Source organism: Mycobacterium sp. 1245852.3, from assembly GCF_001669335.1.
Lineage (GTDB): Bacteria > Actinomycetota > Actinomycetes > Mycobacteriales > Mycobacteriaceae > Mycobacterium > Mycobacterium europaeum_A.
On the sequence record NZ_LZLL01000026.1, the window covers coordinates 1 to 41,250 of the forward strand.

The window sequence follows — 41,250 nt, forward strand, 5'->3', positions numbered from 1 at the left end:
CGGCCAGCGCGGCGGCCCGCAGCCACACGGTGCGCCAGCGGCGCGACCGCCAGCCGACCGCCAGGAGCAGCCCGATCGCGGCGAGCACCTGGATCGTCGCCGGCACCGGGGTTGGGGTCGGGTATGTGGGTCGGGCCTCGTTGACCGCCTCGCGGTTTGTGGCCTGCCCGTTCACCGCTGCGTGGGGGCAGCGGATGTATCGGACCGGCGATCTGGTGCGCTGGCGTGCCGATGGGCAGCTGGAGTATCTGGGGCGTGCTGATGAGCAGGTCAAGATCCGCGGCTACCGCATCGAACTGGGCGAGATCCAGAGCGCACTGACCGCCCTTGACGGCGTCGAGCAAGCGGTCGTGATCGCCCGCGAAGACCGCCCCGGCGACAAACGCCTCATCGGCTATGTCACCGAATCGAGCAGCGGGGCAGTAGATCCGGGCGCGCTGCGTACCGCGCTGGCCGAGCGATTGCCCGAGTACATGGTGCCCGCCGCGGTGGTCGTGCTGGACGCGCTGCCGCTCACTGTCAACGGCAAACTCGATACCCGCGCTTTGCCCGCACCCGAATACCAGAACGCCGGATATCGCGCACCGGCCAGTGCGGTCGAGGAGATCCTGGCCGGTATTTACGCGGACGTGCTCGGCGTCGAGCGTGTCGGGGTGGACCAGTCGTTTTTCGACCTGGGCGGGGATTCACTGCTGGCGACGCGCCTGATCGCGGTGATCGAGACCAGTCTGCACGCCGAGCTTTCGGTGCGCACGATGTTCGAGTCGCCCACGGTGGCCCAGTTGGCGCTCCGCGTCTGCGCGGGCGCAAGTCGGCTTGAGCCGTTGGTGGCGGCGGAGCGGCCTGCGGCAGTTCCGCTGTCGTTCGCCCAGCAGCGGTTGTGGTTTATCGACCAATTGCAGGGACCGTCACCGATCTACAACATACCGGCCGCATTGCGGCTGTGTGGACGGCTGGATGCCGAGGCGTTGGGTGCGGCGCTGGCCGATGTGGTGGCCCGCCATGAGACCCTCCGCACGCTGTTTACGGCGCCCACCGGAACACCGCAGCAAGTGGTTATCCCGTCAGAAGAAGTCGATTTCGGTTGGCAGATCATTGATGCCACCGGCTGGTCGTCAGGCCGCCTCAGTGAGGCCGTAAACGCCGCGGCGTGCCACACGTTCGATCTGGCCACCGAGATCCCCTTGCGGGCAAAGCTTTTCCGCGTCGCCGACGACGAACACGTGCTGGTGGCCGTGGTGCACCACATCGCCGCCGACGGCTGGTCGATCACCGCACTGGTGCGTGATATGGGACTGGCTTACGCCAGCCGGTGTGCGGGTCAAGCCCCGGGGTGGGCGCCGTTGCCGGTGCAGTACGTCGATTACACGCTGTGGCAGCGTGCGCAGTTGGGCGATGTCGCCGATCGCGAGAGTCCGATCGCTGCGCAGTTGGCCTACTGGGAACAGGAGCTGGCTGGGCTGCCCGAGCGCCTGGCGTTGCCCACCGATAGGCCCTACCCGCCGGTGGCCGATTACCGCGGCGCCAGCGTGATCGTGGACTGGCCGGCCGAGCTCCAAGAGCGGGTGCGCGCGGTGGCACGCGAGCACAACGCGACCAGCTTCATGGTGATCCAGGCCGCCCTGGCCGTACTGCTGGGCAAGCTCAGCGCCAGCAGCGACGTGGCAGTCGGATTCGCGACCGCCGGGCGGAGCGACCCAGCGCTCGATGAGCTGGTGGGGTTCTTCATCAACACCCTGGTGCTGCGGGCCGATTTGGCCGGGGACCCCACCGTGGCCGAGTTGCTGGCCCAGGTGCGGTCGCGCAGCGTCGCCGCCTACGAACACCAAGACGTGCCCTTCGAGGTGCTCGTTGATCGACTGAACCCGACCCGAAGCCTGGCCCACCACCCGCTGATACAGGTCGTGTTGGCCTGGCAGAACTTCCCGGGGCACACCAGCGACCCCGCCGCCGGGCTGGACCTGGGCGACCTGAAGGTCACGCGTTTGCCAGTGGACACCCAATCGGCGCGCATGGATCTGACGTTCACCCTCGCGGAACGTTTCACCCAGACCGGTGAGCCCGCCGGAATCGCCGGGGATGTGGAGTTTCGCACTGATGTCTTCGACGCGGCCAGCATCGAGGCGCTGATCGAGCGGTTGCGGCGAGCATTGACGGCCATGACCGCCGACCCCAGCCGACGGTTGTCGTCGGTGGACCTGATGGATGCCGACGAGCACACCCAACTGGACAAGATCGGTAACCGGGAGGCGCTGGCCCGGACGGTGCCAAGCGTGGCGTCGATCCCGGCGGTGTTCGCCGCTCAGGTGGCGCGCACGCCAGAGGCGGCGGCGATCACCTCTGCTGGCCAGTCGATGACCTACCGCGAGCTCGACGAGGCGTCCAACCGGTTGGCGCACCTGCTGGCCGCCCTGGGCGCCGGCCCGGGACAGTGTGTGGCGCTGCTGTTGCCACGATCGGCCGAGGCGGTCCTGGCGGTAATGGCGGTGCTCAAGACCGGGGCGGCCTATCTGGCGATCGACCCGGCGCATCCCACCGCGCGCATGGAGTTCATGGTTGCTGATGCCGCACCGATCGCCGCGATCACCACCGCAGGACTGGCCGAGCGGTTCGACGGTTGTGGCCTGCCGGTCATCGACGTCGCGGACCCGCGCATCCTCGGCTGCCCGTGCACGGGCTTGCCGGCGCCGGGCCCCGAAGCGATCGCTTACCTGATCTACACCTCGGGCACCACCGGGGTTCCCAAGGGGGTGGCCGTCGCTCACCAGAATGTGATCCGGCTACTGGACTCTTTGAATGCGGACCAAGAGCTGGTGGGGCAGGTGTGGACGCAGTGCCACTCGCTGGCCTTCGACTACTCGGTGTGGGAAATCTTCGGTGCGCTGTTGCACGGCGGACGGCTCGTGGTGGTGCCGGAGTCGGTGACCCGCTCGCCTGAAGAGCTGCACGCCTTGCTGATTGCCGAACAGGTCAGCGTATTGAGTCAGACGCCGTCTGCGTTTTATGCGCTGCAAACCGCCGACGCGCGGGCAGCCGAGTCCGAGGAACGGCTGAGCCTGCAGATGGTGGTGTTCGGTGGCGAGGCGTTAGAACCCCAGCGCCTCGGGACGTGGTTGGACCGCCACCCGCGATCACCGCGGCTCATCAACATGTACGGCATCACCGAGACAACGGTGCACGCCTCGTTCCGGGAGATCACGGTCGCCGACCTCGACCGCAGTGTCAGCCCGATCGGGTTGCCCCTGAACCATCTCGGCTTTTTCGTGCTGGACACCGACTTGCACCCGGTGCCCGTCGGGGTGACAGGGGAGTTGTACGTGGCCGGCGGCGGACTGGCGTACGGATACCTGGGCCGCGCGGGGCTGACGGCGTCGCGGTTTGTGGCGTGCCCGTTCGCCGCGTCCGGGGCGCGGATGTATCGGACCGGGGATCTGGTGAGTTGGGGTCCCGATGGGCAGCTGCGGTATCTGGGGCGCGCCGACGAGCAGGTCAAGATCCGGGGATACCGCATCGAGCTCGGCGAAATCCAAGCGACGCTGGCCGCATTCGACGGGGTGGAGCAGGCGGCGGTCATCGCCCGCGAAGACCGCCCCGGCGACAAGCGGCTGGTGGGTTATGTCACCGGAACCGCTGACCCGGCCGAGGTTCGGGCATGGCTGGGTCAGCGGCTTCCGGCCTACATGGTGCCGGCGGCGGTGGTGGTGATCGATGCGCTGCCGCTCACGGTCAACGGCAAGCTGGATACCCGGGCTTTGCCGGCGCCCGAATACGGCGAGGGTGATCGGTACCGCGCCCCGGCTACGCCCACCGAGGAGATCCTGGCCGGCATCTACGCTCAAGTGCTCGGGCTCGACCGGGTCGGGGTCGATGACTCCTTCTTCGACCTGGGCGGGGATTCGCTGTCTGCCATGCGGGTCATCGCCGCCATCAACAAATCCCTGGACGCCGGCCTTGCGGTACGCACCGTATTCGAGTCACCCACGATCGCCCAGTTGGCGCCCCGTATCGGCGGGGCCGGGAATGGGCGTAAGCCGCTGGTGGCCGGCGAGCGGCCCACGGTGGTGCCGTTGTCGTATGCGCAGAGCCGGCTGTGGTTCCTCGACCGATTCGAGGGCGGGGTGGCGACCTACAACATGCCGACCGCGTTTCGGATCAGCGGGGCGCTGGACGTCGAGGCGCTGACGGCGGCAATCGATGACGTGATCGCCCGCCACGAGACGCTGCGCACCATATTTCCGGATATCGACGGTGTGCCGTTCCAGAAGGTACTGCCGGCCGAGGCGGGGATGTGGCGTCGCGGGGGCCCCGCAGTCGTGTCGTTGGCGGAGCAGGATCTGGTCGGCGAACTGGTGGGGCTGGCGGGCCATCGGTTTGACTTGGCAACCGAAATCCCGCTTCGGGCGCAGATCTATGAGGTCAGCCCCGAGCAGCATGTCGTGGGAATTGTGGTGCACCACATCGCTTGTGACGGGTGGTCCCTGGCGCCGATGGCCAGAGATATCGGCGAGGCATATCGGGCGCGGCGGCAGGGCCAGACCCTGCAGTTGGCGCCGTTGCCGGTGCAGTACGCCGATTTCACCCTCTGGCAACGGGAATGGTTGGGCGTCGAGTCCGATCCCGACAGTGTGATCGCCGGGCAGTTGGCGTACTGGCGAACCGAGTTGGCCGATCTGCCCGAGGTGGTGTCGCTGCCGGCGGACCGGGCGCGCCCGCCGGTGCCGAGCTACCGCGGCGATGCGGTGGACGTGCACCTCGATCCACGGCTGTGGGCCGGAATCAAGGCGCTGGCGGCTGCGCATAATGCGACCGCCTCGATGGTGTTGCAGGCGGCCATGGCGGTGGTGTTGCACCGGGCCGGGGCCGGCGAGGACATCGCGATCGGCACCCCGATCGCCGGCCGGATGGATGCGGCGCTCGATGAGCTGGTCGGGTTCTTCGTCAACACGTGGGTGTTGCGGGTGGGGGTGACGCCCGCGAACCGGTTCAGCGAGGTGCTTGAGGGCGTGCGTCAGAAAGCGCTGGACGCCTACAGCAACCAGGATCTGCCCTTCGAGCGGCTGGTCGAGCAGCTCAACCCGGTGCGCTCCACGGCGCATCATCCGGTGTTCCAAGTGGCCTTGGCCTTCCAGAACAATGTGCGCCCCGAGGTGGCTCTCGACGGGCTCAGCGTCGAGCCACTCGCGGTGGACAGCCGCACCGCCAAGTTCGACCTGGACGTCGATCTGCGAGAGGTGCCCTCCGAGGACCCGACCGCACCGATGGCCGCCGGCGTCGTGACCTATGCCACCGATCTGTACGACCGGGTCACCATCGAGCGCTTCGTCACCTGGTTTGAGCGGGTGATCGAAGCGATCGTAGGGGACGCGTCCGTGGTGGTGGGCGACCTGGCGTTGCTGGATCCCGACGAGCGGGATTTGGTGCTCTTGCGGTGGTCTGGCGCCGGCGTCGAGGCGCCGACGGGAGTGGCGCCGGAGTTGTTGGCAGCAGCGGTGGCCGCCGACCCGGACGCGGTGGCGGTCGTCGATCATGCCCGGACCTTGTCCTATCGCGAACTCGACCAGTGGTCGACGCGGCTGGCGCGGGTGCTGATCGAGGCAGGGGTGGGTCCGGAACGCGCCGTCGGCGTGGCGATCGGCCGGTCCACGGAGCTGGTGGTGGCGTGGTGGGCGGTGCAGAAAGCCGGCGGCGTGTATGTGCCGGTCGATCCCACTCACCCCGTCGAGCGGATCGCCACGGTGCTGGACTCGGTGGACGCGGTGTGCGTCCTGACCCGCGATGCCGACGTGGTGGCCGGGGCCGGGACGCGCGCGGTGCTGCGCATGGACGGCCTGGACCTTTCTGGGCGGTGCGCAGAGGCGATCACCGACGCCGACCGGCTGGCGTCGCTGGGGCCGGATAACACCGCCTATGTGATCTTCACGTCGGGGTCCACCGGCACCCCCAAGGGTGTGGCGGTCAGCCACGGCGGTCTGCCCGGGGTAGCCGCGGCGCACCGCGAGGTATTCGGCATGGGCGACGACACCCGCATGCTGGCGGTGCTCTCCCCGACGTTTGACGCCGCGCTCGGCGAGCTATTGGTCGCGGTGGGAGCGCGGGGCGCGTTGGTGGTTGCGCCGCCGGAGGTCTTTGCCGGCGAGGCGTTGACCGCCTTGCTGGAGGAGCATCGGGTCAACGCGGCGGTGATGACCCCGACGTTGCTCTCGACGCTGGATCGAACCCGGCTGGATGGGTTGTCCACGCTGATCGTCGGCGGTGAGGCCTGCCCGGACGAGTTGGTGACCGCGTGGGCGCCGGGGCGGTGCATGTTCAACGGCTACGGTCCCACCGAGGCCACGATCTGGGCCACCACTGCGCCGCTGCTGGCGGGGCAGCCGGTCCGCATCGGCAACCCGCTCCCGGGGATGCGCGCACTGGTGCTCGACGCGCGGCTGAACCCCGCCCCGATCGGGGTGGTCGGTGACCTGTATCTGGGCGGACCGGCGGTGGCGTGCGGCTACCTGGGCCGGGCGGAATTGACCGCGGAACGATTCGTGGCGGATCCCTACGGGCCTGCGGGCGCGCGGCTGTATCGCACCGGCGACCTGGTGCGCTGGGCACCCGACGGAACCCTGGAATATCTCGGCCGTGCCGACGCACAGATCAAGCTGCGTGGACACCGCATCGAACTGGGCGAAATCGAAAACACCTTGCTGGGCTGCCCCCAGGTCACCCGCGCGGCCGCGACCGTGCATGAGAGCAAAACCGGCTCGCATCTGGTCGCCTATGTGACCCTCGAGCAGACCACCACCGCCGAGCACGACGCCGAAACCGTCGACGCGTGGCAACAGCTATATGACGACGCGTATGGCGCTGACGTGGAGGCACCGGAGTTCGGCATGGACTTCCGCGGCTGGAACAGCAGCTACACCGACGATCCGATTCCGCTCGAAGAGATGGAGGAGTGGCGTTTGGCCACCGTGGATCGGATCCTTCAACTGCATCCCGCGCGGGTACTGGAGATCGGCGTGGGCTCGGGGCTATTGCTTTCCCAGGTGGCCCCGGTGTGTTCCGAGTATTGGGCGACGGACTTCTCCGCGCCGACGATCCAGCGGCTGCAGGCCGCCGTGGCCGGACGGTCGTGGGGCGATCGGGTGCGGTTGCAGGTGCAGCCCGCCGATGTCGCCGCCGGGTTGCCGGAAGGCCACTTCGATCTCGTGGTGCTCAATTCGGTGGTCCAGTACTTCCCGAGCGCGCGGTATCTGACCGACGTGCTGGCGGTCGCGATGCGATTGCTGGCACCGGGCGGGGCACTGTTTATCGGCGATGTGCGCAACCACAGTCTGCAGGGCGCGTTCCAAACCGGGATCGCGCTCGCCCGCAGCGCCACCGACATCGCCGACGCCGACGCCGACGAGATTCGCCAACGAGTTCAGCGCGCCGTGCTCAGCGAAGCCGAATTGTTGTTGGCCCCAGAGTTTTTCACCACCTGGGCTGCCAGCCATCCGCCGGCGGCCGGGCTGGATATCGAAGTCAAGCGCGGGATGGCCGACAACGAACTCAACCGCTATCGTTACGACCTCGTCGTCCGTAAATCCCCCGCGCCGGTGCGCTCCCTGGCCGGCGCGGACAGCTGGGCGTGGACCCAGTGCGCGGGGTTGAGCGGACTGCACGATCGGTTGGTGGCTCAGCGTCCCAGCACCGTTCGCATCACTGAGATCCCCCGCGCCGGACTGATCAGCGACGTTCGCATCGAGCAAGCCCTGCTGGGCGGGCTGTCCCTGGCGGACGCAGTGGCCCTCGCCGACGGCGCCGATGCAGTTGTCCCCGAACAACTGCACCGCCTCGGGGAGAGCGCCGGATATCACGTCGCCGTCACCTGGGGTGCCCAACCGGGCACCGTGGATGCGGTGTTCATCGCTGCAGCGGACGCTGAGCGGACGTCGGCGCTGACCGATCTGTATCTGCCGGCTGACGGGCCCCACCGGGTCACCGGTTACGCCAATGACCCGCAGACCAACACCAAGATCACCGCGGTGCGTCAGCAATTGAGCGCGTGGTTGCCCGAATATATGGTGCCGACCCATATCGTGGTGCTCGACGAGTTCCCGATGACGACCTCGGGCAAGATCGACCGTAAAGCCTTGCCGGCGCCGGTGTTTGCCACCACAGCCTTCCGGGCGCCGCAGACCCAGACGGAAAGAATCCTCGCCGGCATCTATGCCGAGGTGCTCGGGATCGACAAGATCGGGATCGACGACTCGTTCTTCGACCTGGGCGGGGATTCCCTGTCGGCGATGCGTTTGATCGCCGCGGTCAACACCCGTCTGGATGCCGATATTTCGGTGCGTGCGGTGTTCGAGGCGCCCACGGTCGCCCAGTTGGCGTCCCGTGTCGGTAAGGGCGGGGGCCTGGAGCCGCTGAAGCCGGTTGAGCGGCCGGCGGTGGTTCCGTTGTCGTTTGCCCAGAGCCGGTTATGGTTCATCGACCAGTTGCAGGGGCCCTCACCGCTTTACAACGTGGTGCTGCCGTTGCGGCTGGCCGGGCCGCTTGATGTGGACGCGCTGGGTGCGGCACTGGTGGATGTGGTGGGCCGCCACGAGAGCCTGCGCACGCTGTTCCCGGCGGTCGAGGGGGTACCGCGGCAGCTGGTAGTGCCCGCCGAGCAGGCCGACTTCGGTTGGGACGTCATCGATGCCACCGGCTGGCCGGCAGGCCGGCTGCAGGAGGCTATCCGCGCTACCGTGAGTTACGGATTTGACCTGGCTGCCGAGATCCCGTTGCGGGCAAGGCTTTTCCGCGTCGCCGAGGACGAACACGTGATAGTGGCGGTGGTGCACGAAATCGCCGCTGATGGTTGGTCGACGACCCGGCTGGTGCGTGACCTGGGGGTGGCCTATGCCAGCCGGTGCGAGGGGCAACCCCCCGGCTGGACGCCATTGCCGGTGCAGTATGTCGATTACACGCTGTGGCAGCGCGCGCAGTTCGGCGATCTCGATGACACTGAAAGCCGCATCGCCGCGCAGGTGGCCTACTGGGAGCAGGCATTGGCCGGGATGCCCGAGCGGCTGCAGCTGCCCACCGATCGGCCCTACCCGCCGGTGGCCGATCAGCGCGGCGCCAGGGTGGCGGTGCAGTGGCCGGCGCTATTGCAGCAGCAGGTTGCCCGTGTTGGCCGCGAGCACAACGCGACCGGTTTCATGGTGACGCAGGCCGCCCTGGCGGTGGTGCTGTCCAAGCTCAGCGCCAGCAGCGATGTGGCAGTTGGCTTCCCGATTGCCGGGCGCCGCGACCCGGCACTGGATGAGCTGGTGGGCTTTTTCGTCAACACCTTGGTGCTGCGCGTCGATCTAGCCGGCGATCCCACCGTGGCCGAGCTGCTGGCTCAGGTGCGAGCACGCAGCCTGGCCGCCTACGAGCACCAAGACGTGCCCTTCGAGGTGCTCGTCGAGCGGCTCAACCCCGCGCGGTCGCTGGCCCATCACCCGCTGGTTCAGGTGGTGTTCGCCTGGAACAACTTCCCCGGGCAAATCGAAGTCCCCGCGACGGGGCTGAGTTTGGGCGATCTTCAGGTCACGCCGCTGGTCGGCGACACCCAAACCGCGAAGATGGATGTGGTCTTCTTCCTCAAGGAATCCTGGACCGAGGCCGGTGAGCCCGCCGGGATTTCCGGGACGGTGGAATATCGCACCGACGTGTTCGACCCGGCCAGCATCGAGGCGTTGATCGAGCGGTTGGAGAGGGTGTTGGCGGCGATGACCGCCGATCCCACCCGGCGGCTGTCGTCGGTGGATTTGCTCGGCGAGGGTGAGCATGCCCGCTTGGATCGGATCGGTAACCGGGCGGCGTTGACCCGACCCGCACCGCCGCCGGTGTCGATTCCGGTGTTGTTCGCCGCGCAGGAGGCTCGCGCCCCGGAGGCGGTCGCGCTGACGTGCGGAGGCCGCTCGATGACCTACCGCGAGCTTGATGAGTCGTCGAACCGGTTGGCGCACTTGCTCGTCGACCAGGGAGTGGGCTCGGGGGCGCCGGTGGCACTGCTGTTTTCCCGGTCGATGGAGGCGGTCGTGGCGATTCTGGCGGTGCTCAAGGCCGGGGCGGCGTATCTGCCGATTGACCCGGGCGCGCCGGCGGAACGGATCGGATTCCTGCTCGACGACGCTCAGCCGACCGCGGCGATCACCACGGCGGACCTGCGCGTGCGTCTCGACGGGCGTCAGCTGCTGGTCATCGATGTCAACGATCCCCGCGTGGACACCTACCCGTGCACGGGTGTGCCGGGGCCGGCCCCGGATGACGTCGCCTATTTGATCTACACCTCGGGCACCACCGGCGTGCCCAAGGGAGTGGCGATCACCCATCACAACCTCACCCAGCACCTGGAGTCGTTGAACGCCGGCCTGCCGCCCGGACGAGTGTGGACGCAATGCCATCCCTACGTCTTTGACTTCTCGGTGTGGGAGATCTGGGGCGCGTTACTGCATGGCGGGCGTCTAGTGGTGGTGCCCGAGTCGGTGACGAGTTCCCCGGAAGAGTTTCATGCCTTGATGGTGGCGGAGCAGGTCAGCGTGTTGACCCAGACACCGTCGGCGGTGGCGGCGTTGCCGGTTGAGGGATTGGAGTCGGTGGCGCTGCTGGTGGGTGGCGAGGCCTGCTCGGCCGAGGTGGTGGATCGCTGGGCGCCGGGGCGGGTGATGGTCAATGCCTATGGCCCGACCGAGGTCACGATATACGCGGCGATGAGCGCGCCGCTGGCGGCGGGTTCGGGTGTGGTGCCGATCGGCGCGCCGGTGTCAGGGGCGGCATTGTTCGTGCTGGATAGCTGGCTGCGGCCCGTTCCCGCGGGAGTCGTCGGGGAGTTGTACGTGGCCGGTGGGGGGCTGGCGAACGGATATGTGGGCCGGGCTTCGTTGACCGGGTCGCGGTTTGTGGCGTGCCCGTTCGGGGCGCCGGGGACGCGGATGTATCGCACCGGAGACTTGGTGTGGTGGGGTGCTGACGGGCAGCTGCGGTATCTGGGACGTGCCGATGAACAGGTCAAGATCCGCGGGTATCGCATCGAGCTGGGGGAGATTCAGGCCGCTCTGGCAGCGCTGGACGGGGTGCAGCAGGCGGTAGTGGTAGCCCGCGAGGACCGCCCGGGCGACAAACGCCTGGTCGGCTACGTAACCGGGACAGCTAGCCCGGCCGAGCTACGCAGCGCGCTCGGCGAGCGGTTGCCGGAGTACATGGTGCCGGCCGCGGTGGTGGTGTTGGCGGCGCTGCCGCTCACGCCCAATGGCAAACTCGATGCCCGCGCCCTGCCGGCGCCCGCGTATCAGAACGCCGGTTATCGCGCTCCGGCCAGCCCGGTTGAGGAGATCTTGGCCGGCGTGTTCGCCGAGGTGTTGGGGACCGACGAGGTCGGTGTCGATGACTCGTTCTTCGATGCGGGCGGGGATTCGTTGTTGGCGATGCGTCTCGTCGCCGCGATAGAGATGGGTTTGGGCGCCGAGTTGTCGGTGCGCACGGTGTTCGAGGCGCCCACGGTGGCCCAGTTGGCGTTGCGTGTGGGTGGCGACGGGGGTCGGCGCGAGCCGTTGGTGGCCCTCGAGCGGCCCGCGGTGGTGCCGTTGTCGTTTGCCCAGCAGCGGTTGTGGTTCGTCGACCAGTTGCTGGGGCCGTCACCGGTCTACAACATGGCGGCGGCGTTGCGGCTCAGTGGGCACCTGGACGCCGAGGCGTTGGGGGCGGCGCTGGCCGATGTGGTGGCTCGCCAGGAAAGCCTGCGCACCTTGTTCCCCGCGGTCGAGGGGATACCACGGCAGGTGGTGATCCCGGCCGACCGGGCCGACTTCGGCTGGCAGGTCGTCGATGCCACTGGCTGGCCGGTGGACCGGCTGCAGGATGCCATCGATCCCACGGTGCGGCACTCGTTTGATTTGGCGACCGAGATCCCGTTGCGGGCAAGGCTTTTCCGTGTCGCTGAGGATGAGCACGTGTTGGTGGCCGTGATGCACCATATCGCCGGCGACGGCTTGTCGATGGCCCCGCTGGTGGCTGATCTGGGGGTGGCCTATGCCGCTCGGTGTGCCGGGCGGGCGCCGGGGTGGGCGCCGTTGGCGGTGCAGTACGTCGATTACACGTTGTGGCAGCGCGCCCAGCTCGGGGATGTGGCCGATGCCGACAGTCCGATCGCCGCGCAGCTGGCTTATTGGGAGCAGGAGCTGGCCGGGCTGCCCGAGCGGCTGGCGTTGCCCACCGATCGGCCCTACCCGCCGGTGGCCGATTACCGCGGCGCCAGTGTGATCGTGGACTGGCCCGCCGAGCTACAGCAACGGGTGCGCGCGCTGGCTCGCGAGCACAACGCGACCAACTTCATGGTGATCCAGGCCGCCCTGGCGGTGCTGCTGGGCAAGCTCAGCGCCAGCAGTGATGTGGCAGTTGGGTTCTCGATCGCCGGGCGTGACGATCCCGCACTCGATGAGCTGGTGGGATTCTTCGTCAACACCTTGGTGCTGCGGGTCGATTTGTCGGGTGACCCCAGCTTCACCGAAGCCCTCGACCAGGTGCGCGCCCGCAGCCTGGCCGCCTACGAGCACCAGGATGTGCCCTTCGAGTTACTCGTCGAGCGGCTCAACCCCACCCGCAGCCTGGCCCACCATCCGCTGGTGCAGGTCGCGCTGGCTTGGCAAAACTTCGCCGGGCCCGACAACGACCTGGCCGCCGGAGGGCTGGCTTTGGGTGATTTGCAGGTCACACCGCTATCGGCGGACACGCGGGTCGCCCGCATGGATCTAACCTTCACGCTGGCCGAACGTTTCGGCGAGGCCGGCCAACCCGCCGGGATCGGCGGGTCGGTGGAGTATCGCACCGACGTGTTCGACGCGGCCAGCATCGAGGCGTTGATCGAGCGGTTGGGCCGAATCTTGGCGGCCGTGAGTGCCGACCCCAGCCGGCACTTGTCAGCGGTCGATCTACTCGACGAGCGTGAGCACGCCCACCTCGACGGGATCGGCAACCGGGCCGCGTTGACCGCGCCGCAGTCCACCGCGGTGTCGATTCCGACGCTGTTCGCTGCGCAGGTGGCGCGCACGCCCGAGGCGGTGGCGATCACCTGCGACGGCCACTCGATGACCTACCGGGGCCTCGACGAGGCATCTGACCGGTTGGCGCATCTGCTGGCCGGCCATGGGGCGGGCCCGGGACAGACTGTGGCACTGCTGCTTTCCCGTTCCGCCGAGGCGATCGTGGCGATCTTGGCGGTGCTCAAAACCGGTGCAGCCTACCTGCCGCTCGACCCCGCGCATCCCGACGCGCGAATCGAATTCATCCTGGCCGACGTCGCGCCGATCGCCGCGCTCACCACCGCCGAGCTCGCCGACCGGTTCGACAAGTACTCGTGTGACCTGGTGGTCATCGACGTCAGCGACGCCCAAATCAAGGACCCCCAAATCAAGGACGCCCAAATCAACGGCTACCCGTGCACCGACCTGTCGGCGCCGGCCCCCGACGACATCGCCTACCTCATCTACACGTCTGGCACCACCGGTGTGCCCAAAGGCGTTGCCATCACCCACCACAACGTCACCCAGATGTTCGGGCCGCCGGATATCCACCTGCCGGCGGGGCCGTCGACGCTGGGGCATTCCTTGGCCTTCGACGCCTCGGTGGAAGAGATCTGGCGTGCGTTGTTCCACGGCGGGCGGCTGGTAGTGGTGCCCGAGTCGGTGACACGCTCGGCCGAAGACTTGCATGCCTTGCTCGTCGCTGAGCAGGTCAAGACATCGAGTCAGTCGCCGTCTCCGCTGGCGATGCTGTCCCCTGAGGGATTGGAGTCGATGGCGCTGCTGGTGGCCGGTGAGGCGTGCCCGGCCGAGCTGGTGGATCGGTGGGCGCCCGGGCGGGTGATGGTCAATGAATACGGCCCGACCGAAACCACGGTGTGTGCATCCAGGAGTGCGCCGTTGGTCGCCGGTTCGGGCGCGCCGCCGATCGGCTCGCCGCTCCCAGGCGCCGCGTTGTTCGTGCTGGATCAGTGGGCGCGTCCAGTGCCGGTCGGGGTCGTCGGGGAGTTGTATGTGGCCGGTGTCGGAGTCGGGGTCGGCTATATGTTCCGCGCGGGATTGACCGCATCGCGGTTTGTTGCCTGCCCGTTCGGGGCGCCGGGGACACGGATGTATCGCACCGGAGACCTGGTGAAGTGGGGCCCCGATGGGCAACTGCAGTACCTGGGCCGCGCCGACGAGCAAGTCAAAATCCGTGGTTACCGCATCGAACTCGGAGAAGTTCGCGCCGCCCTGGCCGCACTCGACGGGGTAGATCAGGTGGCGGTGATCGCGCGCGAGGACCGCCCCGGTGACAAGCGCCTGATCGGCTACATCACCGGCACTGCAGATCCGGCCGAAAGCCGCACAAAGCTCATGCAGCGACTCCCGGCCTACATGGTGCCCGCCGCGGTCGTGGTGATCGACGCACTGCCGCTGACGGTCAACGGCAAACTCGACACCCGCGCCCTGCCGGCGCCGGAATACCAACGGGGCGATCGCTATTGCGCCCCGACCACTCCCACCGAGGAGATCATGGCCGGCATTTACGCCCAGATACTCGGCCTCGAACGGGTCGGGGTCGACGACTCCTTCTTCGATTTGGGCGGGGATTCGCTGTCGGCGATGCGCCTGATCGCCGCGATCAACACCAGCCTCGACGCCAACCTAGCGGTGCGCACACTATTCCAGGCGCCGTCCGTGCGGAGCTTGAGTCAGCAGCTGGACCAAGATGCCGGCGAGGTGGAACTAGTCCCCGTTGAGTTCCTCAAAGAGGGCGCGGGTCGCCCGATGTTCTGCATCCATCCCGCGGGTGGGCTGGTCTGGCCGTATTACGCTCTCGGCGATTACTTGGACTGCCCGATCATTGGCATTCAACAAACCCCGCAAAATGGCGAGGCTGAACCCGAGTCAATCCGCGAGATGGCGGTAACCTACGCCGACCGGATCCAAGGGGTTGATCCAACCGGGCCCTACAACCTTCTCGGTTGGTCGTTTGGCGGCATTGTCGCGCATGAAATTGCCATCGAGCTGCAGCGGCGCGGATGCGTAATCGCAAACCTTGTCCTTCTCGACGCTTTACTCATCACCGACAGCAGCGTCGATCTACCAAACCTGGCCGAGCAGGACGTGCTGGAAGAGGTCTTGCGGTTGTGTCACATAGAGATGCCCGATCAGGATGAGCCGCTTACTTTTGAGCGGGCGGAAGGACTGCTTCGCGAACGAGGAATTGTCGAATTTGCTCGGTACAAACAACTTGTCGATTTCGGCGTTCAGAACATCAACCGTAATCAGGCATTGGCTCAAGTCCACGAACCCGGTGTGTTCGATGGGGATATAACCCTATTCTCCGCCATGGAGGATAAGGGGGATCAGGGCTCGTGTCCTACGCAAAGTTGGCGACCTTACGTTACTGGCGACATCAGCAGCTACCCGGTCGAGTGTGCGCACCTGGATATGTTGACTGCCGAATCGCTCGTCCAGTACGGACAACACATCAAAGCCCTGATAGAAACCGAGCCTGCGTGCATAGATTAAAAGCACCAAAAGCGCCTTGAACGCACCCGGACAATACCGCCATCACACTCACGAAAGAGCTGGGCTCCATGCGAAAATTCGAGAAGGGTCGGTGTGGTCGCGTCGTGGTGAGTGATACCCAGACGCAGGGATTCGCTCTTCGAACGCGCATTTGGCGCTATGGCGACGCGGCGAAATAGCGGTTCCTAATGTCCGTCGAACCGACCACATTGCACCATACGAAGCGGCGCATTCCGGCTTTGTTGCGGTCCCGCCGGTTCGTCGCCGTAGTTGTCGCGATCGGCGGCATACAGCTGATGGTGTCGATGGACGGCCCCGTCGCGATCTTTGCGCTTCCCAGGATCCAGAACGAGCTCGGCTTATCGGATGCCGCGCGGAGTTGGGTGATCACCGCCTACATGCTGACCTTTGGCGGTTTGATGCTGCTGGGCGGCCGCCTGGGTGACGCTATCGGCCGCAAACGTGCTTTCATCGTCGGGGTCGCGCTGTTCACTTTCGCCTCGATGCTGTGCGGCGTCGCCTGGGACGGGGGCGTGCTGATATCGGCACGGCTGCTGCACGGCGGGGCCGCCGCAATCACCACACCGACGATTCTGGCGCTAATAGCGACCACGTTCCCGACGGGACCGGAACGTAACTTTGCGACGGCGGTGTTCGGCGCCACGTCTGGTCTCGGTGGGGTGCTGGGCCTGGTGGTGGGCGGGGCACTCACCGACATGTCCTGGCGCCTGGCGTTTTTGGTGAACGTGCCGATCGGTCTGGCCGTGATTTACCTCGCCGTCAACACGTTGCAGGAGACCCAGAAGGAGCGGATGAAGCTCGACAGCGCGGGGGCTGTGCTGGCCACCTTCACCTGTACCGCCGCAGTGTTTGGCCTCTCGATCGGCCCGGAGAAGGGGTGGCTATCGGCCGTCACGCTCGGTTCGGGCGTGGTGGCTCTGGCCGCTTTCGTGGCGTTCCTCGTCGTCGAGCGCAGGGCCGAGAACCCCCTCGTGCCGTTCAGCCTGTTCCTCGACCGCAACCGGCTGGCCACATTCGCATCCATGTTCCTTGCCGGTGGGATATTTTTCACCCTGACTGTGGTGGTCGGCCTGTATGTGCAGACCATCATGGGCTACAGCCCGCTGCGCGCCGGCATCGCCTTCGTCCCGTTCGGCATCGCGATGGCCATCGGGGTGGCCGTGGCGTCGAAGCTGGTGATGTGGTTCCCGCCCCGGGTGGTGGTAATCGCCAGCGGCGGCCTGATTCTGGGCGCGGCGCTGTACGGCTCGACCTTCAACCGGGGCACGCCGTACTTCCCGAATCTTGTGTTGCCGCTCATCATTGGCGCTATCGGTATCGGGGCGGTCTTCGTCTCGCTCACGCTATCGGTGATCGCCTCCGTCGATTCGGACCGGATCGGGCCCACCTCGGCGATTTCGATGATGCTGCAGACCTTGGGTGGACCGCTGGTGCTGGTCGTCATCCAGGTCGCCATCACGTCGCGCACGCTGCACCTCGGCGGCACCCTCCGGCCGGTGAAGTTCATGAACGCCGCCCAGTTGCATGCGCTGGACCGCGGCTACACCTACGGCCTGTTGTGGTTGGCCGGAGTGGTCGTGCTACTGGGTGGGGTGGCGCTGCTAATCGGGTACACCGCCGCGCAGGTAGCCCGCGCGCAGGAAGTCAAGGAAGCCATCGACGCCGGGGAGCTTTAGCTAGTCGTCGTCGGCTACGTCTACTGGACGCCGAGCGGCACGGTCGCGGTACAGTCCTCTCCGGCGGCCCGCCGCGTAATACCCAACTCCCGTAGGTCGACGAAAAGTGCTGTCGCGGAATCTAATCCGTGCCAAAAGACTCATTTTCGATAGCGTCATTTATTGCCGGTACCGGAGCCACCACTCTGTCGCCTTGCGTCCACCACTCTATGTGCGGGTCCTGACTACGCTACCGACTTGATAAGCCTGACAACAGGATTGAAAGCCACGACGCTCGGGGCATGCACTTCGTCGAGGCCCTTTCCGGGCCCAGCCCTAGCGCGCACGCTCGGTTGCAGCGAGTGCACCGACCCATTCGGCTCATGCCAAAGCGAAATCATGGAGGACCGGTGAGTATCACCCCGTTCTACTACACAACCGACGGCACCCTCGCGACTGACAAGCCACTCGGTCGCTGCCGCAAGGAGGCGAAATGACTGCCCAACTGATCGACGACGCCATGCAGCGCTCGCCTTCGACCGATTACTCCGCCCCTATGGCCACCACGCCTGTCACTCCTGTTGCGGTGATCGGCATGGCGTGTCGGCTTCCCGGCGGCATCGACTCGCCGGATCAGTTGTGGGAAGCGTTGTTACGCGGCGATGACCTGGTCACCGAAATACCGCCCGACCGCTGGGACGCCGACGAGTACTACGACCCGGAACCCGGTGTGCCGGGCCGGTCGGTATCGCGGTGGGGCGCCTTCATCGACGACGTCGCCGGTTTCGATTCCGAGTTCTTCGGGATCAACGAGCGAGAAGCGACCGCGATGGATCCGCAACACCGGTTGCTGCTGGAGACCTCGTGGGAGGCCATGGAACACGCCGGTCTCACGAGGGAGCGCATCGCTGACTCACTGACCGGTGTGTTCCTGGGGTTGACGCATGGCGACTACCAATTGCTGGCCGCCGACGCACACTCCGTGGAGGGGGCATATGGCTTCTCCGGCAACAGCTTCAGCCTGGCGTCCGGGCGCATCGCCTACGCCTTGGGGGTCCACGGTCCCGCATTGACGGTGGACACGGCGTGTTCTTCCGGCCTGACGGCGATACACCTGGCCTGCCGCAGCCTGCACGAGCGTGAAACCGACCTCGCGCTGGCCGGCGGGGCCACGCTGGCGTTGGATCCGCGGAAATTCTCCGCCGGGTCGGCCGAGGGCATGCTGTCGCCGACCGGATGCTGCCACGCCTTCGACGTCGCGGCGGACGGGTTCGTGGGCGGGGAGGGCAGCGTCATGGTGCTGCTCAAGCGGTTGACTGACGCGCAACGCGACGGGGACCGAATCCTGGCGGTGCTGCGCGGGACCGCTGCTAACCAGGACGGACACACCGTGAACATCGCGACACCATCGGAGACCGCCCAGACAGCCGTGTATCAGGCGGCGTTAGCCGCCGCGGGTGTGGACGCCCGCACGGTCGGCATGGTCGAGGCGCACGGCCCCGGCACCCCGGTGGGTGACCCGATCGAATACGCCAGTTTGGCCAACGTCTATGGCGTCGACGGCCCCTGCGCGCTGGCGTCGGTGAAGACCAATTTCGGGCATACCCAAGCGGCCTCCGGAGCACTCGGGCTGCTAAAGGCCATCCTCGCCCTGCAACACGGTGTGGTTCCCCGGAATCTGCACTTCACCCGGCTACCCGATGATCTTGCCCGAATAGATACGAAGCTGTTTGTGCCGCAGGAAAATACACGGTGGGTCACGAACGGCCATCACCCGCGGCGGGCGGCGGTCTCGTCGTATGGGCTGTCGGGAACCAACGTGCACGCCATCGTGGAACAAGCACCTGAGCAGGTTCTCGAAGCCGCTGTGTCCGAGGGTGTCTCACCCGAGGCTTCGACGACGGCGTCTCTGCTGTTTCCACTGTCGTCCACCTCGGCCGACGAACTGCGCCGCACCGCCGGCCGGCTGGCCGATTGGGTGCGAGCACATGACGACCTGGCGCTGCCCGACCTTGCCTATACCCTGGCACGTCGGCGCGCGCACCGCCCGGTACGCACCGCCGCCATCGCCAGCAACCGGCGCGAACTCGTAGAGGCCCTGCGCGAGATTGCCGACGGCGACACTCCGTATCCGGCCGCGGTCGGACAGGACGACCGCGGACCGGTATGGGTGTTTTCCGGGCAGGGTTCGCAATGGGCGGCGATGGGCGCCGACCTGTTGGCGAACGAACCGGTGTTCGCCGCCACCGTCGCGCAAGCCGAGCCGCTGATCGCCCGGGAGTCCGGATTCTCGGTGACCAACGCGATCTCGGCGCCGCAGACCGTGACCGGTCAAGACCGGGTCCAACCGACGCTGTTCACCATGCAGGTCGCCCTGGCCGCCACGATGAAGGCCTACGGGGTGCGCCCGGGGGCGGTCATCGGGCACTCTCTCGGTGAGGCCGCGGCAGCTGTTGCCGCGGGCGCGTTGTCGCTGGAAGACGGGGTGCGCGTGATCTGCCGGCGCTCGCGGCTGATGACTCGCGTCGCCGGTGCCGGTGCCACGGCTTCGGTGGAATTGCCTGCGCAGCAGGTGCTTTCGGAACTGACGGCACGCGGTATCAACGATGTCGTGGTGGCGGTCGTGGCCTCGCCGCAGTCCACGGTGATCGCCGGCGCCGCGCAAACGGTTCACGACCTGGTCGCGGCCTGGGAGCAGCGCGACGTGATGGCGCGCGAGGTTCCCACCGATGTCGCCTTCCATTCGCCTCAGGTCGATCCGATCATGGACGAATTGATCGACGTGCTCGCCGACATCAGCCCGATGACACCGCAAGCGCCCTTCTACTCGGCGACCCTGTTCGATCCGCGGGAGCAGCCGGTGTGCGATGCCCGCTATTGGGCGAACAACATGCGCCGTATGGTGCGGTTCGCCACGGCAGTGCAGGCAGCTCTCGAGGACGGCTACCGGGTCTTTGCCGAGCTGTCGCCACACCCGCTACTTGTCCGCGCCCTCGAGCAGACCGCCCGCAACCGCGAGATGCCCATGGCCGCTCTGGCCGGTATGCGCCGCGAACAGAAGCTTCCGCACGGCCTGCGTGGATTTGTGGCGGACCTGCACACCGCGGGCGCGGCGGTCGATTTCTCGGTGCTCTACCCGAGCGGGCGGCTGGTCGATGCACCGCTGCCGACGTGGACGCACCGGCGGCTGTGGTTGAGCGGCGGGGGCCAGGAATCCCCGACACATGGTGGTTGCACCGTCGCAGTGCACCCCCTGCTGGGCTCGCATGTGCGCTTGGACGAGGAACCGGAACGCCACGTCTGGCAGGCCGAGGTCGGCACCGCCGCCCACCCCTGGCTCGCGGACCACCGGCTTCGGGACGTGCCCATGCTGCCGGGAGCCGCTTACTGCGAGATGGCGCTGGCGGCGGCGCGTACCGTGCTGGGCGAGGCGGCTGAGGTTCGTGACATCCGCTTCGAGCAGGCGCTCCTGCTGGAGGAGCTGACCACGATCGGCGCCTCGGGGTCGTTGTCCTCGCCGGGCGTTGTCGACTTCACCGTGGAGTCACATCAGGGCGCCGAAAAGGCGCGGCATGCTTCCGCCGTCCTCCACGTCGCGGAGGACGAGCAGCCACTTGCGCACGACATGTCCGCACTACTTGCGGCGCATCCGGGTTGTGACGACGGCGCAGAAGTGCGCAAGCGCATGGACGAGCGGGGCGTCCACTACGGTCCCGCGTTCGCCGGTCTCGGCGCCGTGCACACCGGCGGTGGGGCGACGGGCACCGTGCTGGCCGAGGTGGCGCTACCCCGCCAAATCCGCTCGCAGCAAGCGGCTTACGGCGTGCATCCCGCACTGCTGGATGCGTGTTTTCAGTCCGTGGAGGCTCATCCGGACGTTCAGGCCCTGGGCGAAGGCGCGCTCGGATTGGTATTGGGTATTCGCCTCCTGCGCGCCTACAGCGCTGCCCGCAACGTCCATTACTGCTACACACGGGTGACGAAAGCCGATACCTCCGGGGTCGAGGCCGACATCGACCTGCTCGACGAGCACGGGGCGGTCCTGGTCACCGTGCAGGGGCTGCGGGTGGGCACCAGCGCGTCGGGGAGCGGCAATGACGATCGGCTGCTGGCCGAGCGGCTGCTGACCATCGAATGGCGGCAACGAGAATTGCCCGAGCTGGACCACACCGACGCCGGAAGCTGGCTGCTGATCGGCACCAGCGCCACCGCCGACGTGGTGGCCAGCACATTGGCCGACGCGCTGAAGAACCATGGGGTGCAGTGCACCACCATGTCCTGGCCGCAGCAGGCCGACCACACCTCCAACTCCGACCAGCTTGCAAACCGTTTGCGTGCCGGTGAATTCACCGGTGTGGCGATCCTCACCGGACCGAAAAACGGCGACCCCGACGAGCGGAGTGCGCAGCTGGGCCGGGACTATGTGCAACATCTGGTGCGCATTGCCCGTGAGTTGGCGGATCTTCCGGGCGAACCGCCGCGCTTATATGTCGTGACCCGCAACGCCCAAACCGTGGTGTCCAACGACGTGCCCAACCTCGAGCAGGCCGGGCTGCGGGGCCTGGTGCGGGTGATCGGCATGGAGCACCCACACCTGGGCGCCAGCCAGATCGACGTCGACGAGACCACCGACGCCGACCAGCTGGCTCGCCAACTTCTCGGCGGGTTGGAGGAGGACGAGACCGCCTGGCGGAATGGCGCGTGGTACACCGCGCGGTTGTGCCCCGCCCCACTGCTCCCCGAGGAGCGGCAAACCGCCGTCGCAGACCGCGAGCGGGACGGGATACGCCTGCAGATCCGTACGCCGGGTGATCTGGAGTCACTCGAACTCGTTGCCAGCGACCGTATTCCACCCGGCCCAGGACAGATCGAGGTAGCGGTCAGCGCGTCCAGCATCAACTTTGCCGACGTGCTCGTTGCGTTCGGCCGTTACCCCGCCTTCGAGGGGCGGCTGCCGCAGCTGGGCACCGACTTCGCCGGCGTGGTGACCGCCGTCGGGCCGGACGTGACCGGCCACAAGGTGGGCGATCATGTTGGGGGACTGAGCGCCAATGGTTGTTGGGGTAACTTCCTCACCTGCGACGCGCGCCTGGCTGTCACGCTGCCGGTCGGCCTGACCGATCACCAGGCCGCGGCGGTGACCACCGCGCACGCCACCGCCTATTACGGCCTGCACGAGCTGGCCCGAATCAGTGCCGGTGATCGGGTGCTGATCCACTCCGCGACCGGTGGGGTCGGACAGGCGGCGATCGCCATCGCGCGGGCTGCGGACGCCGAGATCTTCGCCACAGCCGGCAGCGAGCAACGTCGACAATTATTGCGCGACATGGGAATTGAGCATGTTTACGATTCGCGGAGCGTAGAGTTCGCCGACCTGATACGCCGGGACACCGACGGGTATGGCGTGGATATCGTGCTCAACTCGGTCATCGGGCCCGCCCAGCGCGCGGGCGTCGAATTGCTCGCGTTCGGTGGGCGATTCGTCGAGATCGGCAAACGCGACATCTACGGCGATACCCGATTGGGGCTCTTCCCGTTCCGGCGCAACCTGACGTTCTACGCCCTCGACCTGGCGTTGATGTCGTTCAGTCATCCGGACCGGCTGCGTGACTTGCTGAACACGGTGTACCGGCTCACCGCGAACGGTGAGTTGCCGATGCCTGAAGCCAGGCACTACGCGCTTGCCGATGCCGCCACGGCGATTCGGGTGATGAGCGGCGCGCAACACACCGGCAAACTCGTGCTCGATATCCCGCATACCGGCCGCAGCCGCGTGATGGTGCCGCCGGCGCAGGTCGGGGTCTTCCGCAGCGACGGCGCCTACATTGTCACCGGTGGACTGGGCGGCCTGGGGCTGTTTTTGGCCGACAAGATGGCTTCGCCTGGTTCGGAGGGCGGCTGCGGGCGTATCGTGTTGTCCTCGCGTTCACAGCCAAATCCCGAGGCGCGGGCGATGATCGAACGCATCCGCGGGACGGGTGCCGATGTCGTCGTCGAGTGCGGCGACATAGCCGAGGCTGGGACGGCTCAGCGGTTGGTGGCCGCGGCAACCGCCACCGGGCTTCCGGTGCGCGGTGTGCTGCATCTGGCGGCGGTGATCGAGGATGCCACGCTGACCAACATCACGGATGATCTCATCGAACATGACTGGGCACCAAAGGTTTATGGGGCGTGGAATCTGCACACCGCCACCGCTTCGCAGCCGTTGGACTGGTTCTGCTCGTTCTCCTCGGCCGCCGCGCTGGTGGGGTCACCCGGACAGGGTGCCTACGCCGCGGCAAACAGCTGGCTGGACGCCTTCACCCGCTGGCGGCGGGCTCGGGGTCTGCCCGCCACCGCGATCGCATGGGGCGCGTGGGGGCAGATTGGACGTGGCACCGCCTTGGCCGAAGGCGCCGACGCCGCGATCGCTCCCGACGAAGGCGCTTATGCGTTCGATGCGCTGCTGCGCCACGACCGTGCCTGCACGGGCTATGCCCCGTTGACGAACACACCGTGGTTGGCCGCTTTCGCCGAGCGCAGTCCGTTCGCCGAAGCTTTCCGCTCCGACGGACAAGGTTCAACGGGCACAAGCAAACTGCGTGCCGAGCTCAATGAGCTGGCCCCGGACGAATGGCCTACCCGGCTGCGGCGCCTGATCTCTGACCAGGTCAGCCTGATCCTGCGTCGCAACGTCGATCCCGACCGTCCGCTTTCCGAGTACGGGCTCGACTCGCTGGGTGGTCTCGAACTGCTTACCCGCATCCAGACCGAAACGGGCGTACGGGTGACGCCCGCCGACATCGCAAAGATTGGCACGATCCGCGGCTTGGCCGAATTGCTGCGCGACAAGCTGGTTCCCGCGGACGCCGCCTCAAGCTGAGAGGGTTTGAAAAATGACATCTGACTACATGGTCAGCCGAAAGTCCACTCCCGAAAACCTCGACTTCTTCACCGAGAAGTCGCTCGTCGATGACCCATACGACTACTACGATGCGATCCGGCGGTGCCCGGTGTGGCGTGAGCCTGCGCACGGTGTGGTGATGGTGTCGGGGTATGACGAGGCCCTGGCGGTGCAACGCGACCCCGAACAGGCCTTCTCGGTCTGCAATATCGTCAGCGGCCCATGGTCGGGGATTCCGACCAAAACCGACAGCGACGACATTTCGGATCTGATTGAGCGGCACCGCCAGGGGGTGACGTTCGGCGACTACTTCCTGACGTTTGATCCTCCGAAGCACACGGCCCACCGCTCGCTGTTGAGCCGGTTGTTTACGCCGAAGCAGCTCAAGAACAACGAGGACTTCCTGTGGCGTCTTGCCGACGAGCAACTCAACCGGTTCCTCGCCCACGGCAAGTGCGAGATGGTCATTGACTACAATTTTCCATTCACGCTCGACGCGATTACCGACCTGCTCGACGTGCCCGAGGCCGACCGTGAGCGATTCCGCCGCGCTGCGTATGCCAGCCGGCTCGAGGGTGACCGCAGTGGTTTCGTCGGCGTGAAAGAGGAGTGGTTCGTCGAGTACATCGAGGAGCGGCGGCGCGAGCCGCGTGACGATGTCTTGACCGAGCTTGCGCTGGCAAAGTTTCCCGATGGGACGACACCTGACGCGCTTGATGTTGCCCGCGTTGCCACCTTCATGTTCGCCGCCGGCCACGGCACGACGATCGATCTGCTGAGTCTCTCGATGCTGACGCTGGCGGAGCGACCGGACTTGCAAGAGCAACTGCGCGAGGACAATTCAAAGATCAGCGCCTTCATCGAGGAGATGCTGCGCATCGAAAGCCCGATCAAAACGAATTTCCGCCTGGCGCGTCGCACCACCAGGATCGGCGACATCGATGTGCAAGCCGGCACCAGCGTGCTGGTGATGAACGGTGCGGCAAACCGCGACCCACGGCGGTTCGACGACCCCGACGAGTTCCGCCTGGGCCGCCCGAACATATTGCACCACATGGCATTCGGCCGTGGTATCCACACGTGTCCGGGCGCCCCGATTGCTCGCGCCGAAGTGCGGGTGAGCTTGGAACGCATCCTTAACCGAATGGCCGACATCCGGCTTTCAGAGGCCGAACACGGCCCGGCAGGCGCTCGTCGGCTGAAATGGGACCGCACCCCATTGTTCAGGCGCCTCAAGGAATTACACCTCGAGTTCACGCCGGTTCGGTGAACCGGTCCATCGCGACGATTAGTTGGAGATGTCAAAAATGAGGACGGTATCGTTGACTAGGTTCGCCGTCGGGATCTGCGGCTTGGCACTGTCGTTGACCGCTGGGGCCGGGCTCGCGTCGGCCGATCGGGATCTCAGCCCGTTCGTCAACACCACCTGCAATTACGGTCAGGTGATGTCGGCGCTGCAGGCGGCGGATCCCCAAGCGGCCGAACAATTCAACGCTTCGCCGGAGAGCGGCTCGTTTTTGCGGCAGTTCCTGGCCGCGCCGCCGAGTCAACGCCAGCAGATGGCCCAGATGCTGGCGAGCCAGCCGGGGGCTGACGAGCAGTTCGGACTTGTCCAGCGGGTCTTCGCCACCTGCAACAACTACTGAGCGGTTGGAGTTCTTCGTGGCTACCCTCGTCGAAAATTTTCCCGTCATCAGCACCCTGCGCGACGCAGTGTTTCTTTCGGCGACGGTCAGCGAGATCGAAAGGCTGACACCGAGAATGCGCCGCATCCGGTTCAGCGGCCCGCGCCTGCGGGGACTGACCTGGACGCCAGGTCAGCATGTCCGGCTGCAGGTCGAGAGTCTGCGTGACGCCGTGCTGCGGCTGCACCCATACCCCGTGCTGCGCACGTATTCGATCTACGACGCCGATCCCGCCCTCGGCGCACTCGACATCGTGATGGTCGACCACGACGGTGGCCGGCAGGGCGCGACACCCGCCAAGCGCTGGGCGCTGTCCACCTCGGTCGGAGACGGCGTCCATTTCACCCGGCCCCAGGGCAAGTTCGCCATCCGCCGGGACGCGCCCTACCACCTGTTCGCCGGCGAGGAAACCGCCTCGGTCGCGTTCGCCGCGATGCTTCGATCCCTGCCCCCAACCGCCGAGGTCTACGGAGCGATTGAGGCCGTGACCGACACCGATCACCTGCCCCTGGCCACACCCCTGACCCGGGTCGAGCGCGGTGGCGCACCGGCCGCGAACTCTGCCGTGCTCGCCGACGCCCTGCGCAGCCTGCCGCTGCCCGACTATCCCGGCGTCGCCTACCTCGCCGGCGAGGCCCGCACCATACAAACGCTGCGCAAAATATTGATCACCGAACGTGGCTGGGATCGAAGGCAGATACGCACGAAGCCCTTTTGGACCCCCGGCCGTAGCGGAATGGAGTGATGATGGTTGAGACGCCTATGTCAGACCTGCTGTGTGAACGCGCCAGCTTGCAGCCCGACGACACGGCATTCACCTTCGTCGATTACGAGCAGGACTGGAACGGCGTTGCTGAAAGCCTGACGTGGTCGCAGCTGCATCGGCGAACGCGCAACCTTGCGCGGCGGCTTCATGATTGCGGGTCGGCGGGTGACCGCGCCGTGATCATGGCCCCGCAGGGGCTGGATTACATTGTGGCGTTTCTCGGTGCATTGCAGGCGGGTCAGATCGCGGTTCCGCTTTCAGTGCCGTTAGGTGGCGTCAGCGATGAACGCGTCAGTTCGGTGCTGCGCGACGCGTCGCCAACCGTCATCCTCACAACGTCCCCGGCCGCGGAAACCGTTGCCGGGTATGTCCAGTCGCAATCCGGCGGATTAGTTCCATCCGTCGTAGAGGTTGACCTGCTGGACCTGGACGCCCGGACAGGATCCGGCCCGGGGCGCGAGAATCATTCAGAGCTGGCGTATTTGCAATACACGTCCGGATCCACCCGGCAGCCGGCCGGGGTCATGGTCTCTCAAGGCAATTTGCTGGCCAATTTCCGGCAGATCATGTCCGACTTCTGCGCGGAGCACGGCGGCGTCGCGCCGCCGGACACGACCATTGTGTCGTGGCTGCCGTTTTACCACGACATGGGTTTGATACTGGGAGTGTGCGCGCCGGTGCTGGGCGGAATCCGCACCGTGCTGACCAGTCCGGTGTCGTTTCTGCAGCGACCGGCCCGGTGGATGCAGTTGCTGGCCAAGGAAAGTCACGCGTTTTCGGCGGCGCCGAACTTCGCGTTCGAATTGGCGGCACGCAAGACGTCGGACGAGGACCTGGCCGGACTGGATCTAGGCGAGGTGCTGGTCATCCTCAACGGTAGTGAGCGCGTGCATCCTGCGACGCTGCGGCGTTTCATCGATCGGTTCGCGCGGTTCAATCTGCCCGACAACGCGGTACGGCCAAGCTATGGGCTCGCCGAGGCGACGGTGTACGCGTTGACTCGCACACCGGCACAGCCGCCCAAAATGGTGCACTTCGATCCCGAGAAGCTGGCCGCCGGCAGCGCGGACCGCTGCGAAAGCCCCACCGGTACACCACTGGTCAGCTACGGGGCGCCGCGGTCACCGATGATCCGCGTTGTCGACCCCGACACCAGGATCGAGTGTCCCCAGGGCACCGTGGGCGAGATCTGGATGCACGGTGGCAACGTCGCCTTGGGCTACTGGCGAAAGCCCCAGGAGACCGAACGCACGTTCGGCGATCGGCTGGTCGCTGCGTCGGACGGCACACCCGAAGCGCCGTGGCTGCGAACCGGCGACTCGGGGTTCATCTTCGAAGGCGAGCTGTTCATCATCGGCCGCATCAAGGATCTGCTGATCGTCTACGGGCGTAACCACTCGCCCGACGACATCGAAGCGACGGTCCAGGAGATCACCCGGGGCCGGTGCGCGGCGATAGCGGTCCCGCATGGGGGCATGGAAAAGCTTGTCGTGATCGCCGAAGTCAAAAACCAGCCCACGCCCCACGGAGAGGGGGCGAACAAGCTCGCCGTCGTCGAGCGCGAAGTGACCTCGGCAGTCTCCAACTCGCACGGCCTCGGCGTCGCGGATCTGGTTGTGGTGGCGCCGGGGTCGATACCGATCACCACGAGTGGCAAGGTGCGGCGTTCGGCCTGCGTCGAGCAGTACCGGCAAGGTCAGTTCGCCCGGTTGCGCGGTTAGGCGCTACCACCGGCGGGTCGCTGGGCGTTGCGCCTTTGACCAAGACGAAAGTCTAAATTGTCATTACCCACGGATTGATGCTCATCGCTGCTTCGAGACCGCCTGGTCGCGGCGCGTAGACGCTCTAGTGGGGTCCGCTCGCACTACCGAAAGACCTGCGATCCCCGCTGTTTTCTTGGCCTTTTAGCGGATGAGCTCAGTTCCGCTGGTCATTCTTCGACGTCCTTCTTTTTCGCTGCACCCCGAGACTTTCCCACCGGGCGCCAGCAGAATACGTTGCTGCCCTGACGATGCCAGAGATAGGTTTCCAGATCACCCAAGCTGGCATGCGACACAAATTTCCACATTGAAAAATCAGGTGGAGTCGATTTTCTGTGCATCGTCCCTCCCTTTCAGATGCTGGAGCCGACTCGACCAAAGCCGGCTGATCCCGGTCGCACACCCGTGGTTGGCGGCAACTTCGGAGCAGACAAACTCGCAAAAGTCGCGGCTGAAAGCGGGATAGCCAGTGCACAACACGGGGACCGGTTCCCCGACAGCAGAACGCCGCTGCAAGGAGCACGCCACGGCGCCCGCGGTGTAGTCCGGCGCGCGGCGGCTCCGCCAACCCAGCCGCCGCGCGCCGGTGGTTTAGCGGTCATGGTCGAATTCGACTTTGTTTCGACAACGTTCGGCGTTGCTTTGCAATCGGTCTATTAGCGCTGCTGGCGGTGGGATCGAGCTGTCGATTGTCATCCAGCGAGATCCCCGGCGACATGCGCAATTGCGTGTCATGCTGCGGAGCCTATGGCCGGCGCTGGTCTCGCCGGGCTAGGTGCGAGCCAAATAGAGTAGTGGCAGCGTCCAGTTAGCGTGTTGTTAACACAGAAAACACCCGCCGAGGCCGATCCAGCGCAGGGCATTCATTCCGGGCAAGAGTGGGTTCGGAACGAGCGTAGATAAAGACGCACACATTGCACCACGCAGAACTCGCAAGACCGGCGCTATACGCTGGGCACTTTCGCTAATGTCAATTTCAGCGGTGTGCAAGGGGCCATTCTCGGCTAATTCAGCAGCCTGCTGATTCAGCGCAGACCGGTGGCTCGACACCGCGATGCTGTCGGCGTCAACCGAGGTCACGCGCGCGGGCGATGCCCTCGAATGCCCGCACGGTAGGTTGGCGACCATGACATCGCTGCAGGACAAAGTCGTTTTCATCACCGGCGGTGCCCGGGGGATCGGGGCCGAGACCGCTCGGCGGCTGTCTGCCAGGGGCGCCAGGCTCGTCCTGACCGATCTCAACGAAACCGACCTGAAAACGCTGGCCGCCGAACTCGGCGAAGAACGGGTGTTGACGGCCGTCGCCGACGTGCGCGACCTGTCCGCGATGGAGTCCGCCGCCGCCCGCGCCGTCGAGCGATTCGGCGGCATCGACGTGGTGCTGGCCAACGCCGGCATCGCCAGCTACGGATCGGTGCTGCAGGTCGACCCCGACGCGTTCAAACGGGTGCTCGACATCAATGTGCTCGGCGTCTTTCACACCGTGCGCGCCACGTTGCCGGCGTTGATCGAGCGCCGCGGCTACGTGCTCATCGTGTCGTCGCTGGCCGCCTACACCGCCTGCCCCGGGCTGGCGCCGTACAACGCGTCCAAGGCCGGCGTCGAACTGCTGGCCAACGCGCTGCGGCTGGAGGTGGCCCACCTGGGCGTCACGGTCGGCTCGGCGCACATGTCCTGGATCAACACCGCCCTGGTCCGCGACACCCAGTCGGACCTGCCGGCGTTCAACCAGCTGCTGGCCAGCTTCCCGTGGCCATTGAGCAAGACGACGACCGTCGACAAGTGCGCGGCCGCCTTCGTCAAGGGGATCGAGCGGCGGCGCACCCGCGTCTACTGCCCACGCTGGGTGGCGCTGTTCCGTTGGGTCAAGCCGGTGCTGTCCAGTCCGGTCGGCGAAATGCCCCTGCACAAATCCACCGCCGAGCTGCTGCCCCAGCTGGACGCCCAAGTCGCCGCGCTGGGCCGCTCCACCAGCGCCTACAACCGCGACCTCGGCAGCTCCTAGCCGGTCGGGGCCGCGCGCTGCGACGCGACGGCCGCCACCCGCCGGCGCACCAGGAACCATCCGGCGCTCAGCGCCGGAATGACCACCACCACCGTCGCGATGGTCCAGGTGCCGGTGTCCTTATCGAACGCCATCATGACCAGGACGCCGGCCAAAAATGCCAGGGTGAGATACCCGGAATACGGGGCCCACGGCATCCGGAACTGCGGGCGTTCTACCTGCCCCGCCTTGGCCAGCCGGTAGAAGCGCAGCTGACACAGCACGATGGTGGCCCAGCTCGCGAGGATTCCCGGCGCCACGATGTTGAGCACGATCTCGAAGGCCTCGCCGGGGTTGACGGCGTTCAGGCCGATGCCGAGCAGGCAGATGGCGGCCGCCATCGCGATGCCGACGAAGGGCACCCCGTTCTTCGACATCCGGGTGGCGAACCGGGGACCGCTGCCGCTGGACGCCATCGAGTGCATGATGCGGCCGGTGGAATACAGCCCGGCGTTCAGGCTCGACAGGGCGGCGGTGAGCACCACGATGTTCATCAGGTCGCCGGCGCCGTGGAAGCCGATCTTGGAAAAGAAGGTGACGAAAGGACTTTCGGTGGCCTTGTAGGAGGTGTAGGGCAGCAGCAATGCCAGCAGCGCCACCGACCCGACGTAAAAGATCGCGATCCGCGCGATCACCGCGTTGATCGCGCGGGGCATGACCCGCTCCGGCTCGGCGGTCTCCCCGGCGGCCGTGCCCACCAATTCGATGGCGGCATAGGCGAATACGACACCCGAGGTGGTCAGCAGGACCGCCAGCACGCCGGAGGGAAACAGTCCGCCGTGATTGGTCCACAGGCTCAGTCCGGTGCTGTGGCCCTCGATCCGATACCGGCCCGCCAGGAAGACGATCCCGACCGCCAGGAAGGCCACCAGCGCGAGAACCTTGACCAGCGCCGCCCAGAATTCCAGCTCACCGAACCACTCCACCGAGATCAGGTTCATCGACAGCACCACGACGAGGGCCAGCAGGGCCAACACCCACTGGGGGATGGATTCGAAGGCCGTCCACCGCCGCAGGTAGGTGGCGATCGCGGTGGTGTCGACGATGGCCGTCATCGACCAGCCCAGGAAGTACATCCAGCCGATCGTGTAGGCGGCCTTCTCGCCGAAGAACTCTCGCGAATACGACACGAACGAGCCCGACGACGGCCGATGCAAGACCAACTCGCCCAGGGCTCGCAGGATGAGGAAGACGAAGACCCCGCACACGGCGTAGATCAGGAACATCCCGGGCCCCGCCTTGGCCAGCCGCCCGCCCGCCCCGAGGAACAGCCCGGAGCCGATCGCGCCGCCGATGCCGATCATCTGCACCTGGCGGGGCTTGAGTCCCATGCGGTAGCCGGCGTCTTCGCCGACTGCGCCAGCTGCGGGATCTGGGCCGGCTAGCGGAGCTGAACCGGCTACGGGATCGGGGTTGCCATCATCGGGCAACGCGGCCATAAAACGTCCAATCGGTAGGTCGCGACGCGATGCTTCCGTAGTTGATCGGCCGACGGCAAGTTCAACAGCGCTGTGAGCGTCAGCGCCCGAAGCCGGGGCGACGCCGGCGCAGGTAACGCTCGAACTCGGCGGCCAGCGCGTCGCCGTCGATCTTGCCCAGGGCGTCGTTCATGTCGACCTCGGCGTCGCCGCGTTGCTCGAGCGACAGCACGTACTCGGCGAGGTCCTCGTCCTCGGCCGTCATCTCGGTGACCGCCTGCTCCCATTCCTCGGCGTCCGTCGGCAGGTCGGCCAGCGGCACCTCGATGTCGAGGACGTCCTCGACGCGGCGCAGCAGGGCCACCGTGGCCTTCGGGTTCGGCGGCTGCGAGACGTAGTGCGGCACCGCCGCCCAGAACGTCACCGCGGGAATCCCGGCGGCCACGCAGGAGTCCTGGAACACCCCGGCGATGCCGGTCGGCCCCTCGTAGCGGCTTTCCTCGAGGCCGAAGCGTTTCGCCGACTCGGGGGAGTACGCCGCGCCCGACACCGGAACCGGCCGGGTGTGCGGGGTGTCGGCCAGCAGGGCGCCCAGGATCACCACCGTGTCGACGTTGAGCTTGTCGGCGATGGCCACCAGCTCCGCGCAGAAGGTCCGCCAGCGCATGTTGGGTTCCACCCCGTGCATCAGCACGACGTCGCGGTCGCTGCCCGGCGGGCGACAGTGCGAGATCCGCATCGCCGGCCACACCAGCTCGCGGGTCACCCCGTCCACCTGCCGGATCACCGGGCGATTCACCTGGTAGTCGTAGTAGGCCTCGTCGTCGATCTCCAAGATCGGGTCCGCTTCCCAGATGGCCTCGAGGTGTTCGAGCGCGTCGCTGGCCGCGTCGCCGGCGTCGTTCCAACCCTCGAACGCGGCCACGACGACGGTGTGGTGCAGTTCCGGCAGCGCGCGGCCATCCGACCCACGATCCGGGAATGTCACAGAATCAGCGTACGGCCTCTGTGCCGGTAAGGATGCGGCCTGCCGGGGACTGCCGGGCCATTTGCATAGAGCCACTATCCTTGTGGGGTGACTGCCGCTAACCGACACACTTGTCGACGGTGGTGGTCTTGTTCAGCGGCCAGGGCAGCCGCGCGAGCAGCTCGGCGAACGCGGGCAGGTCGGCCTTGGTGTCGCGGACCAGGGCGGTGTCGATCCAGGACATGTGTGCGGAGCCGACCGCAACCCCGCGATGTGCCAGCTCCAGCCGCAAGGCGTCGGCGAAGATCTCGATCCCGGCCTTGGACGCGTTGTACGCCGCCAGCCCCGGGGCCGCCGCGTACGCGGCCAGCGACGAGACAATCAGCACGTAACCGCGGCTGTCTATCACCGCTGGCAGCGTGGCGCGCACGGTGTGAAAGGTGCCGAGCACGTTGACGTCCAGCACCCGCTCGAACGCCGCCGGATCGACCTGCAGCACCGAGCCGTAACTGGCGATGCCGGCGTTGGCCACCACGACGTCGATGCCGCCGAAGCGTTCGACGGCCTGGGCGGTGGCGGCCTGCATGGCGGCCAGGTCGCGCACGTCGGCGACGACGGTGTGCGTGCGATCCTCGCCAAGTTCGGCCGCCAGGGCCGCCAGCTCGGCTTTGTCGAGATCGGTCAGCACCAGCTTGGCGCCCCTGTTGCGGAGCCGGCGGGCCACCTCGGCCCCGATCCCGCGGGCGCCACCGGTGACAAACACAACTTTGCCGTACAGCGACGTCATGACGGAGAACGTACCCTTTCGATTTGACGGCGTCGCAGGAGCAACGGCGGCCGGTATTTCGTTGCTAGAGTTCCACTCCCAGCAGCGCGTCCACCGCGGTCGCCACCAGCGCCGGCGCCGCGGCGTCGTGACCACCGTACTCCAGGGCGTCGGTGGACCAACCATCAAGGGCGGCAAGGGCTTTCGGCGTATCCAGGTCGTCGGCCAGATACCGGCGCAGTCGGGCGATGACGTCGGTGGCGTCCGGGCCGGCGGGCAGGGCGGTCGCGGTGCGCCAGCGCTGCAGCCGGGCGATCGCCTCGTCGAGCACCTGCTGGCTCCAGAACCGGTCGGCGCGGTAATGCCCGGCCAGCAGGCCCAGCCGAATCGCCGGTGGCTCAACGCCTTCCGCGCGCAACGCCGACACCAGGACCAGGTTGCCGCGGCTCTTGGACATCTTGTGGCCGTCCCAGCCGATCATCCCGGCGTGCACGTAATGCCGCGCGAATCTCCGCTCCCCCCGGACACATTCGGCGTGCGCGGCGGTGAACTCGTGGTGCGGGAAGATCAGGTCGCTGCCGCCGCCCTGGATGTCCAGGCCGCTGCCGATGCGACTGAGCGCGATCGCCGCGCATTCGACGTGCCAGCCGGGCCGGCCCGGACCGAACGGCGAGGGCCAACTGGGCTCGCCCGCTCGCGCGGCCCGCCACAACACGGCGTCAAGCTCGTCGGTCTTGCCCGGGCGCTGCGGGTCGCCGCCGCGCTCGGCGAACAGCCGCAGCATGGTCTCCCGGTCGTAGCCGGACTCGTAGCCGAACTGCGGGGTGGCGTCGGCCCGGTAGTACACGTCGGCATACTCGCCCTCGATGACGTAGGCGGCCCCCGACGCGAGCATCTTCTCGACGAGTTCAACCACCTCGGCGATGGCCTCCGTCGCCCCGACGTACTCGCGAGGCGGCAGGATCCGCAGCGCGGCCATATCCTCTCGGAACAGGGCGACCTCGCGCTCGGCGAGCTCACGCCAGTCGATGCCGTCGCGGTCGGCGCGCTCCAACAACGGATCGTCGACGTCGGTGACGTTCTGCACGTAGTGCACGTCGTGGCCCAAATCCAGCCACTGCCGTTGGACGAGGTCGAACGCCAGATAGGTGGCCGCATGGCCCAGGTGCGTGGCGTCGTACGGGGTGATGCCGCAGACGTACATGGTGGCCTTCGATCCCGCGGCCACCGGACGCACCTGCCGGTCGGAGGTGTCATACAGCCGTAGCTCGGGACCGCGCCCCGGCACCACCGGAACGTCTGCGGAAGGCCACGTCTGCATAACGTCGACTCTAAACGTGCTCGGGATCAGCGAAATTCCTGCCGGATGGCACCGAGCAGGATCGGCGCCAGCTCGGCCCGGCACATGACGAAGTCAGGCAGGTACGGGTCGAGCTGGTTGTAGCGCAGCGGCGAGCCGTCCAGCCGCGAGGCGTGCATGCCCGCGGCCATCACCACGCCGGCGGGGGCCGCCGAATCCCACTCCCACTGGCCCCCCGCATGCACGTAGGCGTCGACATCTCCGTCGATGAGCGCCATCGCCTTGGCGCCCGCCGAGCCGATCGCCACCGGCTGGATCGGCAGCGTCTGGCGCATGCGGTGCAGCACGGCCGGCGGTCGCGTGGCGCTGACGGCAATCCGGAACGTATGCGGTACGCCGACCCGCGCCGCGTCGTCGGTCACGGTGTCACTGCGGTAGACCGTGTTGCCGCGGGCGGGCAGCGACACCGCGGCGTCGGTGATCTCGCGCTGGCCGTCGGTGGCTTCGCCAGTGGGGCGCTTCCAGAGTGCGATGTGGACCGCCCAGTCGTCGCGGCCCGGCGTGGAAAACTCGCGGGTGCCGTCCAGCGGGTCGATGATCCACACCCGGTCGTGTTTCAGCCGGGAAAGGTCGTCATAGGCTTCCTCGCTGAGCACGCCGTCATCGGGCCGCTCGGCGCGCAGCCGCTTCAGGATCAGCGCGTTGGCCAGGCTGTCGCCCGCGTCGCCCAGCGCCCACGGGTGACCGAATCCGATCTCCTCACGCACCTTGAGCAGCAGCTCCCCCGCGTCCGCGGCGAGATCGGCGGCCAGGGCGGCGTCCGTCATATCATCCGGGCCGCTCGTCACCGGTTCAGTATCGCCGACGGCCAGGCCGCCGCTAAAACGCCGGCCAGGGAATCGGGCGATGCCGGTTGGGTCCGGGCATCACCGGATTGTCCAGCAGCGCGTGCGCACGCCGGCGCAGCGCGCCGATCTCGGCGCGGGTGATGTGTCCGGCCAGCTCGTCGCCTAGCGGCCCGGTCAGTGCCCGGGCCAGCCCAGCGACCGCCTCGCACGTCTCGTCGTCGATCGGCTTGCCGGCCCAGCCCCACAGGACGGTGCGCAGCTTGTTCTCCACGTGCAGGCACACGCCGTGGTCGACGCCGTACACCTGCCCATCGATGCCGAACAGGATGTGGCCACCCTTGCGGTCGGCGTTGTTGATCAGCACGTCGAACACCGCCATCCGCCGCAGCCGGCTGTCGTCGGCGTGCATCAGTATGACCTCGTCGCCGGCGTAATCGTAGGCGCGCAGCACCGGCAGGTAGCCCGGCTGCAGCTTGTCGGCGGGAAACAGGTCGACCAGGTCCGGGCCCGGCCTGGGATCGGAATCGGCCGCGTCACCGGGTTGCTGCACCCACAGCTGCAGCATGCCCAGTCCCGCCGGCCCGTCGCGAATCACCGTGTAGGGCACGATGTTCCAGCCCAGCTGCGTCGAAACCAGGTATGCGCCGAGTTCGCGGCCGGCCAGCGTCCCGTCCGGAAAATCCCACAGCGGCGCCTCACCGGAGACCGGCTTGTAGACGCAGTGCACGCTGGACTCGCCCTGCGTCGACTCGCACAAGAAGGTCGCGTTGCTGGCCGAGCGGATGCGTCCGAGTACCGTCAGCTCGCCGGTCCGTAGCACCTCGCGCTCGTCGGTCTCGCTATTCCTCGGGGTCATCGTCGGGCCCGAGCAGCGCGCTGCGCTTATAGCCGTTGGTGCGGGCGCAGATGTGGCCCTCGGGGTCCAACGGTTCGTCGCACAGCGGGCACGGCGGACGTCCGGCCGAGATGACCCGCGTGGAGCGAGTGGCGAACTGCCGCGCCGACTCCGGCGTCAAAAACACCCGCACCGCGTCGGGCCCCTCCTCGGTGTCGTCGAGCACCACCGAGGCGTCGAACTCGGCGTCAGTCACCGCCAGCAACTCGACCACCACGGTCTGAGCCTCCGAATCCCAGCCCAGTCCCATCGTGCCGACCCGGAACTCCGCGTCGACCGGTGTGATCAACGGGTTGAGGTCGTCGATCTCGGCGGGCTCGGGCGGAACCGGCGTGCCGAACCTGCGATTGACCTCGAGCAGCAGCGCACCGATGCGTTCGGCGAGGACCGCGACCTGTTGCTTTTCCAAAACCACCGACACCACCCGGGAGTCGCCCACCGCCTGGATGTAGAAGGTGCGGTTTCCGGGCTGCCCAACGGTCCCGGCCACGAAGCGGTCGGGTGTGCGAAAGACATGAATTGCGCGGGCCATGGCACCTCCAAAATACCGGCTGCTGCCGCCGCCGTGCGATTCGATTGCCCGCCTTGAGCGGAATTAATCAGTCGATCCGCCGACCACCGCGTCGCTGGACGGCGCCGCTTCGGCCGGCTCGGTTTTCGCCTCGCCGTTCGGCTCACCGTGAGCCTCACCGTCCTTGGACTCTTCCATGGGCGGGGGCCCGGCCCGCAATGCGGCGGCCAGCCGCGCGCCGGTGTGGTTGACGTGCAACACGAACGGCCGCAGCGGGGTGTAACGGATGACACTGACCGAGCCCGGGTCCGCGGTGACCCGTTGGAACCCGTCCAGGTGCATGCCGTAGGCGTCGGCGACGACCGCCTTGATGACGTCGCCGTGGGTGCAGGCCACCCAGAGCGCGTCGCCGCCGTGCTCCTCCGCCAGCCGTCGGTCGTGTTCACGCACGGCGGCGACGGCGCGCGCCTGCACCTGGGCCAGGCCCTCGCCGCCGGGGAACACCGCCGCGCTGGGGTGGGCCTGCACCACGCCCCACAACGGCTCCTTGGTCAGTTCGCCGATCTTGCGGCCCGTCCACTCCCCGTAGTCCACCTCGGCGAGCCGATCGTCGGTCAGCGGCTCCACGCACAGCGCTTCGGTGAGCGGCTCGACGGTGCGCCGACAGCGCAGCAGCGGCGAAGTGACCACGGCCCGGATCGGCAGGTCACCGACCCGATCGATCAGGCCGGCGGCCTGCTCGCGGCCCTTGTCGTCGAGGTCGACGCCCTCGGAACGCCCGGCCAGGACGCCGGCGGTGTTCGAGGTGGAGCGGCCATGCCGCAGCAGGATGACGGTCATGTCGCCGCGACCCTCGCTGGAACCGCAGTCACGACGACGACGGTACCCGGTTCGGATCGCCGCGAAGGGCTCTGATTAGCGCGAGACCGGGACGGCGTGGGCGACCGAGTCGCGCACCGCGGCGGTCAGGCTGCGTTCGTCGGTGAGGTCGATGTCGACCAGGCTGCGAACGCCGCGGGCGACCACGTCCTCGGCCTGCGGAACCGGGCCGGACAGCCGCGGCCGGTAAACTTCGACGACGAGTGAGCGATGCTCGATGTGGAACGAAAAGCTGCGTCCATCACCGGTTTGTCCGTACCCGCTGGCAAAGATTCCTGTCGTCAGGTCTTCGACAGCAAACTCTCGATCCGTGGTATGCCGGTCAGCGATGACGGTCATGACGCGACGATACCTCTCCAGCCCGACGGGATGCAGGCAACATGGCCATATTGGATGCGAAACCGTTCCTTAAAATTTGACTTTCGTTTCGACCACACAAGGGAGAATCGTTGCTGAGACGGCAGAGGTGCGACAAAACAAGACTTCAGTCGCGCTTGGCTATGTTGCTGCCTTTGCTGGCCGTGGTCGCCTGTTGTTCGTCTAATCCGCTCAATGGCGCCCCGCCGACGATCGAACCGGCGCGGCCCGCCCAGTCGCCGCCGGCGTCGCAGAACCCGGCCGGCACGGTGCGGCCGCTGGATGGCCACGCCGCCGCGGCAATCTTCGACGGCGCCACCCACCAGCTGGCCGTCCTGGTTCCCGGCGCCGACCCTGCGGCGCCCGCCAGCCTCGCCGAGTTCGGGGAACCCGGGGCCGCGCCGCGCCTGATCGCCCTGCCGGGCCCGGCGACCGCGCTGACCGGCGACGGGCGCGGCAGGGCCTACCTGGCCACCCGGGGCGGCTACTTTGCGGTCGACCTGGCCGCGGGCCACGCCACCGCGGTGCCCGTGGCCAACGCCCAGCAGACGGACTTCACCGCGATCGCCCAACGCGCCGACGGCAGGCTGGTGCTGGGCACCGCCGACGGCGCCGTCTACACCTTTGCCTCCTTAACGCCGGAAACGGTCACGAGCGCCACCATCGGGAGCCGCAACAAGATTTTCGCGCACGTGGATTACCTTGCCGCGCAAGGCAATACGATCGTGGTCCTGGACCGGGGGCAGACCTCGGTGACGACGATCGGCGCCACCGGCCGGGCCGAGCAGGCGCTGCGGGCCGGCGAGGGCGCGACCACCTTGGCCGTCGATCCGCTGGGCCGGGTGCTGGTCGCCGACACCCGCGGCGGCCAGCTGCTGGTCTATGGCGTCGACCCGCTGATCCTGCGTCAGGCCTACCCCGTCCGGCAGGCCCCCTACGGCCTGGCCGGGTCGCGCGGACTTGCGTGGGTGTCCCAGACCGCTTCCAACGTCGTCATTGGTTACGATCTGTCAACCGGAATCCCCGTCGAAAGGGTGCGATACCCGACCGTGCAGCAACCCAACTCGCTGGCATTTGACGAAGCGTCGGACACCTTGTACGTGGTGTCGGGGTCGGGTGCAGGCGTCCAGATCATCGAGCACGCGGCGGGTGCGCGTTGACCGCGCCGCGGTGGGGCCGGCTCCCGGCGGGCTGGGACACCGAGATGTCCGACGAATACGAGTGGATACCGTTGCGGCTGCCGCCGGAAGTCACCCGGCTCAGCGCGTCCACCCGGCTGTCCATCGAGGCCGAATATCGCGGGTGGGAGCTGACGCGGGTGCGGCTCTACAACGACGGTACTCGACGAGTCTTGTTGCGCCGCAAGAAGTCCCGCTCCGACATCCGACGGCCCGACCAGCCGGAGTTGTGATGTACCGGCTGCTACGCCGGCTGTTTTTCTTGATCCCACCCGAGCGCATCCACACGCTGGTTTTCGGCCTGCTGCGTGGCGTCACCGCGGCGGGCGCGGCGCGGCGGCTGCTGCACCGGGTACTCGCCCCGACCGATCCGGTGCTGGCCAGCACGGTGTTCGGGGTGCGGTTCCCCGGACCGCTCGGGCTGGCCGCCGGATTCGACAAGGACGGCATGGGCCTGCTGACGTGGGGCGCGCTGGGTTTCGGGTACGCCGAGGTGGGCACCGTCACCGCGCGGCCCCAGCCCGGCAACCCCATCCCCCGCCTGTTCCGGCTGCCCGCCGACCGTGCCCTGCTCAACCGGATGGGGTTCAACAACCGCGGCGCCGGTGAGCTCGCGATCCGGCTGGCCCGCCACCGGCCCGAGGTACCGATCGGGGTCAACATCGGCAAGACGAAGGCGACCCCGGCCGCCGACGCGGTCAGCGACTACCGGGCCAGCGCCCGGCTGGTCGGCCCGCTGGCGTCGTATCTGGTGGTCAACGTGAGCTCGCCGAACACGCCGGGACTGCGCGACCTGCAGGCGGTCGAGGCGCTGCGGCCCATCCTGTCCGGCGTGCTGGCCGAGACCTCGAAGCCGGTGCTGGTGAAGATCGCCCCGGATGTCTCGGACTCCGACATCGACGACATCGCCGACCTGGCCGTCGAGTTGGGGCTGGCCGGCATCGTCGCCACCAACACCACGGTGGCGCGCGGGGGCCTGGCCACGCCGGGGGTCGACCAGCTGGGAGCGGGAGGCATCTCGGGGCCGCCGGTGGCGCGCCGCGCGCTCGAGGTGCTGCGCCGGCTCTACAACCGAGTCGGGGACCGCCTGGTGCTGATCAGCGTCGGCGGCATCGAGACCGCCGACGACGCGTGGGAGCGGATCACCGCGGGCGCCTCGCTACTGCAGGGCTATACCGGCTTCATCTACGGCGGCGGCTTGTGGCCCAAGCACATTCACGACGGCATCGCCCGACGCCTGCGCGACGGCGGGTTCGCCTCGCTGGCCGATGCGGTGGGATCGGCGGCGCGGGAGCCGGGGCGGCCGCCCGGCTAGGCTAGCGAAGGCGAGTGGGCGCCGGACAGAACCCGGAGGGGTCGAAGGTGACGAAGCACACGACCTACGTCATCGCGTCCACGCCTCGTTCGGGTAGTTCGCTGCTGGCCGCCGGCCTCGTCGCGACCGGAGTCGCCGGGCGGCCCGAGGAGTACTTCACGCCCGACCACATCGGGGCGTACAAGAAAGATTTGAACCTGCCGACGGATTGCTCCTGGCCCGACTACCTCGCCAAGGCGATGGCCTTCGCGGCGACCGAGAACGGGGTCCTGGGCGTGAAAATCCATTGGCGGCATGTCGTCGCACTGGCGCGAGCCCTCGGCTTTCGCGGCGACCCGGGGGACGTTTTCGAAACGCTTTTCCCCGCAGCCTTTTTCGTCAATATCGTCCGTGCCGATCCTGTTGAAGCCGCCGAGGAGCTGGCTCAAGCCGCTGCCCAGGCTGCCCAGCAGCCCGGTCCCCG

20 protein-coding genes and 2 pseudogenes are annotated in these 41,250 nt (G+C 67.2%); 12 read left to right on the forward strand and 10 right to left on the reverse strand.

Features of this window, described 5'->3' with window-relative positions:
• Positions 1-95: 95 nt before the first annotated feature.
• A pseudogene (locus tag A9W96_RS01055) lies at positions 96-15,539 on the forward strand (amino acid adenylation domain-containing protein); the annotation flags it as partial.
• Positions 15,540-15,696: 157 nt separating this feature from the next.
• On the opposite strand, the gene A9W96_RS32440 reads toward A9W96_RS01055, so the two are convergent.
• Positions 15,697-15,930: a hypothetical protein gene (locus A9W96_RS32440; RefSeq protein ID WP_231997838.1), complete on the reverse strand. Its 234-nt coding sequence runs from the start codon at positions 15,928-15,930 to the stop codon at positions 15,697-15,699.
• On the opposite strand from A9W96_RS32440, the gene A9W96_RS01060 reads away from it, so the two are divergent.
• The 7 genes from A9W96_RS01060 to A9W96_RS01090 all read left to right on the forward strand — a co-directional run bounded on the left by A9W96_RS01060 (position 15,836) and on the right by A9W96_RS01090 (position 30,314).
• On the forward strand, positions 15,836-17,236 hold the full coding sequence (locus tag A9W96_RS01060; RefSeq protein WP_231999558.1) for an MFS transporter: 1,401 nt from the start codon (positions 15,836-15,838) through the stop codon (positions 17,234-17,236). The genes A9W96_RS32440 and A9W96_RS01060 overlap by 95 nt on opposite strands.
• A gap of 472 nt (positions 17,237-17,708) precedes the next feature.
• The gene (gene pks2 / locus A9W96_RS01065) at positions 17,709-24,077 is read left to right on the forward strand and encodes a type I polyketide synthase (protein ID WP_067137442.1); all 6,369 of its coding nucleotides are present in this window, start codon (positions 17,709-17,711) and stop codon (positions 24,075-24,077) included.
• 13 nt (positions 24,078-24,090) lie between these two features.
• Positions 24,091-25,368, forward strand: a complete 1,278-nt coding sequence (locus A9W96_RS01070) for a cytochrome P450 (protein ID WP_066867439.1) — start codon at positions 24,091-24,093, stop codon at positions 25,366-25,368.
• A 37-nt stretch (positions 25,369-25,405) separates the two neighbouring features.
• Complete coding sequence (locus tag A9W96_RS01075) at positions 25,406-25,744, forward strand: hemophore-related protein (RefSeq protein ID WP_066867507.1); 339 nt, start codon at positions 25,406-25,408, stop codon at positions 25,742-25,744.
• A gap of 16 nt (positions 25,745-25,760) precedes the next feature.
• Positions 25,761-26,528, forward strand: coding sequence for a siderophore-interacting protein (locus A9W96_RS01080; protein WP_197499361.1), 768 nt, complete (start codon positions 25,761-25,763; stop codon positions 26,526-26,528).
• Between the two features lie 2 nt (positions 26,529-26,530).
• The gene (locus tag A9W96_RS01085; protein WP_067137470.1) at positions 26,531-28,270 is read left to right on the forward strand and encodes an AMP-binding protein; all 1,740 of its coding nucleotides are present in this window, start codon (positions 26,531-26,533) and stop codon (positions 28,268-28,270) included.
• Between the two features lie 1,165 nt (positions 28,271-29,435).
• Entirely contained in the window at positions 29,436-30,314 is an 879-nt protein-coding gene (locus A9W96_RS01090; RefSeq protein WP_066867513.1) for an SDR family oxidoreductase, read from the forward strand.
• Here the strand turns inward: A9W96_RS01090 and A9W96_RS01095 are convergent.
• The 9 genes and pseudogenes from A9W96_RS01095 to A9W96_RS01135 all read right to left on the reverse strand — a co-directional run bounded on the left by A9W96_RS01095 (position 30,311) and on the right by A9W96_RS01135 (position 38,276).
• On the reverse strand, positions 30,311-31,684 hold the full coding sequence (locus tag A9W96_RS01095; RefSeq protein ID WP_156765068.1) for an amino acid permease: 1,374 nt from the start codon (positions 31,682-31,684) through the stop codon (positions 30,311-30,313). The genes A9W96_RS01090 and A9W96_RS01095 overlap by 4 nt on opposite strands.
• Before the next feature lie 187 nt (positions 31,685-31,871).
• Positions 31,872-32,759 carry a PAC2 family protein gene (locus A9W96_RS01100; protein WP_197499362.1) on the reverse strand — a complete coding sequence of 296 codons (888 nt, stop codon included), beginning with the start codon at positions 32,757-32,759 and terminating at the stop codon, positions 31,872-31,874.
• A 106-nt stretch (positions 32,760-32,865) separates the two neighbouring features.
• Positions 32,866-33,525, reverse strand: a pseudogene (locus A9W96_RS01105) (SDR family oxidoreductase); the annotation flags it as partial.
• A 64-nt stretch (positions 33,526-33,589) separates the two neighbouring features.
• Positions 33,590-34,825, reverse strand: a complete 1,236-nt coding sequence (gene mshC, locus A9W96_RS01110) for a cysteine--1-D-myo-inosityl 2-amino-2-deoxy-alpha-D-glucopyranoside ligase (protein ID WP_067137448.1) — start codon at positions 34,823-34,825, stop codon at positions 33,590-33,592.
• Positions 34,826-34,851: 26 nt separating this feature from the next.
• Complete coding sequence (locus tag A9W96_RS01115; RefSeq protein ID WP_067137452.1) at positions 34,852-35,631, reverse strand: 3'(2'),5'-bisphosphate nucleotidase CysQ; 780 nt, start codon at positions 35,629-35,631, stop codon at positions 34,852-34,854.
• 52 nt (positions 35,632-35,683) lie between these two features.
• Positions 35,684-36,508, reverse strand: coding sequence for an SCO1664 family protein (locus tag A9W96_RS01120; RefSeq protein WP_369830809.1), 825 nt, complete (start codon positions 36,506-36,508; stop codon positions 35,684-35,686).
• On the reverse strand, positions 36,492-37,079 hold the full coding sequence (locus A9W96_RS01125; protein WP_067137455.1) for a DUF3090 domain-containing protein: 588 nt from the start codon (positions 37,077-37,079) through the stop codon (positions 36,492-36,494). The genes A9W96_RS01120 and A9W96_RS01125 overlap by 17 nt, the downstream gene beginning before the upstream one ends.
• A gap of 63 nt (positions 37,080-37,142) precedes the next feature.
• Positions 37,143-37,898: a histidine phosphatase family protein gene (locus A9W96_RS01130; RefSeq protein ID WP_067137457.1), complete on the reverse strand. Its 756-nt coding sequence runs from the start codon at positions 37,896-37,898 to the stop codon at positions 37,143-37,145.
• Positions 37,899-37,973: 75 nt separating this feature from the next.
• Positions 37,974-38,276: a hypothetical protein gene (locus A9W96_RS01135; RefSeq protein ID WP_067137459.1), complete on the reverse strand. Its 303-nt coding sequence runs from the start codon at positions 38,274-38,276 to the stop codon at positions 37,974-37,976.
• 161 nt (positions 38,277-38,437) lie between these two features.
• Here A9W96_RS01135 and A9W96_RS01140 point away from each other — a divergent pair, with 161 nt between their 5' ends.
• The 4 genes from A9W96_RS01140 to A9W96_RS01155 all read left to right on the forward strand — a co-directional run.
• Positions 38,438-39,454 (forward strand): YncE family protein, encoded by a 1,017-nt coding sequence (locus A9W96_RS01140; protein WP_067137462.1) that lies wholly within the window; start codon positions 38,438-38,440, stop codon positions 39,452-39,454.
• Entirely contained in the window at positions 39,451-39,705 is a 255-nt protein-coding gene (locus A9W96_RS01145; RefSeq protein ID WP_067137465.1) for a DUF5703 family protein, read from the forward strand. The genes A9W96_RS01140 and A9W96_RS01145 overlap by 4 nt, the downstream gene beginning before the upstream one ends.
• On the forward strand, positions 39,705-40,787 hold the full coding sequence (locus A9W96_RS01150; protein ID WP_067137467.1) for a quinone-dependent dihydroorotate dehydrogenase: 1,083 nt from the start codon (positions 39,705-39,707) through the stop codon (positions 40,785-40,787). Before A9W96_RS01145 ends, A9W96_RS01150 begins: the two co-directional genes overlap by 1 nt.
• A gap of 14 nt (positions 40,788-40,801) precedes the next feature.
• The coding region (locus A9W96_RS01155) for a Stf0 family sulfotransferase (protein ID WP_231999557.1) at positions 40,802-41,250 on the forward strand (449 nt) is incomplete at its 3' end.

Coding starts and splice junctions, on each gene's coding strand:
- A9W96_RS01120 (WP_369830809.1), bottom strand. CDS start 36,508: ATGACCCCGAGGAATAGCGAGACCGACGAGCGCGAGGTGCTACGGACC.
- A9W96_RS01090 (WP_066867513.1), top strand. CDS start 29,436: ATGACATCGCTGCAGGACAAAGTCGTTTTCATCACCGGCGGTGCCCGG.
- A9W96_RS01095 (WP_156765068.1), bottom strand. CDS start 31,684: ATGGGACTCAAGCCCCGCCAGGTGCAGATGATCGGCATCGGCGGCGCG.
- A9W96_RS01150 (WP_067137467.1), top strand. CDS start 39,705: ATGTACCGGCTGCTACGCCGGCTGTTTTTCTTGATCCCACCCGAGCGC.
- A9W96_RS01135 (WP_067137459.1), bottom strand. CDS start 38,276: ATGACCGTCATCGCTGACCGGCATACCACGGATCGAGAGTTTGCTGTC.
- pks2 (WP_067137442.1), top strand. CDS start 17,709: ATGACTGCCCAACTGATCGACGACGCCATGCAGCGCTCGCCTTCGACC.
- A9W96_RS01060 (WP_231999558.1), top strand. CDS start 15,836: ATGGTGTCGATGGACGGCCCCGTCGCGATCTTTGCGCTTCCCAGGATC.
- mshC (WP_067137448.1), bottom strand. CDS start 34,825: ATGCAGACGTGGCCTTCCGCAGACGTTCCGGTGGTGCCGGGGCGCGGT.
- A9W96_RS01140 (WP_067137462.1), top strand. CDS start 38,438: ATGTTGCTGCCTTTGCTGGCCGTGGTCGCCTGTTGTTCGTCTAATCCG.
- A9W96_RS01070 (WP_066867439.1), top strand. CDS start 24,091: ATGACATCTGACTACATGGTCAGCCGAAAGTCCACTCCCGAAAACCTC.
- A9W96_RS01085 (WP_067137470.1), top strand. CDS start 26,531: ATGGTTGAGACGCCTATGTCAGACCTGCTGTGTGAACGCGCCAGCTTG.
- A9W96_RS01130 (WP_067137457.1), bottom strand. CDS start 37,898: ATGACCGTCATCCTGCTGCGGCATGGCCGCTCCACCTCGAACACCGCC.
- A9W96_RS01125 (WP_067137455.1), bottom strand. CDS start 37,079: ATGGCCCGCGCAATTCATGTCTTTCGCACACCCGACCGCTTCGTGGCC.
- A9W96_RS01115 (WP_067137452.1), bottom strand. CDS start 35,631: ATGACGGACGCCGCCCTGGCCGCCGATCTCGCCGCGGACGCGGGGGAG.
- A9W96_RS01075 (WP_066867507.1), top strand. CDS start 25,406: ATGAGGACGGTATCGTTGACTAGGTTCGCCGTCGGGATCTGCGGCTTG.